The organism is Bacillus sp. 95MFCvi2.1, assembly GCF_000374965.1.
GTDB lineage: Bacteria > Bacillota > Bacilli > Bacillales > Bacillaceae_G > Bacillus_A > Bacillus_A pseudomycoides.
This window is the reverse complement of sequence record NZ_KB895702.1, coordinates 1-57,671: the sequence shown is the minus strand read 5'-3', so window position 1 is coordinate 57,671 and position 57,671 is coordinate 1. Positions and strand designations below refer to the sequence as shown.

Here is a 57,671-nt window from a genome sequence, read left to right as displayed (position 1 = left end):
TATCCAAAGTGCTGCTGTAGTTTTTCTTCTAAGCTTTTTCGAAGGGGAGCAGGAAATGGTTGTTTTAAAAGAAGGAATATCTCTTTTAATTTATCTTGCTGTAAGAGGGATTCCGCATAGGGCATAACCACTTCTGAAATGGCATGGAGAAAGAGAACTTCACTTTTATTTCCCCGTCCTCGTCCTGGTGTCCACGTAATTAATTTTTCTTCATTCATTTTTCTCAGTAAAATTTTTACGTTTTTTGTACTGCAATATAAAATATTGGCTAATTCTTGCAAGCTATTTTGCATGTACTGTTTTTCTGGATCATGCAATCGTAGTTGAATATAATAGTCCATCACTTTCATGTTTAAACGACTCCTTCCCAATAAAAGGGGAAATTCTTTAGAATATTCTAACCTTTTTCTTCCACTTTTTCAAAGTAAAATGAATACACATAAGGGGGAAGAAACAATGGGATTTTGGAGTATGCATCGAAATATAAAAATTAGAATTATAACATCATTTTTAACACGCACTGTATCAACAATGATTTTCCCGTTTATGGCGATTTATTTTTCAGTAAAGCTCGGGAGTGTCCTTGCAGGTGTTTTATTACTAATAAACGTAATGGCGGCACTCATCATTGGGCTTTATGGCGGTTATATTGGAGATCGATTAGGACGAAAAAAGGTTATGATTATAGGGCAAGTGATACAAGTAGTTTCGATTGCTTGTATGGGAATTGCGAATTCAGATTATGTAGATTCACCTTGGCTCACTTTTGTGTTTATGCTAACAAATAGCCTTGGTTCAGGACTTATGAACCCGGCAACAGAGGCGATGCTAATTGATGTGAGTACACCGGAGAATAGAAAAGTAATGTACAGTATTAATTATTGGGCAATCAATTTATCGATTGCTATTGGGGCTATATTCGGAGGGTTATTATTCGAACATTATCATTTGCAACTCTTTATATTATTGACGGCAGTAGCATTGCTAACGTTGTATTTAATTTCAGTATATATGGAAGAAGTATATGTAACTCAGAAAACGATAAAAAAGAAGCATGTGTTAAAAGAAATGGTTGAAAGTTATAAAGTTGTTATGACAGACCGGGCATTTTTGATATTTTGTTTAGCAAGTATATGTACGTTATCGTTAGAATTTCAGCTTAATAATTATTTAGGTGTACGCTTGCAAGAGGAATTTGAAACAATTCAATTTGCATTTGGAAATGATATTCGTTTTGATTTAACAGGTATTCGGATGCTAAGTTGGATTTCTGCGGAGAATACGATTTTGATTGTTTTATTTTCAGCACTTGTTATTAAAATGATGAAACGTTTTAATGACTTGAAAATCCTATATGTTGGCTTATTTATCTATACAATTGGATTCACAATAATTGGATCAAGTAATAGCTTATGGATCTTATTAATAGCAGGGCTTTTCCAAACAATCGGCGAGATGATGTATGTGCCAGTTCGGCAATCCATTATGGCCGATATGGTTCCAGATGATGCTCGAAGTTCTTATATGGCAATCAATGGTATGGTCTTTCAGGTGGCAAAAATGAATGGAGCACTAGGGATTATGCTAGGTTCTTTTATAGCATCATGGGGAATGAGCATTGTATATTTTTTAGTTGGTATAAGTAGTATTTTGTTATTTATGAAAGCAATTAATAGGACAGAATACAGTGAAGAAAATATACCTCATATAGGATAAGAAAATATACAAAAAGCGAATCGTTTTTATAATGATTCGCTTTTTATATACCATTTTTTTCTAAAAAACGTCTACTTCAGCTAATGTATTGCTAGTGCTTGGGTTCATTAAAAGGTTCTTCAGTTCACCTACTTCAGAGAGTGTGACAATGATGTAACCGCTAATTAATACAATGAGTCCAATGACCCTTAATGTTTGCAAACTAATATTTCTTTGGTTTTCCTCAGAGTTACTTGGGGGCGTTAAAGTTTGAGTGTTGTTCATCGTAGGGCTCCCATCTTTTTATTTATATATGTGCTAAACAATTGTATGAGTTATGGATGATAAATAAAAAGAATCAAAATCATAGTCATTTTCACTATATGAGAAATGCCTAAAAAAGTGATTAAAAATAGGGGTGTTCAGTTCATACTTATACGCCTCTCTAAAAATCCTATCAGGTTGATAATGCTTCCATTTGAACAATTTTTCCTTTTTCATACCGATCACACACCTTTTTTAGAGTAATAGTATCAGTATGTCCAAGATTTAGAGGTTACTTGCATGTATCTTGAAGTTTTTGCACCGGAACCGTATTTTGTTTTATTGGCTTGATAGCGATATGGTGCTACCCCATAAAGAATATTGATATGTGAGAGTTTTACTGCCCGCGAATAGCGAGATAAAGTGAATGCGAGTATTTTTACATATGAATCTATGAAAAAGTTGATGAAATTGTCAGCTTTTTATTTTTGAAAAAAATTGTTTATCTATTTTTATAAAAAAATGTTTTTTTGACCCCTATAAAATTTTTATTTCCTCCGAATATATATAATAAGGAAAGCAAAAGCTGCAATTACCAAAAATATAGAGAAGAGTTTTTCAAAGATTGTAGCTAAAATAGAAAAAGAGCAAGAAAAACAAGCGGACGCTATTGCAAAAGAAAACAAGAAAGCAGATTAAAATACAGAAGTAACTCCAGCAAAACCAGTACAACCGGCACAGCCAGCACATAAACCGGCTGTTTCTTATGAGAAGCATGAGCAATCAAACCACAAGGGTCAAACAGAAAAGAATGATCATCAAGACAACGGTAAAAAAGTCGGTCACGAAAAACATGAACAACAGCAAGAAGACAAGCACAAAGAAAAATAGTAAGAAAATGTGATAGAATGGTCACTTCTTTAGTGACCATTTTGCTATTTGAAGCACAAGGAGGGAGGGGGATTACTAGTGTTGAGTTTAGTGATGAAGATCATAAAAAAAACGAAAATAGAAGATATCGTATGTAACATACAAAACAACAGAGGAGATAAGGAAGCTTTTATCGCACAGTATCGGCCTTTTATTCGAAAATCAATCTCGTCTGTCTGCCGCCGGTATATTACAGAGCAGGATGATGAATACAGCATTGGATTGTTTGCGTTTAATCAAGCAATTGAACAGTATTCATATAAAAAAGGAAAATCTTTTCTAGCGTTTGCTGAGCTTCTTATAAAAAGGGATGTGATTGACTATATACGCAAGGAGTCTAAGCATAATCTCGTCTTTTTAAAAGAAGACCAGCAAGAGGAAATGGTAGAAATGCAGGTATCGCTTACGGAGTATACGAAAGAGATGGAAAACAGAAACCGTAAGGAGGAGATTCTTCATTTTCAAATTGTGCTAGCTGAGTTTAAAATCACATTTTCAGAGCTTGCTAAGGAATCTCCAAAGCATCGTGATACGCGTGAGCACTTAATAGAAATTGTAAAGATTATTATAAAAGAAGAGAAAATGATGGAAGAGCTGTTCCGAAAGAAAAAGTTACCGCTTAAACACATTGAACCGCGTGTTAGGGCAAGTCGTAAAACGTTGGAGCGGCATAGAAAATACATTATTGCAATGTGTATTATCTTTGCAAACAACTATACATATATTCTTGATTATATAAGAGGGGGGAAGCATGATGAATAAAGGGATTGTGATGGATATAAAAAAACATAGCGTAGTTGTTTTAACTCCAGATGGAGAGTTTATTACGTTTAAAAGAAAATCGCACTCTTATATGATTGGAGAGGAAATCTCGTTTAACGAACAAGAACAAAGAATACCGCGTTTTTCAATCCCTTCTTTCTTAAAGCCTGCATCATTACTTGTTGCTTGTTTTCTATGTGTGTTTCTGTTTTTCTACAACCAACCGGAAGAAAAAGCACTCGCTTATGTCTCAATTGATATTAATCCAAGTTTAGAGGCGAGCGTAACAAAGGATCTTCGTGTTATAGATTTGCGGGCTTGTAATGATGATGGAAAGCGCATTTTAAAAGAAATGAAACGATGGAAAAATGAACCTTTGCAAGACGTAGTACGTACCATTGTAAAGCAAAGTCAAGAGGATGGATACTTAACGAATGACAAGCAAGTTATGCTAACAGCTGTTACAAAAGACAAGTCGCTAGAACCGCAGTTGGAAAAGGCTATGCAAGGATTAAAGAAAGAGTATGAGACAAAACATGTTACAGTCGTATATCAAAGCAGTACGATGCAAGTGCGAGAGAATGCCAAGAAAGCAGGATTCGGCACAGGTGTCTATATAAAGCAAGAGAATGAGAAGAAGAAATCGCTTACTCCTCCTGCACCGCCGTCTAACCAGGAGGAACACCCTCAGGAGATACATTCGCAACCAAAGTCATCACCCGATGCATCATCGAATTTGTCTCCTGTAAAAGAAGAAAGATATGAGAAGCAAGAGCAAATAGAACAAAAGCAATCCCAGGAACAGCAACCCCAGCAATCAAAAGGAAATAATGGGCATCAGCAAGAAAACAACGGTAAAGAGTATAAACAAAAAAATAAAGAGTCTCAGCAAGAAAACAACGGTAAAGGGTATAAACAAGAAAATAAAGAGTCTCAACAAGAAAACAACGGTAAAGGGTATAAACAAGAAAATAAAGAGTTTCAGCAAGAAAACAACGGTAAAGGATATAAACAAGAAAATAAAGAGTCTCAGCAAGAAAATAAAGGCAATATAAACGAAAACAACGGGCATAAAAAAGAGGACAAAAACGTTCCTGCCACGCAACATCAAGGGAAAGAAAAGAAAAATCCATAGAATATTTAAGAAGTATAGGGTACATTGTTTATCAAGACCTAAATGAAAAATTCCCAATAAGTAAAGGACAATACATATTTTATATAACCCAAAATATGATATTTTTATAAAAAAGTTTAATCAAAATTCACTTAGAATTCTTTACGTGAAGGGATAAAGCATCGCATCTTTTTTAAAACGTCGCGACTTTCTTAAGAACTTCGCGTCTTTATTCAAAGCATCGTGATTTTATTTCAAAGCCAGAGTAAGAGTAAAAAAAATTGTAACGCTAGGAAATAATGAAGCTAAGTATTTTTATTTTTGGGACTTAGATGGAAATATGTTCGAAGCGGCTTGGTCGGTGTGGGATGAAACTGTATAAAGAATATTGATATGTGAGGGTTTTACTGCCCGCGAATAGCGAGATAAAATGAATGCGAGTATTTTTACATATGAATCTATGAAAAAGCTGATGAAATTGTCAGCTTTTTATTTTTGAAAAAAATTGTTTATCTATTTTATAAAAAAATATTTTTTTGACCCCCATAAAATTTTTATTTCCTCCGAATATGTATAGTGAAGAAAGCAATTAGAATTGAAATCATTTCGTACAGCAACCTTGATTTTGAGAGGTATTGAAGCCATGCACATGATGAAAAAAGGGTAACTTCACCAAAGGGTGAAATCTGCCCAAAATGAGGTTGAAGTCATTCATAAGATATTTGGATTAGTCGTTTGATCTCAAAGTTAACAGGAAATTACTGTTCTATATTCCTATTAAGCTATTTTCGCACCAAAACCCTAGAAGGTCTATCTGTTAAAATAGTTTGCGTTTGTACTTAGAATAAAAAGAAAAGGAGTATGTAAAAAAAATAATGGAGAAAAAAATTCAACAAGAGAAAGATAACTCAAAACCCGTTTTTTATGATCCTAAAGGAAGAAGAAAAATAGCTTTCAGTTGGTTTCTATGTATCTCAATAGTTAGTATAAGTATTGTATTTTATTTTTTCTTTCGAAGTATTTTTTCAACACCAGAAATTCCAAATATGAATCCTTCTGTAAAGCAAGATACTAAACTTGTACCTATTAATCAAAAACTCAGCGACCAGCAGTTAAAGAAGGGAGAATTCAAATCTCCTAATACCGAAATAAACAATAATAAAAATTCGAAAAATTCAACAGACAATGGCGAACAACCTAAAGAAGTTTATGGTTTTTATGTAAACTGGGATGAAAATAGTACTGCTTCTTTAAAAGAAAATATCGATTCATTAACCATGTTAGTTCCAGAATGGTATCACTTAAAAGCAAACCTAACAATTAGTAGTGAGATTAAACCTGAGATTGTACAGTTAGCAAAAAAAAATCATGTAAAAATTATGCCGTTGCTTACTAACTATACTCAAGAAGCTTCTGGTCCTGATAGTAAACTTATTCATAAGTTACTGAATGATTCAGATGATGTACAGACAAAATTTATTAATGATTTAGTAAAGCGAATTGAAGAGAATCAATTTGCAGGTATTAATATTGACTTTGAGTCAATACCTGAAGGCGATAGAGATAAATTAACAAATTTCATGAAAGAACTTACTACGGTCTTTCACAAACATCATTTGCTCGTAACGCAAGATGTCCCTGCTAATGATAAAGCCTTTGATTATGGTGCATTAGCCAAAGTAATAGATCGCATGATTGTAATGATGTATGATGAGCACTATGGAGCAGGGACACCAGGACCAATTGCTTCAAATAAATGGTTTGAACATACGCTCAATGATCTAAACATTCCCTCTGAGAAACTTATAGTTGCTTTCGGTAACTATGGATATGATTGGGAAGTAAATAGCAAAAAACCTGCGAAGTCTTTAACTTTCTCAGAAGTTATGACAATGGCTCATGATTCAAATATAAAAATTCAATGGGATAAGATCAGTGGAAATCCTTATTTTCGATATAAAAAAGGAGCGAAAGAACATACTGCTTGGTTCTTAGATGGTGTTACTTTTTATAATCAAGCAAAAATCGCAATGAACAACAATGCAAAGGGATTTGCATTATGGAGACTAGGAGCAGAAGATCCTACTGTATGGAAAGCTTTAAAAGATCCTATTGAGGTACAAAAAAATCCTGATGCATTACATAAAATCGCTAGTTTAGATGAAGTAAATTATTCTGGGCAAGGCGAAATTTTACAGATTGAGAATGAAAGACAAAATGGATTGAGAGATTTTAAAGTAGGCAAAGAAGGTTATCTTACAGATGAAGTATATCAATCACTACCATCTGCATATCAAGTGAAACGCTATGGAAAACCAAAAGGAAAACAAGTAGTACTAACATTTGATGATGGACCAGATCCTAAATATACACCGGAAATTCTAGATATATTAAAAGAGCATAAAGTAAAAGCAGCCTTTTTTGTACTTGGTGAAAACGCCCAAATAAATCCTAATCTTGTTAAAAGAATATACGATGAAGGCCATGAAATTGGCAATCATACCTTCAAGCATCCGAACGTAGCTGATACGTCTTTACTACGAACAAAAGTAGAGCTGAATACAACTCAGCGCCTCATTCAGGAAATAACTGGACACTCTACGGTTTTATTTAGGCCACCATATGAAGCGGATGCTGAGCTGGATTCACCAAATGAAATAGTACCTATTTTGCGTGCACAAAATATGAACTATACAATGGTGGCAGAAAAAGTTGATCCTGAGGACTGGGCGACGCCATCAACAAATGAATTGGTAAAGCGTGCTCTTAATCCCATTTATAAGGGGGAGGGAAATGTTATTCTTCTCCATGATGCAGGAGGAAATCGTACTCATACGGTAGAGGCGCTGCCAATTATTATTAAAGACCTTAAAAAGCATGGATATAGTTTTGTAACAATTTCAGATTTAATGGATAAAGAACGAGATGAAGTTATGCCACCCGTTTCTTCTGAGGGTGAGCAATATTTACTTTACAATAAAGCTGTTTTTTCAGGAGCGGGATATTCTAAACATATATTAACAACTATTTTTTATATTGCTATTGGATTAGGTATTTTCCGATTCCTATTTTTAATTTGTTTTGCATTCAAGCAAAAAAGGAAAACAAGATCTCGTTTATTTACTAATTCGTCTTATCAACCTTTCGTTAGTGTTGTGATAGCCGCATATAATGAAGAGAAGGTTATAACCAAGACGATTCGCTCAATTTTGGATAGTGATTATGGAGAGTTTGAAGTTATTGTTGTTGATGACGGATCGAAAGATGGTACGTCAAAAGTAATTCAAGAAGCATTCCATAAACATCCTAAAGTTTGTTTAATTCAGAAAGAAAATGGTGGGAAATCATCCGCAATGAATTTAGGATTTCAAAAATCACGAGGAGAAATTATTGTCACTTTAGATGCGGATACTATTATTGCGCAAGACGCTATTTCTCTAATGATTAGACACTTTGAAGATCATAATGTAGCAGCAGTTTCAGGCAATGTCAAAGTGGGAAATAGACGAAATTTGTTAACTACTTGGCAACATGTTGAATACATTACAGGATTTAATTTAGAACGCAGAGCTTTTGATGAGTTGAATTGTATCACGGTAGTTCCTGGAGCTATTGGAGCATGGCGTAAAAAGAATGTAGTTGAATCTGGATATTTAAGTGAAGATACACTTGCAGAAGATACGGATCTTACTATAACATTTTTACGTCAAGGGCATCGAATTGTATATGAAGAAAAAGCATATGCTTATACGGAGTCGCCTGAAGATGTGAAAAGTCTCATTAAACAGCGATATCGTTGGTCGTATGGTACACTCCAATGTCTTTGGAAGCATCGAAAGGCATTGTTTAATCCAAAGCATAAAACATTAGGGTTCGTTGCATTACCTAATATGTGGTTGTTCCAATATGTCCTGCAGTTCATTGCTCCTTTAGCAGATATATTAATGATTATAGGGCTATTTGGTAGCAATCCGCTAAAAGTTTTGGGATTTTATCTTGTATTCTTTCTAATGGATCTTCTCGCTTCTCTTTTTGCATTTAAATTAGAGAAAGAGAATCCTAAACCATTAGCATGGTTAATTTTACAACGCTTTATTTATCGTCAATTTATGACTTATGTTGTAATTAAATCTGTATTTTCATCTATTCGTGGGGTTGCGGTAGGATGGAATAAATTGAAGAGAATGGGAAGTGTTAAGCACTCCTCTGAACATAATGAGGCATCATAAGAGAGAAAGGGAAAGTATGCTTTCTTGAATGATCCTAAGGTAATATGCCATTTTGTACACTTACAAAAAGATATAGATAAGAAGAAAAAATAGAAAAGAGGATACAGATGAATTCTTTAATTTACTCATTTTATTTTCCCTAATCTATTTGATTGTTGAGAATATAAAAACAGAAAGTGTAGCTTCTTTAGCTAAACTTTCTGTTTTTTTCTTTCAGAATACACAATCATTCATTTAAATTTCCGATGAAGAAATTCGTTTTTTGGTTCTTGGTAAGATAATAAATTTGATAAAAAATATACTGACTATAATAGTTGAAAGAACAAGTAAAAACTGCTGGAGTGCAGCGAATATAATAATGGAAAATAACACTAGCTGAACGACTGCTAATGAAAATACAAGAATGAGAAATTGATTTATTCGTGTGTCGTGTGAGATAGGATATAATGCTACAATATTATTTCCCGAAAAATACTTCCATAAAGTACGAAGCTGCATAGAGGTCATATATAAGAGACAACAAGTAATAGCGCCTTTTGCAAATACATTCGGTACGAAATATAAAATAAAAGAACCGATAATAGTTAAACGAATATATATACCAAAATAATCATTCGCACGTAGGAATGATAAAGTGTTCAAATATAAAAAAGTAGATTGTTTTTTATGTAATATAGGTTCTAGCCAACTTGTTAGCCATTTTCTTTGTTTTACTTGTTTTTTTAGCTGTGGAACTTCTGTGAAAAAGTTTGCAAATTGGTAAAAGTGCATGTCCATTTTTTCTTCTTGCTCAATTATATATTCCCATCCAATTTGTTTTGTTGGTTGTTTTGTTGTATAAACAAGTAGGAAGACAAGAAGTAATAGCATTGCACCTAATAGAACAACTGATACGGACTGAAAGAGCATATAAAGAATAAGTGCGTTACAAGTGAAACGAATAATAAACCAGATTTGGCTATTATAGTGATCACGCCATAACCAATTGATATATAGGTTCCAACCTTTTATTAACATTAAAATGAAAAAGATCGTACATAAGAATGGAACGGTTGTCTGTAATGTTTGCATTGCTAGCGGTGTAATGATTAGAAACGTAAATAGCAATGGAAAAAGTTGAATGACATAATTGTATAGAAGAGACTGTTTGAAATAAGATGTTAAATTCTCTTCGAGTGCCAGTAAATAGACAGCGTCAGGCTTTTGGATAAAAGTACGAATCGGGCACCTCGTTATCATGATGGTAAGCAGAGATATAATGATGATTAATGAAATGCCTTTAGAAGGAGATGTTTTAAGAAACTTGGCGTAATAATACGCACCAACGCATGAGACGAAGATGAAACTGTATAGTAGACCGCTAATCATGCGTGCAAAGTACATGATGACGTTTTGAATATGCTTTTGGAAACGAGTGCTCCATAGTGTTTCGATTGACATGTTTTTTCACCTCTGTCTTCTATTATATAGGTTTCTTTCTTATACAAAAATAAAAACGAGCAAATTGCTTTAAGCAATTTGCTCGTTTTTATTTTCTTCATTTTTTTTCTTATCGCGATTCATTAATGGATAAAATGCAAAGCCAATTACAAATAAGCCGATTCCAAGAAGGAATGTTTTTATATCTGAGGAGCCAGTTTTAATAACCCATAGTGCATAGCAAAGTGCAATGACTGCGATAATACCATCCATAATCCTTGAACCGGGTTCGTCTTTATACGTTTCACCAGTTGCAACGAGTTTTAATTGGAAGATTGGTGAAACGAGATAAGGGATTAAGTAAGCTAAGGTTGAGACAGTAATAACGAATGTATAGGCCTCAGCAATTGTCCCTGATAACGTTGAGAAAAGGAAGACTTGCGACATAATATTTGTCAGTCTTAGTGAATAAATTGGACTTCCTTTTTTGTTTGTTTTTGCAAAGAAGGAAGGGAAGAATCCTTCTTTCGCCGCTTGATAAGGTACTTCTGAACTTAATAAAATCCAGCCTAAGATAGAGCCGAATAGGGAAGTAAGAGCAAGTAGTGCCATCAATTTCCCACCGCCGTGGCCCATTGCAGCATTTAATGCATCAGCTAATGGACGTTCAGAAGTTTGTAATTTATCGATGTGAAGAACACCCATTGTTAAAATGGTAATTCCTAAATAAATGGCAACTGTTATCAATAAACCAGCTACAGTTGCTCGTTTTACCGTTTTTGGAGACACAGCACGGTTTGATAAAAGAACAGCTGATTCAATACCGATAAATGCCCAAAGTGTTGTAAGAGCAGCTAAATTTATTTGTGAAAGTAGTCCATGTGACACGCCTTCTTTATCAATCATTGGTGTGTACCATTGTCCAAATTTTGAAGCTTGAAATGCAAACAAAGTCACAACAATGAATAGAAGGAATCCAGTCACCTTTGTTGTTGTTGCTAAGAAGTTTAACTTCCCAGCTCCGCTTACACCGTTTGTTAAAATCATATGTGTTCCCCATAGTAAGACAGAACAAATAGAAAATGTAATTAGTTTTCCAACTTCTATATCGAAAGAGCCAATCGAAAATAATAGGCGTGTGTCTTTCATAATCGGGAAGAAGAGTGATAAATATCCCGCAAAAGATGTAATAATAGCGACATTACTTGCCCAGTTTGCAACCCAATAGCCCCAAACCATACTGAAACCAGCCATTTTTTTCTTTTTTGGTGATGAGAATAATGCATATGCATGACTTTGTGGTCCTGTCGTTAAATCAGGACGACGAATTGCTAAATTACCGAAAACAAGAGCTAGCATTAAAACACCAAACCCTGTTGTTAACCAAGCTAAAGTGACACCGAGAGGGCTTGCTGTTTGTGCTAACGTACTTGGCACCATGAAAATACCAGCGCCAACCATGTTACCGACAACGAATGCTGTCAGTACCCAAAAACCCCATTTTTTTTGTTGCATAAAAAATACCTCCAAAGTTAGTATAACCAAGTCAAGCGAGGAGATATGTATGTCTTCCAAAAAGGGAAGAAAGGTAAGCTTCATACAAAACAAAAAAAGCACGTATAATTGTCGCTACGTGCTTTCTATCTTATAGGAAACCCACGACATACCTCTCGATAGCTCTCCACAAACAAATTGTTTGTGACAGTTCTGCACTTATTAAATAGCAGACCCAGCAAGAATGCACAGTGGGCATTTCTTACTTCGGCAACCATTCCTTTCCCATTCATTCATCGATGCCACTACATCTCCTGAAATGATACTCTTAATGACTGCAACCTCTACCTCACCGAGATACGAATGAGGATTTATGTATTAAATTAACATAATCAAGGGTAACAAATGAATTTTTATACGTCAATGGATATAGTAATAATCAGACTATAGTGAACAATTTGTCATTAAAAGAAGAGGGGTTTTTTTAGAAATAGGCTCCGTTAATCTGTGTGTTAACCTAATGAAGCAAATATTTTTGATATTTTGTCTCACTTGAGTCTAGAAAAACAACATAGTTATTCTGTAACTTTACTTGAGAATGTGATGGATTGGTTAATGAGAGAAGAGAAAGCGGGCTCATTGTAGCTCTTTTTTCTGTGCTGAAATATTACCATATAACAGAGCCTAGGAGTAAAAAAAGAAGCTAAGTCTACAACCGTAGATTAGCTTCTAACACGAAATATTATACTAAGTTTAATACAGTTACTTTTTCACGTGTCATAGACTCAAGGCTCTTACGAATACCTTGTGCTCCCATGCCAGAACCCTTCACACCGATGAATGGGAAGTGGTCAGGACCACGCTCTGTACGTCCGTTAATTTGAACGGAACCAGTATCGATTTTGTTTGCAATTGCAAATGCTTTATTAATGTCTTTTGTGAAGACACTTGCTTGTAAGCCGAAATCTGATTTGTTCGCAATTTCAATTGCTTGTTCATCAGAAGAAACACGGATGATTGGAAGGATTGGGCCGAATGGCTCTTCCCAAGCAACTTTCATATCTTCTGTTACATTGTCAATTAATGTTGGGTAAATTAAGTTGCGCTCGCGTTTGTTACCAATTACGATTGTAGCGCCTTTTTCTACTGCATCGTCAACTAATCCTTGAACGAAATCAGCAGATTTATCGTCGATTAATGGCACGATTGTACTGTCTTGTTCTGGAGAACCAACAGTTAATTCAGCCACTTGATCTTTTAATAAGCTAACAAGCTCGTCCGCTACATTTTCGTGTACAAGCACGCGCTTGATTGCAGTACAGCGTTGACCTGAGTATGAGAATGCGCCACTAACGATATGTTTTGCTGCTTCTTGTAAGTCAGCATCTTCACGTACGATACCAGGGTCTTTACCGCCAAGTTCTAATACAAGCGGAATCATAGCAGCTTTTTTCGCTAAGTGAGCACCTGTGTGTGTACCACCTGTGAACGATACCATATTTACGCCAGGATGTTCTACTAAGTAGTCGCCGATAACAGAACCGCGTCCTGTTGCTACGTTTACAAGTCCTTTTGGAAGACCTGCTTTATGAAGAGCTTCAACCATTTTAATACCGCTAATTGCGCCTTGTGTTGCTGGTTTAAAGATAACAGCGTTCCCCATAATAAGAGCTGGTGCAAGTTTTGCAGCAGATAAGTTTACAGGGTAGTTAAATGGTGCGATTGCTAAAACAACACCACGTGGTGCACGTTGAATGATTGCAAGCTTGGATTTAGATCCACCAGGGAAGCTATCGCCCATCATGCTTTCGCCATGCATGTGTAATGCTTCATCTACAGTATAACGAATTAAATCAGCTGTACGAACAACTTCTTTTTTCGCATCTTTATAACCTTTACCGACTTCTTTCATTACGATATCGGCAATTTCATCTTGCATATTTACGAGCTCATCAGCCCATTTATATAAATATTTTGCACGATCTTGAAGAGAAGCTTCAGCCCATTCTTTTTGAGCTTGTTGTGCTGATTTAATTGCTTCGTCAACTTCTTCACGAGTAATTGCTTGTACTTTACCAATTACTTCGTGTAAGTATGGTGATGGAATATCAATTGTTTGCCCAGAAGAGCTTTCTCTCCATTCACCGTCTAAATAAAATTTGTACGTATTGCTAGTTGTCATGATTTGTCCTCCTAAAATAGCAACTTGTAAGAGTGAGTATATGGTGATTGTAGGGGGTTTGAGAGCATTTTTCAAACAAAATGTTTATGGAAACGATTTCTTATGTGATTTTTATTTTGTATGCCCTTTCTTAAAGGGGTTTACCTTATTTGTAAGTGAAATATAGGATTATCTATAATAATATCGATAGATAATTTTTTCGAGTATCGAAGTGGTATTGTACATCTTTTATTTTTGGTGATAAAAGTTTATTTTGTAAAATAATGAAAAAAACAATTGACAGAAAAGTTGATAAAGTTATAAAATTAAAAATGGAAAATAAATGAAGGGGGTGCGCGTAATGATTGTAATGGTAAATATGACTGGCTTAGTTGGATTACATGGTGGGAAACATTCATATCATTACGCAACCCGTACGGAAAGATAGTGCTTTTTTGTTTTTTCAAAAAGCGTACGTTGCGTATTTCGTAACGTACGCTTTTATGCGTTTTTGCGCATATCGTCAAGCGGCGGTATGCGTTTTTTTGTCTCTATTTTGGTTGTTTCCATACTTTGTATGGTTTCGATAAAGTGAAACTTCCATCCGTAAGGGGGATTTATCTCCCACGGATGGGTTAGTTGAACCAATCGGGCATTTACGGGCAGTTATCCCCTTATCTATCGTTCTCATTTCTTGCTGAATCTTGAGGTGGGGATTTTACTGCCCGCAAATAGCGGGGTAGAAAAATATGGAAGGTGAGAAGTTATGGTGAAACAGTACAATTGGTACGGTGTAAAAGCAGGAGCTTTTGATAGTGGATAACAGAAATAGACTGAAACAAGATCGAGAAGGGAGAGATTTCATTGTTTTCAGTATTACAAAAGTTAACATGGTTTTTTAAAGAACATTGGAAGAGGTATAGCATAGCAATTGGAGTGCTTCTAATTGTAAATGTAATAGAGGTAATTCCTCCGAAAGTAATTGGGTTAACAATTGATCATATAAAAGTAGGGTCTTTAACAAACGAAGTGATTATACAGTATGTTTGGATTTTATTTGGAGCGACAGTTGGTGGGTATGTACTCACCTACGTATGGCAGCACCAATTATTTGGCGGTGCATTCGTGCTTGAAAAAACGATGCGTTCAAAATTTATGGGGCACTTGTTGAAAATGACGCCAACCTTTTATCACAAAAATCGTACTGGTGATTTAATGGCGAGAGCGACAAATGATTTAAAGGCGATTGCTATGACTGCTGGTTTTGGGATTTTGACACTTGTTGATTCTAGTTTATATATGCTCACAATTGTTTTTATGATGGGATTTTCAATCAGTTGGCAACTTACAATTGCGGCACTTCTTCCCTTGCCGATTATGGCATATGCGATGAATATATATGGGAAAAAGTTACATGAACGCTTTACGATTGCTCAAGATGCTTTTGGAGATATGAATGATAAAGTACTTGAATCGATTGCAGGCGTGCGTGTTATCCGTGCATATGTACAGGAAAAAGCTGATGAGCAAAGATTTCATCAATTAGGAACAGATGTATATGAAAAAAATATGAAAGTAGCAAGAATTGATGCACTGTTTCAGCCGACGGTTAAGATGCTAGTTGGTCTTAGTTATTTAATTGGTCTTGTATATGGAGCGTTTTTAGTGTTCCAATCGAAGGTTACTCTTGGTGAACTTGTGTCTTTTAACGTTTATCTTGGGATGATGATTTGGCCAATGTTTGCGATTGGTGAATTAATAAATGTCATGCAGCGCGGAAATGCTTCGCTAGATCGTGTCAATGAAACGTTAGCGTATGAGCCTGACGTGAAGAACGTGAAAAAGCCGACGCGTGTACACGAACCAGAGTATATCGACTTTGATAAAGTTTCCTTTTCGTATCCTGCTTCACCTGAGCTTAATTTGAAAAATGTTTCTTTTTCATTAAAGCAAGGGGAAACGCTTGGTATTGTTGGGAAAACAGGGAGTGGTAAAACGACTCTTGTTCGCCAGCTCCTTCGTCAGTATCCACTTGGAGAAGGGGATATTACGGTGTCGAATGTTACGCTTGATGAAATTTCAACCGAAAACGTACGAGGCTGGATTGGATATGTACCACAAGAGCATATTCTATTTTCAAAAACAGCACGAGAAAATATTTTATTTGGGAACAGAGAAGCAAATGAGGAGGAGCTTCAAAAAGCAATTGAAATTGCAGCATTTAAAAAAGATCTGGAGTTTCTTCCAGAAGGATTAGAGACGCTTGTTGGAGAAAAAGGTGTTTCTCTATCTGGTGGACAAAAACAACGGATTTCGATTGCGCGAGCTGTGATTCAAAATCCGGAAATTTTAATTTTAGATGATTCATTATCGGCTGTGGATGCTCGAACAGAAGCAGCGATTATTGAAAATATACGGAGAGAAAGAAGCGGAAAAACAACAATTATAACAACGCACCGCCTGTCAGCTGTGCAGCATGCTGATTGGATTCTCGTTATGGATAATGGTGAAATTATCGAAGAGGGAACACATGATAGGCTCGTTTTGAATGGTGACTGGTATGCGGAGCAGTTTGAAAGACAGCAGGGCGAAAACGTAGAGGGTGAGGTGAAAATATGAGTGTTGGAAAACGGTTATTTCAATACGCTATGAAAGTAAAGGGAACCATTTTTGTGGCACTGGCAATGTTATTTATTTTCGTTATTGCAGAGCTTGCAGGCCCATTTGTAGCAAAGACAATGATTGATGATCATATTGTCGGTATTGAGAAACCATGGCATGAAACAGTGCAAGGGGACGATGCCGTACTTTATAACGGAGCTTGGTATAAGCGAAGCGACCGCTTTGAACAAGGTGAACAAAAAGGAAAAGAAGTTCGTATTATACAAGTTGGTTTCACTTATTATTTTGTACCTAATAAGGTTGCTGCAGAGGGAACACGTTCTGTAAAGGGAGATATTATTACAGTTCAAAGTGGAAAAGCAGCGCAAGTGTATAAAGCAAAAATGTTAACAACCAAAGAAGTGTATTCGTTTTATGAACCTGAGATGAAACGATTACTTTTACTTGGCGGAGGATATTTTGCACTATTGTTAGTTGTATCTTTATTTGCATATGGTAAACAGTTTTTCTTACAGAAAGCATCTAATAAAATCATTCAAATTATGCGTGAAGATGTCTTTTCTCATATTCAAACATTACCGATTCGTTATTTCGACCATTTACCAGCAGGGAAAATTGTATCGCGTGTAACGAATGATACGGAGGCCATTCGGGAGTTATATGTAACAGTTTTAGCGACATTTGTTTCTAGTTTTATTTATATTATCGGAATCTTTATTGCTTTATTTTTACTTGATATGAAATTAGCGCTGTTATGTTTAATTATCGTACCAATTTTAATTGTTTGGGCTGTTGTATATAGAAAATATGCCTCTGTGTACAATCATAAGATGCGCTCTCGGTTATCAGATATTAATGGAACAGTGAATGAATCCATCCAAGGAATGCCTATCATCCAGGCATTTCGTCAAGAACGTGCAATAAAGAAAGAATTTGAAGAATTAAATGAAGATTACTTTAAGTACCAAAATAAAATTTTAAATTTAAATGCAGCGACATCGCATAATTTAGTGGGTGTCTTACGCAACATTGCTTTTACGGCGGTTATTTGGTATTTTGGCGGTGCCTCTTTGAGCGCTGCTGGGATTATCTCTTTAGGGATACTGTATGCATTTGTCGATTATTTAACAAGGCTCTTCTCACCAATTACAAATATGGTAAACCAGCTTGCGAATTTAGAGCAAGCGCGCGTTGCATCGGAACGTGTATTTGAACTGCTGGATGAAAAGGGCGAAGTAGTGGAAGAGGAACGTATACCACGTCTTAATGGAAATGTTCGATTTGATGATGTTTCATTTTCTTATAATGGGAAAGATGAAGTGTTAAAAAACATTTCTTTCGAGGCAAAAAAAGGAGAGACGGTGGCCCTTGTTGGTCATACGGGATCTGGGAAAAGTTCTATTATGAATGTACTTTTCCAATTCTATGAGTTTCAAAAAGGAAAACTTACAATCGATGGGCATGACGTGAAAAATATACCAAAGCAAGCACTCCGCGAGCACATGGGAATTGTATTACAAGATCCATTTTTATTTAGTGGTACAGTTGCGTCGAATGTAAGTTTAGAACATCCAAAGATTTCAAAGGCTCGAATTGTAAAAGCACTGCATGATGTAGGGGCAGAACGATTTGCTAACAATATAGAAGAAGAAATTACGGAAAAAGGAAGTACCCTATCGACTGGAGAGCGCCAACTTATATCTTTTGCACGTGCGTTAGCATTCGATCCTGCCATTTTAGTGTTAGATGAAGCGACTTCAAGTATTGATACAGAGACTGAGGCGATGATTCAAGGGGCACTAGAAGTTGTAAAGAAAGGAAGAACAACATTTATTATTGCACATCGCCTGTCCACAATTAAGAGTGCAGATCAAATCATTGTGCTCGATCGGGGGACTATTCTTGAAAAAGGGTCACATGAAGAATTAATGCAGAAAAAGGGTCGTTATTATGAAATGTATAAAACGCAAATAGAAGGAAGTCAAAGTGCGTAACTTTCACGAAATGTTCAGAAAACTTTAAAGCAATGTTTACAAATGCTCCCATCCCTTTCCTTATCCATGTGATATGTTGGAAGCAAGGGGGAGATAGAGATGGAAGAATTATCAGTTACATTTAACATTGCTTTCTTTTTATTATTGTGCGGAATGATCGGGTATTGTGTATTAGATTCTTAAAGGCAAGCTCTTTTAAGAGTGTTGAGAAACAGGGGCAGCTGCCTCTGTTTTTGTCGTTGTTTGTCAAAATGATAATCCCATAGTTAGTAAAACGATTGTTGAGAGCAGTTAACCTCTGATAAACTTGATTTATCAGAATTTTCCGGACTGATGATTGTTTGATGTTTCGTTAAAGCATAGGATTGAGGAATAAGCATAAGAAAATTTAACTAAGTAATAACCGAATTTAGCAGAAGACTAACTATTAAATGGGAGATGGGGGATTATCTAAATGATACGTGTTTATAGGGAAAAAGAAGATAAGGTCAGTATATTAAATCTAATAAAAAGTATGGGGATAGAAGAAGAGGTAGGTTCTTTAGATGATATTGTCCTAAATTCTACGCACTTTCTCCTATATGAACAAAATGGAATTGAAGGGTTCTCATACTCATCTGTCTATACAAATAGTGCTGGAGAGTCTATTGCTCAAATCAGTATTTATGTAGAACCAGATTCCCGTTTAAAAGGTATTGGTTCTACATTATATAAAGCAATGGAAGAGGTAATTTCTAAAACAAAACCAGATTTTGTGTGTACTTATATGAGAGTCGAATCAGAAAATCCTATTGGCTTTGCTAAGAAAATGGGGTTTGAAAAATGGTGGGGTTCACTTGAATCGGTATACAAGGGAGGAACTTTTCCTAAAGCAGACATTGAGTTGATTAAATATGAAGATAGATTTTTTGACCAGTTTGTAAAAATGGTACAGGAATGTTATTACGAGTTGCACGAAAAGAATGATATTAAACCTTACCTTGCTCCAGAAGACGGTGTAAAAAAATACAAATTAAACAATAAAAATAATGTATATTTAGTGTTAGAAAATGAACAAATTGTTGCATCAGTTACTACTGGAGAAGGGATATTAGATAATTTAATGGTTGTTCCAAGTTACCAAGGAAATGGATATGGACGTAAGGCTTTACAATTCGGTATGAACGAGATGTTAGAAGAAGGATACGAAGAAATCCGAATATGTTTTCTAGAGGGAAATGAAAGTGCTGAGAGGTTGTACACCTCTTTAGGTTTTAAGCCGCTTCATAATACACAGGTTTATCGAAAGTTCTTGTAAATTAAACACTCATTATTCCACAATCGGGAGCTTTAAGGGAACAAGGGAACTCAATAATAGGAGTTCCCTTTCTTTATCTCAAAAAAACAACATTGTTTAACATAGCTTTTTGTATAGAAAAATCCATATTGATCTTTCAACAGCCCAGTTATGACTATGAAGGAGAAAAGAAGACTTCTACTCATTTTCTCCTTTTGTTTTCACACCGCATGGGGCAAAAAAAGGCCCTGCCCGCATTTATGCATGGTCGGATCCGCTCTCCCATCTAAAAAAGAATGGTTTTCAATTTATATTCATATAGATAAAGTAAGTATTGTTTTACCTTTTCCATCATAAGTGCTATATTAAAAAATGTTACTTATTTTTTGTATGTGGTGATTTTATATCATGTTGTTTGATTATGAAAAAAAAGGATACACTAATGACGAACATTTTCATTGAAAAATTGTTCAAGATTGCATACAATCAATATAGTTTTTAAATTCCTATCAGAATACTTGGAGGACTAATATCATGAAGAAATTATTTTCAGTGCTTGCAGTAGCTACACTAGCAGTCGGTATTGTGGCGGGCTGTGGCAAAGAAGAGAAAAAAGATACAGCTACTAGTCAAGATGCATTGCAACAAATTAAAAAAAGCGGTGAATTCGTTGTTGGTACAGAAGGTACATACCCACCGTTTACATTCCACGATGGAAGTGGAAAATTAACTGGATTTGACGTTGAGTTAACAGAAGAAGTTGCAAAACGTCTCGGTGTGAAACCAGTATTTAAAGAAACACAATGGGATAGCTTGCTTGCAGGGCTTGATGCAAAACGTTTCGATATGGTTGCGAATGAAGTCGGAATTCGCGAAGATCGTCAAAAGAAGTATGATTTCTCTAAACCGTATATTTCTTCTTCAGCAGCACTTGTCGTTGCAAAGGATAAAGATAAACCTGCTTCATTTACAGATGTAAAAGGATTAACAGCAGCACAGTCTTTAACAAGTAACTATGCGGATCTTGCAAAGAAAAATGGTGCGAAGATTCAAGGTGTAGAAGGCTTTAGTCAAGCAGTAGAACTACTTAATACAGGTCGCGTTGATTTCACAATCAATGATAAATTATCAGTGTTAAACTATTTACAAACGAAAAAAGATGCAAACATTAAAATTGCAGCAACAGAAAAAGAAGCGTCACAAAGTGGGTTCTTATTCCGTAAAGGTAGCGATAAGCTTGTACAAGAAGTAGATAAAGCGTTAGAAGATATGAAAAAAGATGGTACGTATGACAAAATAACGAAAAAATGGTTCGGTGAAAATGTATCTAAGTAATGCATTGATTACAGATCGATTATCTACATGGATAGATATTATGCAAGCATCCTTCATGCCTATGCTAGAGGGTGCTCTTTTCACGACAATCCCATTAACGCTTATCACGTTCGCGATTGGTCTTATATTGGCGACTTTGACGGCCTTAGCGCGTATTTCAGGTAGTCGCCTACTGCAATGGATTGCTCGTATCTATGTATCTATTATTCGCGGAACACCACTTCTTGTACAATTGTTTATTATTTTCTATGGGCTTCCAACTTTAAAAATTGAGATTGATCCATATACAGCAGCTATTATTGGTTTTTCATTAAATGTTGGTGCATATGCATCTGAAATTATTCGTGCTTCTATTTTGTCTATTCCAAAAGGACAATGGGAAGCAGCATATACAATTGGGATGACATATCCACAGGCGCTGAAACGCATTATTTTACCACAAGCGACACGTGTATCGATTCCACCGCTTTCGAATACGTTTATTAGCTTAGTGAAGGATACTTCATTAGCATCATTAATTTTAGTAACAGAGCTGTTTCGAAAAGCACAGGAAATTGCAGCAATGAACTATGAATTTTTAATTGTTTATTTTGAAGCAGGTCTTATTTATTGGGCGATTTGTTTCTTATTATCTATCGTGCAACAAATATTAGAAAAACGTTCAGAACGTTATACGCTTAAATAATAATCCTTTTATAAAAGGAGTTTTTGTTTTTATGATTTCAATTCAACATTTACAAAAGAGTTTCGGTGATAACACGGTACTAAAGCATATTGATTTATCAGTGGAGAAAGGTGAAGTTGTTGTCATTATTGGGCCATCTGGATCTGGTAAGACAACATTTTTACGTTGCCTGAATGTATTAGAAACACCAAATGCAGGTATTGTTCGCATTGGTGACAAAGAGCTGGATTTCTCTAAAAAAGTAACGAAGAAAGATATTGTAAATCTTCGTACACAAACAGGTATGGTGTTCCAGCATCATAATTTATTTCCTCATTTAACAGCAATCCAAAATGTAATGGAAGGGCTTGTTACAGTGAAAAAAGTAGGGAAAGAAGAAGCGAAGAAAAAAGCGACATATTTCCTTGAGAAGGTTGGACTTGGTGACAAAATGGAGTTATATCCATTCCAACTATCTGGTGGCCAGCAACAACGCGTTGGAATTGCTCGTGCGCTCGCGATGGAACCAGAAGTTTTATTATTTGATGAACCAACGTCAGCGTTAGACCCAGAACTTGTACAAGAGGTCCTAAAGGTAATGAAGGAACTTGCACAAGAAGGAATGACGATGGTGATTGTAACGCACGAAATGCGCTTTGCTCATCAAATTGCGAATCGTGTTATCTTTATGGATGGCGGCGTTGTTGTGGAACAAGGTACACCAGAAGAAGTATTTACAAATCCAAAAGAAGAACGAACGAAGCGATTTTTACAAATGCTAGGGTAGAAAGAAAGGTCTCAAGCGAATGCTTGAGACCTTTTTTGCCATATATATTTATTTTTGGTATCCGCCAAGGCTTTGCTCAGCCATTGCTACTAAACGTTTTGTAATTTCGCCACCAACAGAACCGTTTGCACGAGCTGTAGAATCTGCTCCTAATTGTACACCAAATTCTTGAGCGATTTCATATTTCATTTGATCGATTGCAGCTGTTGCGCCTGGTACTACTAATGGATTGTTTTGGTTTGCCATAGGAATATATCCTCCTTAAAGTATAGAAATTTTTTTGGTTGGATTAGCTGGAGTTGAACCAGATTATCGCCTCGTTTGGCGCTAATCCATCGTTTGAAGTGAATCTACTCATAGTATGGATGTTACGTAGAAAGATATGCGAGTTAATAATTTGTAAATTTTGTAAAAATATATACCGATTTTAATTTTTCAGCATATAAGTTACAGCTATGGATAACGAAAAGTGACCTGCACTCTTTTTCTCTCTGTGTTTTCACTTGGCATGGGGCAGGAAAAGGATCTGAATGCTTCCATGCATGGCCGGATGCTCCCTCCCACCTAAAAAGAAGGAGTTTATTTCGTTTTTTTAATTTGTATTTTTCTAAAAGAAGGTCACACTAATTGTAAATATGAAACCTCTATGATTGGAGGAGTTATAAATGGGAATATGTCCACTTTGCAATGCACTGGAAGCTCAAGTATATTCTTGTCAAAGTTGCCTGAATGTACTCCAAGATTATGGGAAAGTTGTAGATTATACAGATGCTTATAGCGCATATATGGATCAAGATTTATTAATAGAGGTAGACGGTTTAACAGGGGAGAATTCTCAGCAATATTGTGTTCATGTTTTCTATTGCGGGACGTGTGGTACACAAACTGAATTAACGGTGAAACTGGTGTAATAAAAAAACTTCCACCTATTATAGGGTGGAAGTTTTATCTTCTGGTAATAGCCTTTTCGGACGAGAAAGATGATGTTCTGTTAAATGCATGGCGTACTCGTAAAATAGCTGTCTCGTCAGTTCACTATATTCTTGTAATGTTTCGGATTGAAATATAGTTCTTCCAGGTTTGGAATTGGCTTCAAATAGCCAAATCTTCTCATCTTTATCTAAACCTAAATCAAAACCAATTTCTCCAATATTTCCTTCCGTTTGCTGATCTAAAATAGAACTTAGTTGCAAGGCTGCACCTGTCAATTTATTCGTGATTCGAACACGCTCCGTTGCATCAGAAAAAATATCTTGGAGTAGTTTTACTTCTCCGCCGCTATTTATATGAGTTGTCATACTGCCTTTCCCGGCGATTTTTGCAACGATGGCACTGACTCTCCAATTCCCAAAACGATTTTTATTTGTATGAATGCGAAAGTCTACTGGCTGCCCACCTATACGTAATAATACAATTCCTTGTTGAACAATAAATGTTTTTAAATCATGGCCTTGCATAACATGATTGATAAGTGTTTCTAAAGAGTGATACTTTCGTAATTTATTCTGCCCTGCCTCGCGGTAACGACAATAATAACTGTTTTCTGAAGTGGAATAAAGAATTTGATAAATATTTCGTCCAAGACTACCATGCACAGGCTTCATATAAATGTGTTTATATGATGATAAGAAATTCTCTACTTGCTCGAAGTGCTGAAATGTTTCTGTTTGAGGTAACAGAGAAGCGACTGTTTTTTCATTTGTAAGCAGCTGGTGTATATTCCATTTGTTAAAAAAACCTGGGTTAAACCATGGAATGGTGTACTTCGTTTGTAATCGTTTTTTTGTTCTGAGAATAGGTTTGTAAAGTTCTGCTTCTCGATTAGGTAGCCGATCATAAATAACGTTTGGAAAAGGAACTTTACATTGTATCCAGTTTTCCTCTTTAAAAAAGTATCCATCAATTGTTTCCTCATCCCAGTTCATATGTTGTGCACCAAATAAGAAAACAAATGGATGTAAAGAGTGAGGTGGGGTCAGTAACTCCTTGAAACTGATCGAACGATTGCCAATTGGATTAGCAGCTGATTCTGTAAAACCTGTTGTGAAAATACCGATCAATGGTCCAAATACAAGTGTTTGATTTTGAATGAAAGCATGCACGGTAGTTGGAAATGGAAGATAAAGTTCTTTCGCAATTTGTTCGCCAATTATAATTTCGTGAGCATAAGTATAATGAATTTCAATATTTTCACATGTCGTATTTCGTGTGCCGAAGGAAAGAAATGTAAGGGGAGAAGTACTAGAAAATATATAGGGCAATGTTAGCGATCTTGGATGATCGATAGAAATTTGTAATGTGTAAATATGATCTTTCAATGTAATAGTCACTCCTTTTTCAGTTACGGTGTAAATCGATTAAACCGTAATGGGCCGCGGGAAGCTTCTTCGGCCAGTGAATAATCATGCTGTTTTCGCATTCGCATATATAATCCTAAGTGCTCTATTTTATCCATTATGTAAAAAGAGAAGAGAGAACTGCTCAATTGTTTTTTATTTCTATTGTGCAATTGCGCGAATGGCTTCAGTACATTGCAAACATGCTCCCATATCATTATACTGTTGTCCGTATAACGATATTCTATTTTTGGATGATCTATGTTTTAGGGCGAGAGAAGCCAAATTGAAAGACATTCCTTTTTAGAGGTAAGAGAGGATCCGATTATGCATAGAAACGGTCAGGTCCTTTTTTCACCCCACGCTAAGTGAAACCAAAAGGAGAAAATAAGTGGAGATCACTTTTTGTTTTCATAGCAGTGACTGATGTATGGAAAGATCGAAATGGATTTATGTACATACAAGTGGAAAAACCTTTCTTTTTAGAGGGGAAAGAGGATCCGTCCATGGATAGAAGCGGTCGGATTCTTTTTCGGTCCCATGCCAAGTGAAAACGAGTGGAGGTCATCTTTTGTGCGTCATGGTAGTGGTTGCATTTCGGGGAAATATGGTAGTTATTTCGCATCTTAAGCCGTGAGAAATCGCAAAAGGTAGCTGATGGATGGAGAAAGTCAGTGTATATCAAGATAAATGGCTGGTTGTGTATTGTTTTTGTAACAGGTTGTAGTAAGATATATATATTTGGAGAAATGGAAGGCTGGTATTGTGTAATGAATATGTGGTTAAATATGTTAACAACGACAGGGTTAGGAGCAATAATTGGTGGGTATACGAATCATTTAGCGATAAAAATGTTATTTCGCCCGCATCGCCCTATTTATATTGGAAAGTTTCGAGTACCTTTTACGCCCGGATTGATTCCGAAGCGTCGTGATGAACTTGCTGTTCAATTAGGGAAAATGGTTGTGGATCATTTGTTAACACCAGAAGGAATCGGCAAGAAATTAACAGATGAAAACTTTCAGCAAGAGCTGATTCAGTGGGGACAAGTAGAGATAGATAAAATTTTGGTGAATGAGCAATCATTACGAGAGGTTTTAGAAAAATGGGGCTTGGAGCATGTGGAAGGGAAGACCGTCCAAAAAATTGAAAGTATGATTGTGGAAAAAATTGATACGTTTTTATCACAATATTATACATATACGTGGGAACAAGCTTTGCCTAGTTCTGTTCATGAAAAAGTGGAACAAATGATTCCGAATGTAGCATCATTTATTTTAGAAAGAGGTAAAAGCTTTTTTGAAAGTGAAGAGGGAAAAGAGCGGCTTGCCAAAATGATTGATGACTTTTTTGCTTCGCGAGGTACATTATTAAATTTAGTAGGTATGTTTTTAGGGAATGTAAGTTTAGTGGATCGTCTGCAGCCAGAAGTGATTAAGTTTTTAGGACAAGAAGGAACGAAGCAGCTTTTAAGTGATGTACTGCAAAAAGAGTGGGAGAAATTAAAGGGAAGAGAAGTGAAGGAACTAGATTCCTTTATAGAGAAAGAAACGATTGTAAAGTCAATCCTATCAACAGTTAAAATAGAGGAAACTGTAAGAGGATTTTTCAATCAGTCTGTTCAAAAAGTGTGTGAACCAGTTCGGGAAAAAGTTGTACAAACAATGATTCCAAGTTTAGTGAAAAAAGGTTTAGCATGGGGGACAAACAATACCGAACAGATTTTGAAAAATTTACATCTTGCTGAAATTGTACAACAAGAAGTATCTACATTCTCAACAGAGAGATTAGAAGATCTTGTGTTATCAATTACGAAGAGTGAATTGAAGATGATTACATATTTGGGAGCGTTGTTAGGGGGGACAATAGGTTTGATTCAAGGTATAGTGTTGCTTTTTCTAATGTAACGCTTTGTCTATATAAATCCATGTTACTTTTTCAATATACAAATCACGGCCATGAAAACAACAGGAGACATCCACTTATGTTCTCCTGTTGTTTTCACATAGCATGGGGCCGACCGCTTTTATGCATGAACAGACGCCCTCACTCCTAAAAAGAAAGGTTTTCAATCGGTTTTTCAATATATATATTGCTTTTTCACCATCTCAGTTACGGCTATGAAAACAAAAGGAGATCTCCACTCGCTTTCTCCTTTTGTTTTTACTTGGTATGGGGTAGGAAAAGGAACTGACCGCTTCTATACATGGGCGGATTCTCTCTTCACCCTAAAAAGAAAGGTTTTATATCGGTAGTTCAATTTGTACTACTACCCCCACCTACCTCTACAAGAGCTTGAGGTGGAGGATTCTCCTGTCTCTGTCCTCACAAGAACAGTTCCTCTCGATAAATAAAGTGAAATTTCTTCACATCTCGTGCATAGTTTGTTATTGTAAGAAGGTGCGTATCAAAAGGTACTCAAAGGGCGGGGACAATAGACCAAGCCCGTTAAAGGAGGAAAAATACAATGACAAAAAACATTCATGATGTTGCATATGAATTACAAAAAGCAATTGCAGAAAATACAGATTTCCAAGCTTTAAAAGCAAGTTATGCAGAAGTACAAGGGGATGCGGCATCAAAACAACTGTTTGATCAATTCCGTACAATGCAAATGGGCTTACAACAAAAGATGATGCAAGGACAAGAAATTACAGAAGAAGATAACCAAAAAGCACAAGAAGTTGTAGCGCTTATTCAACAAGATCCAAAAATCGTAAAGTTAATGGAAGCAGAGCAACGCTTAAATGTTGTAATCGGCGATATTAACAAAATTATTATGAAGCCACTTGAAGAATTATATACTGCATATCAGGCTTAATGAGAAAGGCGTTTCCTGAGAGGGAAGCGTCTTTTTTTATGGAGTTCGCAGAAGTTCCTTTTCTCAATCAATTGCATAAAAGGAAAGTTTTACAGGAAATAAAGTAAAGATAGGCAAGGAATATTTGTTGAGAAAACCTTTAAAAATATGTGATACAAATGTAAAAATTTATAAAAAATATTATTTCGATATAACAAAATACATGTAAGGGTTTTCATTTTTTATTGTCAAAATAATTTCGAATTCATATTGTTGGAAAAGTAATACATTTATAATATAATAATCAACAAGATATATTACACCACATTAATTAATCAGGTGTAATATATGGCTGATTTACATAATAACTAGCTTTATTGTACACGATTTTGACATAAAGGGATGATTAGTTTGAGTACAGAAGTAAAAGCAAACAACGTGAAAACAACAACAAAAGGAGCCGATCTTGTTGTCGATTGTTTAATCGAACAAGGAGTTACACATGTTTTCGGTATTCCAGGTGCAAAAATTGATTCTGTGTTTGACGTGTTGCAAGAGCGTGGACCTGAGTTAATCGTTTGTCGTCATGAACAAAACGCAGCATTTATGGCAGCGGCTGTTGGGAGATTGACAGGGAAACCAGGTGTATGTCTTGTTACATCGGGACCAGGGACATCAAATTTAGCGACAGGTCTTGTTACTGCTACGGCAGAGAGTGATCCCGTTGTTGCTTTAGCGGGTGCAGTGCCCCGTACAGATCGTTTAAAACGTACGCATCAATCTATGGATAATGCTGCACTATTCGAACCAATCACAAAATATAGCGTAGAAGTAGAGCATCCTGATAATGTGCCAGAAGCACTTACAAATGCATTCCGCAGTGCAACTTCTACTCATCCGGGAGCAACGCTTGTTAGTCTTCCACAAGATGTTATGACTGCTGAAACGTCCGTTTCATCTATTGGCACGCTTTCTCAGCCGCAACTTGGTATCGCTCCCACACATAAAATTGCAGCAGTTGTAGAACAAATTAAATCTGCAAAATTACCAGTTATTTTACTTGGTATGAGAGCGAGCACAAATGAAGTAACGAAAGCAGTTCGTGAGTTAATTGCTGATACACAATTGCCGGTTGTTGAAACGTATCAAGCAGCTGGAGCAATTTCACGTGAATTAGAAGATCATTTCTTTGGACGCGTTGGGTTATTCCGTAATCAACCAGGCGATATTTTATTAGAACAGGCCGATCTTGTTCTATCTATCGGTTATGACCCAATTGAGTATGATCCGAAGTTTTGGAATAAGTTAGGGGATAGAACGATTATTCATCTTGACGATCATCAAGCTGATATTGACCATGACTATCAACCAAATTGCGAATTAATTGGTGATATTGCATTAACGGTAGATAGCATTGCAGAGCAATTACCAAGATTTATCTTGTCAACAAAATCAGAAGCTATTTTAGATCAATTACGTGCGAAATTATCAGAGCAAGCCGAAGTGCCAGTTCGCGATTCACAAGGGCTTACACATCCACTGCAAGTCATTCGTACACTTCGTTCGTTAATTGATGATGAAACAACTGTTGCATGTGACATCGGTTCACATTACATTTGGATGGCAAGATGCTTCCGCTCTTATGAACCACGCCGTTTATTATTTAGTAATGGTATGCAGACATTAGGTGTCGCACTTCCTTGGGCAATTGCAGCGACATTGGTGGAACCAGGTAAAAAAGTGGTTTCTGTTTCTGGAGATGGTGGTTTCTTATTCTCTGCAATGGAACTAGAAACAGCAGTACGTCTCAAAGCTCCGATTGTTCATCTTGTTTGGAGAGATGGTACATATGATATGGTTGCCTTCCAACAAATGATGAAATACGGCAGAACATCAGCAACAGAATTTGGTGATGTTGATATTGTAAAATATGCAGAAAGCTTCGGTGCTATTGGACTTCGTGTGAATTCTCCAGAAGAGTTAGAAGGGGTATTACAAGAAGCACTGAAAGCAGAAGGTCCTGTAGTTGTAGATATTCCAATTGATTATCGCGATAACATTAAATTAAGTGAAAAATTACTACCAAACCAATTGAACTAGTGGTAAAGGAGTAGAATAGACATGAGTATTGCACAATTATTAGATATTGATGCGAAAAAGATGAAAACGAATAATGAAGTATATCAAACGTCAACAATGCTAGCTTTATTGGATGGTATATATGATGGCATTATCAACTTTGATAAATTAAAAGAGCACGGCGATTTTGGCATCGGTACGTTTGATCAATTAGATGGTGAAATGATTGCTTTTGATGGAGAATTTTATCATTTGCGTTCCGACGGTTCTGCAGAAATGGTAGCACCGGAAGAAACAACACCGTTTGCCACTGTAACATTTTTTGAAAAAGAAATGAGTTATACAATTGATCGTCCAATGAATCGTGAAGAAGTAGAATCTTTATTACATGAATTAATGCCAAGTAAAAACTTATTTTATGCGATTCGTATGGATGGAACATTCCGTGAAGTAAGAACAAGAACCGTTCCGTGTCAAGAAAAACCATATACACCACTTGTAGAAGTGACAAAATCACAGCCGATTTTTTCTTTCTCTCATACGAAAGGAACAATGGCAGGATTTTGGACACCAGATTATGCGCAAGGTATTGGAGTAGCCGGTTTCCATCTACATTATATTGATGATGAACGAAGCGGAGGCGGACATGTTTTTGATTTTACTGTAGAAAACTGTACGATCGAAATTTGTCAAAAAGCACATATGCATTTAGCACTTCCAGAAACAGCTGATTTTATGGCAGCGGATTTATCTAGAGAAAATCTTGAAAATGATATTGCGACTGCGGAAGGTGCGGAGTAAAAAAAGAAGCCGATTTGGCTTCTTTTTCATTTAGAGACAAATGGATGGTTCTTAAAATAAAAACGCCAAGGATAATGAACAGCTTCTTCAGCATAGTCAATATTGATGCGTGGGCCTGTTACAATCTCATATTGAGAAGATAGCTGCTCTGCTTCTGGCACCAATTCAATATATAATTCATCACCTTGTAAGGATAAGCCACGTTCTTCTAAAGTAATGCCAAGTGCGCGGCATAGCTTTCCAGGTCCGTTCGTTAAATTTTTGTATTGTGATTTCGTAAGATCTGTTTTACCGTAACGTGCCATTTTTATGTCTTCTATTCCATCGACTGGCTCTAATGCCCGAATAAGAACGCCTTGCGGGGTACCAACTGGAGCTGTGATGATATTAAAACAATGATACATACCATAGATGAGATATACATAAGCGTGTCCTGGTGCGCCAAACATAACTTCCGTTCGCTCGGTTCGTCTTCCCCCGTAACTATGTGCAGCTTTATCATCTGGTCCTTTATACGCTTCTATTTCTACAATGAATCCACTTCGTTTTATTCCATCTACTATATGTACAAGTTTATGACCAAGTAAATTTTTAGCAATTTCTAATGTATCACCCTCATAAAAAGAAGGAGGTGCTTTCATATTGGTATCCCCTTTACTGATGATATACGTATATATTAAACCAAATTTGCGTACGAAATTCTAACTCGTTCTAATTAACAAATTTAGTTCATAAATTATGGATAGAGTAAAAGCAGCTAAGAGGAGGAATGCGACGTGATTTATCGCTTGTTGGCTCTTAATATAGATGGGACGCTCCTGCAGAAAAATGGGAAGATACCAAAAGGAACACGAGAAGCTATTGATTTTGTCAAACGAAAAGGTGTATATGTTACGCTGTTTACAAGTCGGCACTTTCAATCGGCTCATAAAATAGCAAAGTCATTAAAACTAGATTCTATATTAATTACGCATAGCGGTGCTTTTATTTCTGCTTCATTAGATAAGCCGCTTGTTCAAAAACGATTATCAGAAGAAAAAACGTTTAATATCGTGCAAGTGCTCGAACATTTTGAATGTAATGTCCGTATTTCACATGAACGTTTTTCAATCGGTAACCGTGAGCGAAATACACCAAACTTAATTGCACGCACTGTATTATCAAGTTCGGATCCGTTATTTTATCCTGTTCAATTTGTAGATTCATTAGGTGACGCACTGCGTGATCAGCCTGTTTCAGCTCCGAAAATTGATGTTGTCTTTGCAAGTAGAGGAGAAAGAGAACGCGCGCTTAAAACGTTGAAAAAAGCATTTGAAAATGTCGAGTATATAGAATCCGGTGGGGGAAGGGTAGAAATTCTTCCGCTTCATGTATCGAAATTAAGAGGATTACAATTATTAGGAGAACACCTTGGGATCGAATTGAATGAAATGGTGGCAATTGGAGATAGTTTGGAAGATTTAGATGTCATCGCGGGTGTTGGATTAGGAGTTGCAATGGGAGATGCACCTATTCCATTGAAGCAAGCAGCAGATTGGATTACACGTTCCAATAGTGAAAACGGAGTGGAATATATGATTAAGGAACATTTTCGAAAGCAATTTCCACTTCCATTTTTAAAAAATCACTCGCAGGTTCATAAATGGTGACAAGATGACGAAAGAACGCAGCCTGAAAGCTGCGTTTCTTAGTGTTTGTCTTTCCGGGAAAATGAGGAAAAGCTTCTATATTGACCTCTAGTCACCCTTCAAGTAAACTAAAGAGAGTTTACAAATGAAAAGGTGATAAGTGTTGTTAATTTCAATAAAAACGTTACAAGATGATCGTTTTTTACGTCCGCTACAAAATATTAGCGGCTTATTTTTTGAAGAAAGCACGATAGGATTTGAGAAAGAAGATGCGAATCTTATTGTTGAAATAAAGATAGAAGGAAACGTGACAGCTTCAGCACGTTTAACAGACGTTGCAACTGGAAATGTATATGAAGAAACGTTTGAAAAAGATTTATCTTCCTTCACAGTAGAAAAAGAACGTATGAAACAAGTAAAACATGTTGTTTCATATGTGTATCTTTCTGTCTTGCAACAGCTAACTGGAATTGAACAAAGTTGGGGGATTTTAACAGGAGTACGTCCAACGAAACTTCTTCATAAAATGCTTCAAAATGGCATGTCAAAAGAAGAAGCGCATAAAGAACTTCGTGAAAGCTATTTAATTCATGAAGAAAAAATTGAACTTCTGCAGCGCATCGTGGACTGTCAATTAGCAGTTGTTCCAGATTTATATCGTTTGAAAGAAGAAGTAAGTATTTATATCGGTATTCCGTTCTGTCCGACAAAATGTGCATATTGTACATTCCCGGCGTATGCGATTAATGGACGTCAAGGATCGGTTGATTCTTTCTTAGGAGGCTTACACTACGAAGTTCGTGAAATTGGTAAGTTCCTAAAAGAAAAAGGTGTTAAGGTTACAACGATTTATTACGGAGGCGGTACGCCAACAAGTATTACAGCAGAAGAGATGGACATGTTGTATGAAGAAATGTACCAATCGTTCCCGGATGTGAAAGAAGTACGCGAAGTAACAGTTGAGGCAGGTCGTCCTGATACGATTACGCCAGAAAAACTAGAAGTATTAAATAAATGGAACATCGACCGCATTAGTATTAATCCGCAGTCGTACCATCAAGAAACGTTAAAAGCAATCGGGCGCCATCATACAGTGGAAGAAACGATTGAAAAGTATCATTTAGCACGTCAAATGGGAATGAACAATATCAATATGGACCTAATTATTGGTCTTCCAGGTGAAGGACTAGATATATTTAAACATACGTTAGATGAAACGGAAAAGTTAATGCCGGAATCATTAACAGTTCACACATTATCATTTAAGCGTGCTTCTGAAATGACGCAAAATAAGCGTAAATATAAAGTGGCAGGTCGTGAAGAAATTACAGCGATGATGCATGAGGCTGAAGAGTGGACGAAAAATCATAATTACGTACCTTATTATTTATACCGCCAAAAGAACATTTTAGGTAACTTAGAAAATGTAGGCTATGCGATGCCATCGCAAGAAAGTATTTATAATATCGTGATTATGGAAGAAGTACAGTCTATTATCGGTCTTGGCTGCGGTGCATCAAGTAAATTTGTGCATCCAGAGACAGGGGCAATTACACATTTTGCAAACCCGAAAGATCCGAAATCATATAATGATGGTTATATCAAATATACAGAAGATAAGCTTGAAATTTTAAAAGAGCTATTCTCTTAAAGTGAAACTTTAATCCGTGGGGGTTTTTCTCATCCCCCACGGATTATTAGTTGAACCAATCGGGCTTTTACGGGCAGTTTATCTCACACCTAACTTCTTGGCTTCTGCTAAAATTTAAGGTGGGAGTATTACTGCCCGTTAAAGCGGGGTAAGAGGCTGACCTAAAGGTTCGCATATTGCGAGTTTTTAGGTTTCAGTCTCTTTTTTTAATAAAAACCATTCTTTGGATGGGAGAGAGAGTCCGTCCATGCATAGATTGCTTTTTTAGCCCCAGGCCAAGTAAAAACAAAGGGAGAAAATGAGTGGAGCACTCCTTTTGTTTTCATAGCAGATACGTGTATGCCTACAAATCAAAATGAATATATATTTGTAAAACGCTGTCGAGAATGATCAGAAAAAGAAGGTAAAAATGTAGAGGAAATGTCTACTTATAGACGAAATGATAGAATTATGAAAGTTAAAAGGGGGCATATTTTGACATGTATATGACGATTGGGAGGATTTTTGATTTAACGGTAGGGAAATATGCAAATAAAGAAGCGTTAGTAGAACCAGAAAAGAACATTCGTTGGACATATAAAGAATGGGATGAACAGATCAATAAAACGGCGCAAGCATTATTAGCAGAAGGTGTGAAAAAAGGAGATACTGTATCTGTTTATTTATATAATTGTCATGAATTTGTAAACGTTTACCTCGCTTGTGCGAAAATCGGTGCGATTTTCAATCCGATTAACTTCCGTTTAAAAGCAAAAGAAGTAGCTTATATCCTCATGGATGCATCCTCAAAAGTCGTTGTATTTGAAAAAGCCGTTGAACAGACGGTTGCTGCCATTGAACGAGATTTCCCAAATAGTTCTTTTTGGTACATAGAAGATCATGCACCTTCATACGCTGCTTCTTATCATGAAAAGGTAAATGCAGCTTCATCTGAGGCAGTGGATATTGTCGTTGAGGAAACAGATTATTGTTCGATGCTCTATACCAGTGGTACAACGGGTCATCCAAAAGGGGTGCTACATCGTCATCGTGATATGGCTGAACATAGTATGATTTGCACGTATTTCTTAAAATATAACCGTGATAGTATTGGCCTTGCAGTAGCACCACTGTACCATTGCGGTGAATTAAATGCTGGTATTATACCAAGAATTCAAGTTGGCGGAAAAAATATCATTTTACATCACTTTGATACAAAGACGGTGTTACATACAATTCAAAAGGAAAAGATTACAACATTCTTTGCGGCGCCAACGATGTGGAATATGCTGTTACAAGAGGATTTATCACAATATGAATTACGGTCGATGAAAATTGGAGTATATGGCGGAGCTGCGATGGCACCAGCGCTCGTAAAAGAATGTAAAGAGCGTCTGCATATCGATCTTGTTCAAATTTATGGAATGACAGAGATGGGTCCCGTTATTGCATTCTTAGTAGAAGAAGATCAAATTACGAAAGCTGGTTCGGCTGGAACGCCTTGTTTTAGTCATGAAATTCGAATTGTAAAACCGAACGAAGAGGGGCCGGCAGAACCAGATGACGTGTTACCACCTTATGAAGTGGGAGAAATTATTTCACGTGGACCAACTATGATGGCAGGATATCATAATCGTGAAGAAGCAACAGCAAAGTCTATGTATAAAGGATGGTATCACTCAGGTGATTTAGGTTATTTAGATAAAGATGGTTATTTATACGTTGCCGATCGTTTGGATGATATGGTCATTAGCGGCGGGGTAAATATTTATCCGCGTGAAATTGAAGATTTCCTGCATAGTCATCCTGGGATACTAGATGTTGCTGTACTTGGTGAACCAGATGAATTATGGGGTGAACGTGTTGTTGCGGTAGTGGTCAAAAAGGATGAACATATTACGGCGGAAGATTTAGAAAAGTATTGTAAAGAAAGTGATGAGTTAGCAGACTATAAACGACCACGCCACTACGTATTTGCAGATGAACTTCCTCGTAATGCGAGTGGGAAATTGCAGAAATTTGTACTTAGAGAGTCATTAAAAGGTGCTAAACAATAAAAAAAATGCCTTTCCAATTTGGAAAGGCATTTTTTTTATTTGCGTGAGAAACCTTCTTCATCAAGGTATTCTGCAGCTTCTGGATAAGAATTGAATGTTCCGTCTAAGTTACTACCTGCGTACACATTCCACATATCGTCTTCTTGGATAAGAGTAAGAATATGGCCGTCTTCATTATGCCATTCTTCTTCTTTAGTAGGTGCAGCCTGTGCGACTACTTCTTCGGGTTCTTGGGATAGAAGTTCAATTGATTTTTGAATTAATGAGCGTAGTTCGTCTGCTGAAAATTCACGGATGTTAACCATGCCTTTATCGTCTGTTTTATAACCGTTAATGCCGCTAGCGTATACAAAGCCATTTCCATTTGGATGTAAATGATAAACAACGTTCTTTTTGTCTAAGCGACTTTCTTCAAAGTGAAAGTTTACACGTTTTAATGACACGTTCTTTCTTTCTAATTGCGGGAAAGATTCGATAATCGATAATTTTTCTTCAAAAGTTAGCATATTGCCTCCAAATATATAGTAAAAGATTTAATCCGTTCATTATAGCATAGGGGGATTTTTTTCTAAAGCGTTAGCGAGAAGGGAATGTGAAAAATGAAGACGGTTACTTCACGATACTGTAAAGAGTTTCTTCTAAAAGGCGCTGACGAACGCGCCTTTCTCACGTTACAATGGAACGTGGACATTATCCTGCATGTAACACTTCTACCTCAAAATTTAGCGAAAGCAAGGAAGTTAGTGAGAGAAGAACTGTCAGTAAAAGCCCGATTGGTAAGAGATAATAATCAGTGGGACTGAAGACCCCTCACTGATTAAAGTTTCATTTTATGTAGAGGTGATTTTTTTATGGTTCAAAAAATAGCAAAAGAATGTTTAGCGGGTTTTACCGTGGCGATTGTTGCACTGCCGCTCGCAATTGCATTTGGGATTGCCGCAACGGGGACATCTGAAGGGGCGTTAGTCGGATTGTATGGTGCGATTTTTGCGGGATTATTTGCAGCGCTGTTTGGTGGCACAGCAGGGCAAGTAACAGGTCCTACAGGTCCAATTACGGTGATTGCGACAGGAGTTATCGCAACTCATGGACTCGAAGCAAGTTTTATCGCATTTATGATGGCCGGGTTGTTTCAAATTTTATTTGGTGTATGTAAGCTTGGAGCTTATATACGTTATATTCCATATCCCGTTGTTTCAGGGTTTATGAATGGAATTGCACTTATCATTATTTTAGGTGAAATGAAGCATGTAAAGAATAGCTTTTTACTTGTTCTGTTAACAATTCTCGTTATGCTTGTTGCAGGGAAGTGGATTAAAGCGATTCCGGCGAGTCTAATTGCGTTAGTTGGAGTTACGGCAACATTGCCATTATTTTCTCATGTATTACAAGGACTTACGATTCAATTACCTTTTGTGGGAACGATTCCTCTGAACAAGATGATTGAAAAAATTGGAGCAATTCCAGAAGCAATACCTTCTCTTCATGTACCATCTTTTAGTGGATCAGTAGTGCTTGAACTTATTTTTCCAGCACTTAGTATCGCGTTATTAGGATCAATTGACTCTTTATTAACATCTGTTGTGATGGATAACGTAACAGGTACGCGCCATAAAAGTAATAAAGAATTGATTGGCCAAGGGTTAGGGAATATCATGAGTGGATTGTTTGGCGGATTAGCAGGAGCAGGAGCAACTGTAAGATCGATTGTGAATATAAGAAGTGGCGGGAAAACAGCATTGTCAGCTTGTATGCATAGCATCATTTTATTTATTTTCATTATTGGACTTGGTGCGGTTGTACAATATATTCCACTTGCAGTACTATCGGGTATTTTAATTTTAACAGGTATCGGAATGTTTGATTGGGATAGCATGAAAAAGATGCATGTAGCCCCAAAAGGTGATACTGTCGTTATGCTTTTAACAATGGTGATTACAGTGAAATTTGATTTAATGATTGCGGTTGCGTTTGGCATAGTGCTTTCCTTCATTTTATATATAGTGCAATGTAAAGAACGAAAAGCTTCTATTGTAAAAGAAGAAGGGGAAGATGCATTGTATATGATTCGGGGGCCGCTTTCCTTTCTATCTGTTGACCGTATTTTCTCTTCTTTGCAAGAAGTCAAATCTCATTTGACATTACGTTTGAATGATGTGCATTATATGGATACTTCAGGAGCGATGGCGCTATTAAACTTTGTGGATCATACGGAGAAACTGGGTGCAAGTGTAACGCTTGAGCATTTACAGCCGCATGTTGAACAGACGCTGCTAAGTTTGGCAAATGATGAACAAAGAAAAAAGTTACAAATGGTGAACGAATAATAGAATTGAAATGATGAAAAGCAGCATCCACATAATTGGATGCTGCTTGTAGCGTTTTCTTAATCTGCTTTTAAATCAACAATGACATAGGCTAATATTACGACAAAGAAAATACTAACAGCTGGTGCGGTTAATACATGTCCAGCCGTAAAGGCAATACCTAGTGCTAATACTAGCACACTGGCAAGGAGCATATATCTTACAGTTATAATGGATTTGAAATTTGTAATGACGCGAATGAATAATCGAATGCTAAAATAAACAAATGGTAACAGATAAAGCAGAAAACCAATGATTCCAAATGAAAAGAATAAATCATGAAAGTCCATTTCAATTAGTTTAACTGCATCTTTATCTTTATAGTTTCCTGCGTATCCCATACCGAATAACTTTTGTGATGTAGGGGCTTCTTTATAGTATTGTTTATACACTTGTAAGAATTTATCACGGTCACTATAAATTAAACTATTCATTTCTCCACTTGTTAATTTTCCTTCTGCACGTCTTTTTGCTTCTTCAGGATCCTCTGTAATTACTTTCCCTTCTTTTCTTGCTTGTTCTTCGCTTGCTAATTTTTTATCTTCATATATTTGTAAATGAATGCCCATATTTTTTGCAATAGGAGTAAGTGGTGTGACTGCCAATAAACCACCTAGTACAACAAGAGCAACAAAGGTATTAACAAGATGTGTAATTCCTTTACCTACTTTTTTACGTTGCATCATATATTCAATAATAGAAAAGAGAAGTGCAACGCCTAGTGTAAGGATAATTGCTCCATAGCCCACTTTTGTTCCGACCATAATACTGGCATACATCGCTAAAATTGTTGGAATCCAGTAGTATACTTTAGAAAAAGAAGTTGTTTTCTGTACAGAGTAGAGTACAATCATTGGGAACGTGATTGCTAAAATAGAACTCAATTCATTTCCCGCGAAGAACCATCCTCTAGAGCCGGTTTTTTCGTATGAATAACTTGAGAAATCTGTTCCGGATGCTATAGATACAATCATAACCATACTTACAATTAACGATGCATATAAGAAATATGTAATGAGTTTATCAGAAGCATACTGTTTATCTTTTAGTTCTTTAAATACAAGAATATATCCAAACAATAAAACGATTGGATATGTACTTTTCAAAATGAATTTAATTTCCTCGCCAAAAGAAACGGGGTGCTTGACGATCATATTGTTTACAAGTCCAGCAGCAAGTACGATACCAAGCAAGACTAGATAGAAAATATATTTCTTATTACCAGGTTGTTTCCAATTAAAAAGTAGATATCCTAAAGCGAGAGTCATAAAGGCAAATCTTACTACAATTCCGACTGTCGCACTCATGTGTAATGTGTAGATAGAGAAAGATGTTAATAAATCTAAAATTGGTTGCAACACGATAAATAGTAACAGGAAATGTGGGAAGTAGTTATTCGTTTGTTTCAACTTGTTAACCATGTTTTCCTCCATTTCTTCATTTTCGCATGATTGGATGAACGAATTTCTATGTCCATTTGATACATCAACATAAGAATACACCATTTTATTATAATGGTAAATAGACGAGGATATGTGGCAAATCTCTTGAAAAGAGGTTATTTTCTTTCATTCATAATAGGGAATATGTAAATTTTCGAGTATATTAGACAGAAAATTACGAAAAAAGAAGGATTTTACACCTCTTTTCTTTAATTATATAAGTATAATCTTTAAGGAAGAAAGAGGGATATATAATGGAAGTAAAAAGTAAAGCCGAGTCTGTAGTTGTGAAATATGAAGGACGAGTAGCAACGATTATGATGAATCGCCCAGAAGTATTAAATGCATTAGATGAACCTACGCTCAAAGAATTGTTAGCAAAGCTGAAAGAAGTAGCTGAAAGTTCCGTTCATATTGTCGTATTATGCGGGAATGGACGTGGTTTTTCTGCGGGTGGAGACATTAAATCTATGCTTTCTAGTAATGATGAAAGCAAATTTGAAAGTATCATGAATACCATTTCAGAAATTGTTGTAACGTTATATACAATGCCAAAACTTGTGATCAGTGCAATTCATGGCCCAACTGCGGGGCTTGGTTTAAGTATTGCGTTAACAGCTGATTATGTATTGGCAGACGTTTCATCTATCATTGCGATGAATTTTATTGGAATCGCTTTAATACCAGACGGCGGGGGGCATTTCTTCTTACAAAAACGTCTCGGTGAAAATATGGCAAAACAAATCATTTGGGAAGGTAAAAAGTTACCAGCAACAGAAGCGTTAGAGCTTGGATTAATTGACGAAGTTATCGGAGAAAACTTCCAAGGTGCTGTAAAACAAAAAATAAATGAATGGCTTCAAAAACCAATTAAATCTATGATTCAAACGAAACAAATTTTATGCGAAGTCAATCGCTCAAGCTTAGAACAAACGCTTCAGCTTGAAAAGCGCGGACAATACGAAATGAGAAGAACAGCTGACCATAAAGAAGGAATTACTGCATTTTTAGAAAAACGTCCGCCTGCGTTTAAAGGGGAATAAAAAAAGAAAAAGTGTTAACACATCCTAAGTGTTAGCACTTTTTTAAGTAATGAGGGAAAAGATGAAAAGAAAAGTTATAGTTATTATCGGTTTATTTATGCTAATCTATTTTGCTCTACATACATAGCACACCAACGCTTGCTGTTCGCACGGCGTTATTTTTTGAGGGCCATCCTAAGGTTGCTACAGGGGGAGAAATTACGAAGGAAAGAAATATAGAGAAAGAAGCACTTCCTGCAGCTTATCAAACATTGTATGGAACAGAAAATAATGAACCAGATCATTACTTCTTTCCGCATGTACAAGCTCATGGAACAGGGATTGATATGATGAGTGCGTGTGTGAAAAAGAAATGGTTTTTCTATAAAGCAGAGCTAGGATGCTACTAAATATGGAAAGAAGATATGCTATAGTATAAGTATGATATTTTGGTGGAGGTAGAACTATGTCAACTTATAATAAACTAGTTAGAGATCTCGTTCCAGAAAAGATTTTAATGTCTGGAAAAACATATACTTCAAAAAAATTAACTGGTCAAGCATACATACAAGCATTAGCGAAAATCGGAACAGAGGAAATTCGTGAATTCGCCTCAATGAAAGAACGTGAACACGCATTAGATTCACTGGCTGATGCACTAGAAGTCATCATCTCACTAGCGCGTGCAGAAGGCGCAACATTTGAAGATATTGAGCGTCTTCGTAAGCAAAAAGAAGAAGAACGCGGTGGGTTCCAAAGAGGGATTTACTTGCTGGATGTTTCGGAGGAGTAGTTAACTGTGAATTATATAGAGATATAAAACCTTTCTTTTTTGGGGTGGGAGAGAGGATCCATGTATATGCGGAAGTGGAAAGAAATATAAAAAATGTTGTTTAAAATAAAGGCTATATAGGAGAAACGCCATCTATAAGTGGTGGTTTTCTAATGATTACTGTATACTGAATATTAGAAAAATGAAGTGGAGGGACCAACATTGGCACATCATGCAAAAGAAACAATGGAATTAATTAAACAGCTTGTTTCTATTCCAAGTCCATCTGGAAATACAGGCAAAATCATTAACTTTATTGAAAACTACGTAAAAGAGTGGAATGTAGAAACGAAGCGTAACAATAAAGGTGCGCTTATTTTGACGTTAAAAGGGAAGAACGATGATCAGCATCGGTTACTAACTGCTCACGTTGATACTCTAGGCGCAATGGTAAAAGAAATTAAATCTGACGGTCGCCTTCGCTTATCGATGATCGGCGGGTTTCGCTGGAACTCTGTTGAAGGAGAATATTGCGAAATCGAAACAGCGAGCGGAAAAACATATACGGGTACAATTTTAATGCACCAAACATCTGTCCATGTATACAAAGACGCAGGTGAAGCAAAACGTGATGAAAAAAATATTGAAGTTCGTATCGATGAGCGCGTATCTTCAGCAGATGAAGTTCGTGAACTAGGAATCGAAGTAGGGGACTTTGTCTCATTCGACCCACGTGTCCAAATTACAGAGAGCGGCTACATAAAATCACGTCACCTAGACGACAAAGTAAGCGTGGCAATTCTACTAAAATTAATTAAAGGATTACAAGATGAAAACATTACATTGCCATACACAACACATTTTTTAATCTCTAATAATGAAGAAATCGGGTATGGTGGTAATTCCAACATCCCAGAAGAAACAGTAGAATACTTAGCTGTCGACATGGGAGCATTAGGAGATGGTCAAGCATCAGATGAATACACAGTATCCATCTGTGCGAAAGACTCTAGCGGCCCATACCACTACGGTTTACGCAAGCATTTAGTTGAACTTGCGAAAGCAAACAACATTGAATATAAAGTAGATATTTACCCATACTACGGATCAGATGCATCCGCAGCAATCCGCGCAGGATTTGATGTGAAACACGCGCTAATTGGAGCAGGAATTGATTCTTCTCATGCATTTGAGCGTACACATGAGAGTTCGATTGCACATACGGAGGCGCTTGTGTTTGCTTATGTGATGTCAGAGTTGATTGGAGAATAGCGAAAAGAGGTTACCTGGTACTGGGTAACCTCTTTTGTATGGCGAATGTTGTCGGATTGACACTCCCACGGCTAAAGCCAGTGAAATTCTTGCTACCAAAGGCGGGGTAAACTCTTACAGGTGCTTTCTCGTATCGCAAAATCTGTAATCTCCTTACATACTACATGTGAAGGTTTTTTTATGAAAAAACAGCTATTAAAGAAATTAACCTTCCTAAAACTGAAGGAGCTTGTAATTTTAGTATGAATCTCAGTTGAACTCATGTTACTTAATCGTTCCCATCCCACCAATTTCTACATTTACCTTGACGTTTACATCGCCCTTTGCTAATGCCTTATTCCATTTATTTTGGACTTTTTTCCATTCTGGATATGTGTAAGTTCTTGCATATACCCCAAGCCCAATAGGGTCGATTTTGGCAGCTTGTATTTTCTTTATTAATTGCTTGAAATCAGCTTCCAGCTTAGTTTCAATAGCTTTTTGTAATTTTGCTGCGTCCTTTCTTGTATTGAACGAAAAAAGTCGTTCTGTAATACTGATTCTCATATTTACATCTATATTAAATATAAAATGATTCTCATACTTTACCTTTGTCTTTACTTTAATATTTTGGGCACTAAAGCTTATCCAATCTTTATCCTGGCTATCTGACTTTAGTTTAAGTGCAATTGTAAATGGAAACTCACCTTTCGTTTCTTGCTGCAAAATGCGTAATAGTTTGTTTTCATCGGATTTTAGCGCTAATTTATACCTTCCTTTTTCATCCAACAAAGCCGTACCTGTCACCCATATTCTATTCTTTTTTTTCATCTCAGTAATACTTGCTGTTATCCCTTTGTCTGCTACTTGTTCATGTAATTTTTGAAGAGTTGTTTTTACTGCGATATTTCTTAAATAGGCGGTATCAACTAGTTTTGTTAAATATAAAGGAAGCCGCGGTTTATCTTTTGGGTGATAAAAGATGACGTCCGAAACAGGTCCATCTACAGCAACAACTCGTGTGGTAACTGTGTTTTTGGGGTCTCGGTAAAATGGGTCGAGGTAATTTTCCCAGTTTTTTTGTTTCATTAGCCGTTTTCCAACTAAAATAACCTGTGTTTTACTTCCCGAGGTAAGCGCCATAACCGTAGCGTCAAATTTGTCTCTAGAATTTCGAGTCGTAACAGATTTCACACCAGTAGTTTCTTCTTTTACCTTTGCTTCTTTATTAAAAACAGGACTTGACATGTACACCAATAAATTATTATTACGATCTAAATCGATACCAAGGACAAGAGTAAGGGAAACATCTTCAACATTTGTTTGATCAAAGCATCCAGTCATCATGAACACTGATAACAAAATACAACATAGCACCTTTCTTTTCAATGTATCCCCCCCTGGCGAGACTTCTCATATACCCAGCTATACATCCATAAAATGATAGGTGATATATACGTTAATCCTAATCCAGCATTCGATACTACCTGTTGCCAAGTTTCGGCTTGATTCCAACTAGGATGAGTCCAAAATATGAAGCCGATAATGAGTAATAATAGAACAACAACATGAGAGGTGTGATCTTGTTTCCCAAGTAATTGGCTAGAACAAAATACAGCGCAGTATATGCAAGGAATCCAGGCTGTGGAAACAACGGTTAAGTAAACAGCTAATAAAATCATGTCAAAACGTTCTAAAAAACGAAATTCAATTACTTTAAGTAAATTTAGTACCGGCTGGTTAAATTGTGTAATGCTATCAGGGCTAAAATAGGCAAAGCAAACAATAGTAGCAAATAAATAAAATAACATCGTTAAAGTGTTTGCAATAACGATTCCATGGACTGCATACTGTTTTTTTTGTAAAAAGGGATATAAAAAGAACGCAATATCAAACCCTAAATAAGCAAAAATAGTGGTCGGTACAGCCGTTAATACCGGTTTCCACCCTTCTTTTAAGAGCGGAAAGAAAGGCAGCCAACTCCCGCCCTCTTTTAGCGGTATCAAAAAAAACAGCGGAATCCAAAGCATCATATAAAAATTAAGTTCACAGTACCGCCCTATAATACGAAGGCCGTTGCGTACAACAAGAAAGGTAGGAATCGAAAACAAAAAGATAATGATATAGTCAGGCGTTTTCGGAAGAAGCCATCCCTTAAGATAAAGCATAGCGTTCACAAGAATAGTACCGGAATAAAAGGCAAAATATATCATGTAAATAACAACGAGTGCTTTCCCTACTATTTTTCCAAATAATCGTATAAGAATGTCGTAAAGCGTATCCTCGGGATATCTTGCAGCTGTTTTCACGATGAAAACACCTGATATTGTGGAGAATACCCAGCCGATAAGTATAGCTATCCATCCATCTGTTCCAGCTTTTTCTGCAAGCAATCGTGGGAGAGATAAAACTCCAGTTCCTACCTGCATTCCATTAATTAAAAAAATATACTGCAGAAGAGTAATGTCATTATAGGCATATTTTTTCATAGTTTCACCTTTTATTATGGTTCTTTCCTTGTCGAATAGATTGAATGGCTCCCGTACCTTTAGAACGACTTCTCATGGCCCATAGAGGAAAGCGTACAAAAGCATCCTTCATATCTGCAAAGCGAAACGGTGCTAACGGAGTTCCATAAGGAGTTCCTAGCGATTCAAGACTGATAAGATGCGCAATTAATGTCATCCATCCGATAACAAGTCCGACAATTCCAAATAAGGCAGCTGATAGCATCATCGGAAAGCGTAAAAGTCTGACTGCCGCCCCCATATCATAATTAGGGATAATAAAAGAAGCGATGGCTGTAATAGCAACAACAATAATCATAATGTTGCTTACAATTCCTGCCTGAACAGCCGCTTGTCCAATAATAATTCCGCCTACAATTCCAATCGTCTGACCGATCGGAGTAGGCAGCCGCAAAGCCCCTTCCCTCATCATTTCCAATGTCATTTCCATAAGCAGTGCTTCCATAACTGGAGAAAATGGTACGCGCGTTCTTGATTCCGCAATAGATAAATAAAGCTCTACAGGAATGACTTCAAAATTAAAGGAAATAAACGCAACATAACTCGCAGGTAAAAATAGAGCAATCATAAAAGCGACGAAACGAAGTATACGAATAGACGAGGCAACTAACCAACGTGTCCCGTAATCATCAATTCCTTGAAAAAAGGATATAAAATTTGTCGGAGCAATTAATACACTTGGGGAATGATCCGTTACAGTTACAAATCTGCCCTGTAAAATGTGAGATACTGCCAAATCGGGTCTTTCAGTTAATATAAATTGGGGAAACGGTGAGTACGGGTTATCTTCAATGAATTCGATAAGTTCACCAGTACTAGCAACAGCGTCGACCGTAATACTTTGAATCCGTGTTTCTAATTCCTTCAGCACATCTTCAGAAGCTACATCTTTCAAATATAAAATAGAAATCCTCGTTTTGCTTCGTATACCAATTATTATTTCTTTTATCATTAATTCGTGATGAGGAATATATCTTCGAATCATTGCAATATTTTGGCTTCCAGTTTCCACAAATGCTTGATGCGCACCTTTTAGAGCTATTTCGTTATGAGCATCTTCAATATTTCTTTGTGGCCATCCTTTCGTATCCAATTGATGCGCTGTTGTTCGGCTATGGATTAATAAAACACTATCTCCTCCAAAAATAGCATCTTCAATCTGACTCCACGTATTAATAATTTTAATATGTCCTAATGTAATTGGAAGTTCCGTATTCGTATCAAAAACACTATTCATCAAAGGATTTAGAACGTGATTTTGAATCAATTGTTTATCTGTTAATCCAGACAAATACACTAAAGCTGCTTCTAATCCATCTACTTTCATTTGAAACCGACGAATCACTAAATCAGGTGCTTGACGAAATATATTCTGAATATCAGCTATGTTTTTTGATAAATCAGCGTCTAAGAGGGAGTCCTCTATATTTTTTTCCCGAAAATGAGTATTGTCTTGTATTGAAAATGACTTAGGATTACCTCTATATTTTAACCGTTTCAGAAATTTAGCCATGACTCCCTCACTTTCTACGTGCCTTCTATAGTATGTTTAGTATGTATATATTAAGAAAAAATATCCTAATAACTAGAGAGGCAACGCCAGAATTATTACTATAGATGGCCATTAACCAAATTTCTAAAATAAAAAAGCATTTCCTTCTGTATGACTAGTAGAAAGAAATACTTTTTATAATAATCTTCTATAATTTCTTTAGGAACCATACTGCCACCTGTCCCGCACATGACGTGTGTAGCATTTTCTAGTTTGTCTGTTTTAATTGTGCATACAGAGGCGCTTGTGCTTGCTTACGTGTTATCGGATTTAATAGAAGAATAGAAGAGGAATGCTTTTCTGAAGGAGTGATTGGTAGTTGTATACCAATCACTTTTTTTATTCCGCTATTCGCGGGCAGTAAGACTCCCGCTTCGAAATTCAGCAAAAGCAAAGAGGATAGGTGAGTGTGATTAAAGTTTCACTTTGTTTGAATCATATGATATCATTTAATTTCATTAAAAGAGTATGTGAGCGAGTGTAAGGAGTTAGGAATACGAGCTAATTCCTAGAAATAAAATGTTCTTTAATAAGTAAAGAATCCGATGAAAAGGACTAATAAAAAGAGACAAACTTGCCTCGGCTTATTCCTTCCTTTTTCATATATTTCATGTTATATGGTGCTACTGAGAATGATAGGGAAGAACAATTTAAAATGATAAAGGATGCGAACAGATTGAATAATCACAGCACAACACCGGCATTTATATATACGTATGCATTCCGCGAGGATGAACGATCTTTATGTTATATGGAGATGCGCTCTCTTTTTGGAGTTGAGTCTCATGTTAACATTTTGAAAAGTAATGTTAAAATTGAGCCGAGCCGAAGTCCGTTTATGAAAGAACGAATCGAAGTGATGTATGAAGGAGACGACTTGGCAAATATTTTAGAACAAGTAGAACAAATTGATTTGGCAGGAGCTACATTTAAAGTTATTTTTGTTAAAATTAACGATCTCAATGAAGCAAACAAGATAGAATACGGACAGAGGCGTGTAATTGAGAGAGAAATCGGCATGCAGATTGAAGGGGAAGCGGACGTGCATCATCCAGAGCGTGTATTTGGAATTGTTCCTCTTGGTGGTCGTTGGTATTTTGGAGAATATATTGAAAGTGAAGCTGTTTGGTATCATCACGTGAAAAAACCACGCAGCTATTCTACGTCACTTAGCACACGTGTTGCGAGAGCTGTTGCGAATATCGCTGTGCCAAATCCTGATGGAGTCAAAGCGATTGACCCGTGTTGTGGTATAGGAACGGTACTGGTAGAGGCACTGTCCATGGGAATTGACATCGTGGGCCGGGATATAAATCCTCTTGTTGTAATTGGATCTAGAGAGAATATTGCGCATTTTGGATTTGAAGGAGACGTAACGGTAGGGCCGATTGCGGATGTCACAACTAATTACGATGTAGCAATTATCGATATGCCGTACAATTTATTTACACATGCGACACCAGAAGATCAATTCTCAATTCTTACACATGCGCGTCGTTTTGCGAAAAAAGTAATTGTTGTAACCATTGAGACAATGGATCACATGATTAAAGAAGCTGGATTTGAAATTACAGACCGCTGTATAGCTAAAAAAGGGACATTTTCTAGGGAAATTCTTGTTTGTGAATAGGGGAAGTCTTTTGTAATGAAAAAAGGAAAGTGATTGGTATATATGCCAATCACTTTTTTCTTTATCACTCAAAGGAATTGTTTAATCTTCTATTCTAGGATTAAGGGTATTTACTTGTTAAGCTTTGTAGTAACTGCTTAGCCTAGTGTTAGATAGTTTACTAGGAAGGCAACAAAAGGAGGCATGCCTTCTTTTGTTGCCTTGTACGGATTGTTTCTGTTTTTTTAATTGTAGAAACTACACTGCGAATGCGACAAAATACAACGCCATCCTGTTCGTTTCGAAAGGTACCAGAGATATTTGCCTTTACCTTGGCCATTCGCAAGTCACGCTCTGCTTGATTGTCGCCAAACGGGACAAACGCATTCCGAATATGGTGAGAAACGGTCGATATATTTGAAAAATCGCCGATATATTCGAAAGAACAGTCGATATCGTTTTATCGATGAATCATAATAGGTTACTTTTCTTTGAGTTCTTCTTGCTTTGCAGCTAATAAATTGCGTAAAACATGCCCACGATAGCTCTCTAACTTCCGTCCTTCAAAATAACGAACTCCTAATTTTTTCAGTTCAGCTACGTACCATCCTTTTGTTCCAAAATACATGGAGATCACTTCCTTTTTTTGCTTTTAAACAGTATATGTTTTAGAATTGATAAATTTCGTTTTTAACACTATATAACTGAATTTAAAATAAATGTTGAATATTCAGTCTATTTGTATTATTATTAGTTTATCATCGGATGACAGTGATTAGCCTCTCTGCATGCCCGGATATGATTTCGTTCAATTTAATCGAGGATGATTGGCTTCTTTCCACTTGAACTTCCTTAGCAGGAAGACGAGCCATAAGGATAGAGACAGTAAAATCCAATGTAACTTTGTACATTGTTTTTCTGGCTCTTTTTATTGTTCCTATTTATAGGAGGATTTTAAGAAAGCGTTATCAATAATAGTGATATTTCAATCTTATATATGCTAGCTCGAAGGGTTTATGAAAATAAATACTTATAGGTTGGTGATCTTTTTGGCGAAAGAAAAACAAGAATTGCAAAAAGACTTAAAAACCAGACATATCACGATGATTTCAATTGGTGGGGTAATCGGGGGCGGATTATTTGTAGGAAGTGGGACAATTATTCAATCAACCGGTCCAGCTGCCATTTTGTCCTATATCATTGGTGCTTTAATGGTTGTACTTGTGATGCGGATGCTCGGGGAGATGGCTGCGGTAAACCCTGATAGTGGTTCATTCTCAACATATGCACATAAGGCAATTGGACCTTGGGCAGGGTACACAATCGGTTGGTTATACTGGTTCAATTGGCTCATCATTATCGCAATCGAAGCGGTATTGTTAGGAGTGATGATCAATAATTGGTTTCCTTCTATACCAACATGGATAGCGAGTTTGTTCGTGATTATCATGATGACAATGACAAATGTTTATTCAGTGAAGTTATATGGAGAGTTTGAATATTGGTTAGCGTTTATTAAAGTTGTAGCGATTCTAGCATTTTTAGTTTTAGGAGTTTCTATGATTTTTGGACTTGTGCCTAATGTAGATAGACCGGATCTTTCAATGATCTCTGAAAACGGGGGCTTTTTTCCAAAAGGAATTATGCCAGTATTACTTAGCGTTGTGTTTATTTCTTTCTCTTTATCGGGGAGTGAGGTAGCGGCGATTGCGGCCGGAGAGTCTGATAATCCAGAGAAGAATGTAATAAGAGCGATTAACAGTGTTGTATGGCGTCTTATGATTTTCTTTGTAGGGTCTGTATCGATCTTGGTCATTTTTATGCCGTGGAACAATGCAGAATTATTGAAATTGCCGTATGCAAGTTTATTTCAGATGGCAGGAATCCCTGCGGCTGCGGAAATTATGAATGGGGTTGTATTTCTGTCGCTCCTTTCGGTTATGAATTCCGGAATATACACGAGTTCTCGTATGTTATTTTCACTTGCGAAAAAGGGAGACGCTCCTTTTATTTTTTCAAAGTTAAACAGTAGAGGGACACCAGTTTGGGCGATATATGCAAGTATCATCTTCGCATTCATTTGCGCCATGCTAAAGTTTATATCTCCTGATAAACTATTTGCTTTTTTAGCGAATAGCTCAGGCGGCGTTACGATGCTGATGTATATGTTCGTTGCCGTTTCTCATATCAGGTTGAGAAGAAAAGCTGAAAGAGAAGACCCAGGGAAACTAAAGGTGAAAATGTGGTTATTCCCTTATCTCACATATGCAACACTTGCGATGATCATTACGATATTTGTTGCACAAGCGTTTATAGCGGATATGCGTATGCAATTTTATATGACGATGTTAGCAACTGCCGTAGTAATCGCAATCTATTTCCTAAGAGATAGAAATAAGCGAGTGCCAATAAAAGAAGATTTTACAATTATACAAGATTCGAAAGTTAGTTTAGAGAAGGAGTAAGAAAGGGGTATGTTCCATGTTAAAAGAAAAACAAAATATTGTAACGACAAAATCTGATAGTCTACATGTGAGAAGAAACAATGCGGTGCCTGGGGGTCCTTATAATATTACGCAGTTATATGTCGGATCGGCAAAAGGGGCAATCATTACGGATGTAGATGGTAACGAATTAATAGATTTTGCAGGCGGGATTGGTATGCAAAATGTCGGGCATTGTCATCCGAAAGTAGTACAAGCCATTCAAAGCCAAGTGGAATCTTCTATTCATAGTTGTTTTCATGTAGCGCCGTATGAAAGCTATATTGAGCTGGCTGAGAGATTGAATGAATTAACGCCAGGAGGTTTTAAGAAAAAAACAATGTTTGCAAATAGCGGAGCTGAGGCAGTAGAAAATGCTGTGAAAATCGCTAGGAAAGCGACTGGGCGCAGTGCCGTTGTTTCATTTGAACGTGCATATCATGGGCGGACACTTCTGACAATGTCTCTTACGAGTAAGGTAAAACCTTATAAGCATGGATTTGGTCCATTTGCATCAGATGTATACAAGCTGCCTTATCCGTATTATTACCGTGCGGAAGACGGCATGACGAAAGAAGAAGTAGATGGGCAAATTTTAGCGTATTTCGAACGTTTTATGTTAGAGGAAGTGGCGAGTGATAATATCGCTGCCATTATTTTGGAACCGCTTCAAGGGGAAGGTGGATTTATTGTTCCAAGTGCAACGTTTATACAAGGCGTCAGAAACCTTTGTGATAAATATGGGATTATCATGATTGCTGATGAAATTCAAACGGGTTTTGCTCGTACTGGAAGTTTGTTCGCAATGGATCATTTTGGCGTTGCTCCTGATTTAATGACATTTTCAAAATCAATTGCTGCAGGTATGCCGCTTAGCGCAGTGACAGGAAGAGCGGAATTGATGGATGCACCTGGACCAGGACAACTTGGTGGCACTTTTTCGGGAAGCCCGGTTGCTTGCGCAGCTGCACTCGCTGTTTTAGATGTAATAGAAGAAGAGCAGTTAGTAAAACGTGCCGAGGTAATCGGTAGCCGTATGATGGAAGTATTCCATAGCTGGAAGGAGAAATACGAATTAATTGGAGATGTGAGAGGCCTTGGAGCTATGACGGCGATCGAGCTTGTAAAAGATCGAAATACGAAAGAGCCAGCAACAGAAGAAGTAAAAGCAATTATGCAAGAAACACACAACAAAGGTGTAATCACAATAAGCGCTGGAATTTATGGAAATGTCCTTCGTTTCTTACCGCCGCTTGTTATCACAGATGAACAGCTGGAGGAAGGTCTTCATATTCTTGAAACGGCAATTGCGAAACTATCAAAATAGGAAACGATGATGGAGGCAGAGAAATGAGGTTTTTAAATTATATAAACGGCCAGTGGAAAGAGCCATCTACCAATCAATATTCGAAAAATTACAATCCGCATAATGGAGAAGTATTAGGTGAATTTCCACTAAGTTCGGCAGATGATACTGGGGCAGCCATCGCATCCGCAAAAGAAGCTTTTCAAAATTGGCAAGGGCTATCGTTTCAAGAACGGGCAAGTTATTTATGGAAAGCAGCCGCAATTTTAAAAGAACGAGTGACGGAAATCGGTCAAGATTTAACGAGTGAAGAAGGAAAGACGCTCGCTGAAGGAGTCGGTGAGACGAAGCGGGCAATCAGTATTTTGGAATACTATGCGGGGGAAGCAAATCAGCCGGTAGGAGAAATGATCCCTTCTGCAAATCCGAAAACAATGCTCTATAGTAAGCGCGTCGCAGTTGGACCAGTCGGACTCATTACACCATGGAATTTCCCAATTGCGATTCCAGCATGGAAAATGGCGCCAGCGCTTATTTATGGGAATACAGTTGTGATAAAGCCTGCTGAAATTACACCAAAATCCGTGTATCATCTTGTGAATGCTTTTCACGAGGCGGGAATTCCTGCTGGGGTTATCAATTGTGTATTTGGGAAAGGTTCAGTCGTTGGAGCAGAATTAACAGAAAATCCTGATATAAAAGCGATATCCTTTACTGGTTCGAATAGCGTCGGAAAGACCATTCAGCAAACGGCGATTGCAAGCGGGAAAAAGGTGCAATTAGAAATGGGAGGAAAAAACCCATTAGTCGTATTAAAGGATGCTGATACCCAGAAGGCAGTCGATATTGCGATAAGAGGTGCATTCATGTCAACAGGACAAAAATGCACAGCGACAAGCAGAGTGATTATTGAAGATGACATTTATGAGGAATTTCGAAATGAGCTCCTGTTACGTACAAAGGCTCTAAAAGTTGGAAATCCATTAAAACAGGATACATTTATGGGTCCATGTGTATCTGGAAATCAACAGCAATCTGTTTTAGCGATGATTGAAGTAGGAAAGAAAGAAGCTTCTTTACTTTGCGGAGGTAGCACACCAGAAGAAGATGAGTTAAAACGAGGATATTATGTCCTGCCGACTATTTTTGAAGACGTACCGCAAGATGCACGAATTGCGAAAGAAGAAATCTTCGGTCCTGTTATCTGTTTGTTTAAGGTGAACAATTATCAAGAAGCGATTCATGTAGCGAACGATACAGAATACGGACTGAGTGCATCTGTTTGTACAAATAATCTCAGCCTAGCCCAGCAGTTTATTGATGATATGGAGGTTGGGATGGTCCATGTCAACTCAGAAACGGCAGGAGCAGAGCCGCAAGTTCCGTTTGGTGGTATGAAAAATTCGAGTGCAGGACCGCGTGAACAAGGAAAAACAGCTGCAGAATTTTATACAAGAGTCAAAACGGTATATATCGATCAAGTATGAGTTATAGAATAAACACATAATAATGGGGGATGAACATGCGTAAAGGTACTTTTTTCATGGCAGGACACTCAAGACTTCCGAAAGGGATGGCTGTACGGAGTGTCTATGAAACATTAACAATTACAATAGAGGCAGATCACAAATATCACGTTATTATTGAAGCGTCATGTACCCTTGCTACTGAACATGGGAGAGACTTTATTGCTCAAATATTAAGAGGGCATAGTTTACAAGATGGCATTGAAGAGATCACGCAAGAAATCTCGTATCACTATCAAGGAAAAGCACAAAATGCGATTATTAGTGCGGTAAAAGATTTGTATCGCCAATATATAAGCTATGTAAACGGCGAAAAGCCACAAGAAGAATATGAAGAAACAAATCTATAACAAACTGCCTAGTTTATTACGCTTTACTTTCTAAAGAGCATTCATAAACAAGAGCCAGTTATATTTCAGCTTATTTGATGAGCGAAATATAACTGGCTTTTTTATTTTTATCTAATGAGGAGGAAAGAATATGTCAAAATCAAACGAAGATGTAAAACAAAAAAGAGGGTGCGCGAAAAATGATGCAGTGAAAACTTGTAATATGTGTAAAGTATGTGGGCGGAAGAAGGAAAATGAAAAGTACATGTCAAAGGATAAGAAAGTTCTTTGAAATTCGTAAATTATAATAGATAAATATAGTGTCAGCTCTTGCCGCTTCATATACAATAAAAGTAGGATTGCTCTTCTACTAAAGAGCAGTTTTTAGAAGGAGGGAATGATATGGAGAAAATGAAAGTAGAATTCGAAGTGAAAGGATTCGGTGAAGAAAAAGTATTAAATGTTGATGACGCTTTTAAAAGTATTGAAATTGCAAGAGTAAACGGTTTATCAAAAGATACTACATTAGGCGAATTAGAATCCATGTTAAAAGCTATGTTCGATGAAGTTGAAAAAAATTATGAAAATCCACCACAATTCACTGGAAGAATTACGATCCGAGCAAAGAAAGAAAATGCTGAAATTAAGTATTATGGCTAACTCTAACTGCATGGAAATAAATAATAAAAATATATTGACAGTGTGAATATTTTGAATTATCATTTAATTATAAAGTGATAAGATCCATATGAGAAGTTAGCCTTCTCTATATCCGATCTTCATTTTCTGTTTTGCACATATTTTCATAAAAAAACTGTCTATTATTACTGTACTTTAAGAGATTAAAGAACACTCGTAATTTAAAGCCAGTTGTACGTTTTCTACGATTTGTATTGTAGATGCGTATGACTGGCTTTTTCGTTTTATTTAAACTAAAGGAGGAAATAACATGTCAGTGATTACAGAGCAAGAAGTGAAGATGAAGTTTGCAAAGAAATATGAGGGGTATGAAATTGTTCCTCATCCAGAACATAGACGTTTGTATCATATTGTGTTAGATCAGCAATTGCTTCAGCAATTTTTCGCAGAGGTAAAAGAACATTCGGAGCAATCCTTACAATATATTCCGTATTCTCGCTTTATCCTCGCTGATCAAATGAAAAAATTCTTTGGTGAATCGTTTATGGAAAATGTTCGCGGTATTATTCACGACCGGGAAACAGGCGGGTTTACAATTGGTGTACAAGGCGAAACGATAGATGCAGGAGACTATGTGAAATTTGCAACGGCATTAACACATTTAATTGGTACACCTAACTTTGATGCAATGACAGGAACGTACTACGCGAGATTTAATGTGAAAGATACAGATGGCAGTGATTCTTACCTTCGCCAAGCATATCGATTATTCACGCTTCATACAGACGGGACATTTGTTGACGAACCGACAGATTGGCTCCTTATGATGAAATTTGAGGAAAAGAATGCGGTAGGGGGCGAATCACGTTTACTTCATTTAGATGATTGGGAAGAGCTTGAGAAGTTTCGAAAACATCCACTCGCATCTGTCAAAATCACATACAAAGCACCTCCAAGTAAAAATGCGCAGGAAATCGTCTACCGTGAAACATTTTTTGATGTAAACAATGCACCATGTATTTGCTTTATTGATCAATTTGCTTATCCAGATAATATTGAACAGGCAACATATTTGAAGGAATTATCACACTCTGTGGAGAACTCTCCAGCAACGCACGCATTAAAATTACCAGTTGGAGATCTCGTTCTATTAAACAATCTCTTTTGGATGCACGGGCGCGCTCCTTTTGAGAAAAACAAAGATTTATATCGAGAGCTCATGCGCCAGCGCGGTTGTTTTTCTAAATAATATATGTGGCGGGCCTTTCAACAAGGCCTGCCTTTCCTAATATAGGGGATACAGACATAAGGGGGAAGTTAAATGTATGATTTTCTAATTATCGGCGGAGGAATTGTCGGCCTTTCAACTGGAATGGCCTTAACGAAAAAATTTCCTCATGTCAAAATAGCGGTAATCGAAAAAGAGGACGAACTTGCGCATCATCAAACAGGACATAATAGCGGTGTCATTCATTCCGGGATTTATTATAAACCGGGCAGCTATAAAGCGAAATTTGCGAAAGAAGGAAACGCAGTGATGGTGGAGTTCTGCAAAGAAAATGGCATTGCCTATGACATGTGCGGCAAGGTGATCGTGGCGACAGAAAAAGAAGAACTTCCTCTTTTACATAATCTGTATGAAAGAGGCCTGCAAAATGGGTTACATATTTCGAAAATCGACAAAGGAGAACTAGCGGAAATCGAACCCCACGTAAAAGGATTAGGAGCTATTCGCGTTCCTTCCTGCGGCATCGCCGATTATAAAGGAGTCAGTCATACATTTGCACGTTTCATAGGGAAAAGCGGGGGAGAAGTACACTTAGGCACAAAAGCAGAACAAATTTTTGAACACAAAGATTTCGTTACAATCGAAACAAACAAAGGCACATTCGAAACAAAATTTCTCATTAATTGCGCTGGATTACATAGCGACCGAATCGCCAAAAAAACAGGCATACTAACAGACATGAAAATCGTCCCGTTCCGAGGCGAATATTATGAACTCGTTCCAGAAAAGCGTCACCTCGTGAAACATTTAATTTATCCTGTTCCAAACCCAGACTTCCCATTCTTAGGTGTTCACTTTACAAGAATGATAAATGGGGACGTACATGCAGGGCCAAATGCAGTACTAAGTTTCAAGCGTGAAGGATACACAAAAAAAGACTTTAACATAAAAGACTTCATGGAAACAATGACATACGCCGGCTTTTGGAAAATGGCAATGCCAAACATGAAAGAAGGCATGAAGGAAATGATTCGTTCTTTCAGTAAACAATCCTTTCTCAAAAGCTTGCAGCGCTTAATACCAGAGCTCACAGAGAAAGATATCGTTCCGACCCACGCTGGTGTAAGGGCGCAGGCGATTCTATCTAATGGGAATATGGTAGATGACTTCTGTATTATCCCGGGTATAAACTCTATGCATATTTGCAATGCGCCATCCCCGGCGGCAACAGCTAGCTTGAAAATTGGGGAGGAGATTGTGGGGAAGGTGCCGGATGTGGTTGTGGATCGGGTGAGTACGGATGGGATGTTTCGAGTGAAGGCTTAGATAGGGGGAGGCTGCCTTTTTAGGTGGTCCCTTTTTTGTTTAAGTTGAGGGTGATATTATCCCCTTAAGGTAGACAGTGTAAAAAGGCCATGAATAAACATGGATGTTACACTTTTACTTGGAGGGGATTTTATTATGGTTAAAAAAGGGGATAAATTTCAAACTTATTCAGATGAATTAAAGATACAAGTTGTAAAAAGTTATTTAAATGGTGA

46 protein-coding genes, 4 pseudogenes and 1 riboswitch (1 of these 51 running past the window's edge) are annotated in these 57,671 nt (G+C 36.9%); of the genes and pseudogenes, 35 read left to right on the top strand and 15 right to left on the bottom strand.

The genetic code is table 11. The features are described from left to right. Positions 1 to 350, bottom strand: partial view of an SgrR family transcriptional regulator gene (locus C568_RS0117890; RefSeq protein ID WP_018782328.1) — the beginning only. It extends 1,402 nt beyond the left edge of the window; the window shows 350 of its 1,752 coding nt (coding positions 1-350); it begins with the start codon at positions 348 to 350; the stop codon falls past the left edge of the window. A 106-nt stretch (positions 351 to 456) separates the two neighbouring features. On the opposite strand from C568_RS0117890, the gene C568_RS0117885 reads away from it, so the two are divergent. Further along, complete coding sequence (locus C568_RS0117885; protein WP_018782327.1) at positions 457 to 1,716, top strand: MDR family MFS transporter; 1,260 nt, start codon at positions 457 to 459, stop codon at positions 1,714 to 1,716. Positions 1,717 to 1,776: 60 nt separating this feature from the next. Here C568_RS0117885 and C568_RS0117880 read toward each other — a convergent pair whose 3' ends face one another. Then, positions 1,777 to 1,980 (bottom strand): hypothetical protein, encoded by a 204-nt coding sequence (locus tag C568_RS0117880; RefSeq protein WP_018782326.1) that lies wholly within the window; start codon positions 1,978 to 1,980, stop codon positions 1,777 to 1,779. 948 nt (positions 1,981 to 2,928) lie between these two features. Here C568_RS0117880 and sigI point away from each other — a divergent pair. The 4 genes and pseudogenes from sigI to C568_RS0117865 all read left to right on the top strand — a co-directional run bounded on the left by sigI (position 2,929) and on the right by C568_RS0117865 (position 8,994). After that, positions 2,929 to 3,651: an RNA polymerase sigma factor SigI gene (gene sigI, locus C568_RS0117875; RefSeq protein ID WP_018782325.1), complete on the top strand. Its 723-nt coding sequence runs from the start codon at positions 2,929 to 2,931 to the stop codon at positions 3,649 to 3,651. Continuing rightward, positions 3,644 to 4,786, top strand: a complete 1,143-nt coding sequence (locus C568_RS0117870; RefSeq protein ID WP_018782324.1) for an anti-sigma factor domain-containing protein — start codon at positions 3,644 to 3,646, stop codon at positions 4,784 to 4,786. The genes sigI and C568_RS0117870 overlap by 8 nt, the downstream gene beginning before the upstream one ends. 559 nt (positions 4,787 to 5,345) lie before the next feature. Further along, positions 5,346 to 5,504 (top strand): annotated as a pseudogene (locus tag C568_RS35585) (IS6 family transposase); the annotation flags it as partial. 136 nt (positions 5,505 to 5,640) lie between these two features. Next, a complete protein-coding gene (locus C568_RS0117865; RefSeq protein WP_018782323.1) occupies positions 5,641 to 8,994 on the top strand; it encodes a glycosyltransferase in 3,354 nt (1,117 codons plus the stop codon). A gap of 234 nt (positions 8,995 to 9,228) precedes the next feature. On the opposite strand, the gene C568_RS0117860 is transcribed toward C568_RS0117865, so the two are convergent. The 3 genes from C568_RS0117860 to C568_RS0117850 form a co-directional block, all read right to left on the bottom strand. Continuing rightward, positions 9,229 to 10,434 carry an ABC transporter permease gene (locus C568_RS0117860; protein WP_018782322.1) on the bottom strand — a complete coding sequence of 402 codons (1,206 nt, stop codon included), beginning with the start codon at positions 10,432 to 10,434 and terminating at the stop codon, positions 9,229 to 9,231. 69 nt (positions 10,435 to 10,503) lie between these two features. Then, positions 10,504 to 11,928 carry an amino acid permease gene (locus C568_RS0117855; protein ID WP_018782321.1) on the bottom strand — a complete coding sequence of 475 codons (1,425 nt, stop codon included), beginning with the start codon at positions 11,926 to 11,928 and terminating at the stop codon, positions 10,504 to 10,506. A 151-nt stretch (positions 11,929 to 12,079) separates the two neighbouring features. After that, positions 12,080 to 12,262, bottom strand: a riboswitch (Lysine riboswitch). A 387-nt stretch (positions 12,263 to 12,649) separates the two neighbouring features. After that, positions 12,650 to 14,089: an NADP-dependent glyceraldehyde-3-phosphate dehydrogenase gene (locus C568_RS0117850; RefSeq protein WP_006093663.1), complete on the bottom strand. Its 1,440-nt coding sequence runs from the start codon at positions 14,087 to 14,089 to the stop codon at positions 12,650 to 12,652. Positions 14,090 to 14,932: 843 nt separating this feature from the next. Between C568_RS0117850 and C568_RS0117840 the strand changes: the two genes are divergently transcribed. The 6 genes from C568_RS0117840 (at position 14,933) to C568_RS0117810 (ending at position 22,746) form a co-directional block, all read left to right on the top strand. Beyond that, positions 14,933 to 16,687, top strand: coding sequence for an ABC transporter ATP-binding protein (locus C568_RS0117840; RefSeq protein WP_018782320.1), 1,755 nt, complete (start codon positions 14,933 to 14,935; stop codon positions 16,685 to 16,687). Continuing rightward, positions 16,684 to 18,684, top strand: coding sequence for an ABC transporter ATP-binding protein (locus C568_RS0117835; protein ID WP_018782319.1), 2,001 nt, complete (start codon positions 16,684 to 16,686; stop codon positions 18,682 to 18,684). Before C568_RS0117840 ends, C568_RS0117835 begins: the two co-directional genes overlap by 4 nt. A gap of 454 nt (positions 18,685 to 19,138) precedes the next feature. Continuing rightward, the gene (locus tag C568_RS0117825; RefSeq protein WP_018782318.1) at positions 19,139 to 19,981 is read left to right on the top strand and encodes a GNAT family N-acetyltransferase; all 843 of its coding nucleotides are present in this window, start codon (positions 19,139 to 19,141) and stop codon (positions 19,979 to 19,981) included. Positions 19,982 to 20,494: 513 nt separating this feature from the next. Beyond that, positions 20,495 to 21,295, top strand: coding sequence for an amino acid ABC transporter substrate-binding protein (locus tag C568_RS0117820; RefSeq protein WP_003195492.1), 801 nt, complete (start codon positions 20,495 to 20,497; stop codon positions 21,293 to 21,295). Continuing rightward, positions 21,282 to 21,980 carry an amino acid ABC transporter permease gene (locus tag C568_RS0117815; RefSeq protein WP_018782317.1) on the top strand — a complete coding sequence of 233 codons (699 nt, stop codon included), beginning with the start codon at positions 21,282 to 21,284 and terminating at the stop codon, positions 21,978 to 21,980. Before C568_RS0117820 ends, C568_RS0117815 begins: the two co-directional genes overlap by 14 nt. 31 nt (positions 21,981 to 22,011) lie before the next feature. Then, complete coding sequence (locus C568_RS0117810) at positions 22,012 to 22,746, top strand: amino acid ABC transporter ATP-binding protein (protein ID WP_018782316.1); 735 nt, start codon at positions 22,012 to 22,014, stop codon at positions 22,744 to 22,746. A 48-nt stretch (positions 22,747 to 22,794) separates the two neighbouring features. Here the strand turns inward: C568_RS0117810 and C568_RS0117805 are convergent, their stop codons facing one another. Then, a complete protein-coding gene (locus C568_RS0117805) occupies positions 22,795 to 22,992 on the bottom strand; it encodes an alpha/beta-type small acid-soluble spore protein (protein WP_003195499.1) in 198 nt (65 codons plus the stop codon). 419 nt (positions 22,993 to 23,411) lie between these two features. Here C568_RS0117805 and C568_RS0117800 point away from each other — a divergent pair, with 419 nt between their 5' ends. Beyond that, positions 23,412 to 23,657: a hypothetical protein gene (locus tag C568_RS0117800; protein WP_018782315.1), complete on the top strand. Its 246-nt coding sequence runs from the start codon at positions 23,412 to 23,414 to the stop codon at positions 23,655 to 23,657. 18 nt (positions 23,658 to 23,675) lie between these two features. On the opposite strand, the gene C568_RS0117795 is transcribed toward C568_RS0117800, so the two are convergent. After that, complete coding sequence (locus C568_RS0117795; protein ID WP_018782314.1) at positions 23,676 to 25,064, bottom strand: YheC/YheD family endospore coat-associated protein; 1,389 nt, start codon at positions 25,062 to 25,064, stop codon at positions 23,676 to 23,678. Between the two features lie 767 nt (positions 25,065 to 25,831). On the opposite strand from C568_RS0117795, the gene C568_RS0117785 reads away from it, so the two are divergent. From C568_RS0117785 to budA, 4 genes are all read left to right on the top strand, one after another. After that, a complete protein-coding gene (locus C568_RS0117785) occupies positions 25,832 to 26,989 on the top strand; it encodes a DUF445 domain-containing protein (protein ID WP_006093679.1) in 1,158 nt (385 codons plus the stop codon). A 560-nt stretch (positions 26,990 to 27,549) separates the two neighbouring features. Next, entirely contained in the window at positions 27,550 to 27,903 is a 354-nt protein-coding gene (locus C568_RS0117775; RefSeq protein ID WP_006093678.1) for a YlbF/YmcA family competence regulator, read from the top strand. Between the two features lie 390 nt (positions 27,904 to 28,293). Continuing rightward, entirely contained in the window at positions 28,294 to 29,982 is a 1,689-nt protein-coding gene (alsS, locus tag C568_RS0117770) for an acetolactate synthase AlsS (RefSeq protein WP_018782312.1), read from the top strand. 21 nt (positions 29,983 to 30,003) lie between these two features. Then, on the top strand, positions 30,004 to 30,762 hold the full coding sequence (budA, locus tag C568_RS0117765) for an acetolactate decarboxylase (RefSeq protein ID WP_006093676.1): 759 nt from the start codon (positions 30,004 to 30,006) through the stop codon (positions 30,760 to 30,762). Between the two features lie 26 nt (positions 30,763 to 30,788). On the opposite strand, the gene C568_RS0117760 is transcribed toward budA, so the two are convergent. Next, positions 30,789 to 31,403, bottom strand: a complete 615-nt coding sequence (locus tag C568_RS0117760) for a DNA-3-methyladenine glycosylase (protein WP_006093675.1) — start codon at positions 31,401 to 31,403, stop codon at positions 30,789 to 30,791. A gap of 135 nt (positions 31,404 to 31,538) precedes the next feature. On the opposite strand from C568_RS0117760, the gene C568_RS0117755 reads away from it, so the two are divergent. The 3 genes from C568_RS0117755 to C568_RS0117745 all read left to right on the top strand — a co-directional run bounded on the left by C568_RS0117755 (position 31,539) and on the right by C568_RS0117745 (position 36,077). Continuing rightward, positions 31,539 to 32,411 carry a Cof-type HAD-IIB family hydrolase gene (locus C568_RS0117755; RefSeq protein WP_018782311.1) on the top strand — a complete coding sequence of 291 codons (873 nt, stop codon included), beginning with the start codon at positions 31,539 to 31,541 and terminating at the stop codon, positions 32,409 to 32,411. A 139-nt stretch (positions 32,412 to 32,550) separates the two neighbouring features. Further along, positions 32,551 to 34,041: a coproporphyrinogen III oxidase gene (locus C568_RS0117750; RefSeq protein ID WP_003195520.1), complete on the top strand. Its 1,491-nt coding sequence runs from the start codon at positions 32,551 to 32,553 to the stop codon at positions 34,039 to 34,041. A gap of 479 nt (positions 34,042 to 34,520) precedes the next feature. After that, positions 34,521 to 36,077: a fatty acid--CoA ligase gene (locus C568_RS0117745; protein WP_018782310.1), complete on the top strand. Its 1,557-nt coding sequence runs from the start codon at positions 34,521 to 34,523 to the stop codon at positions 36,075 to 36,077. Positions 36,078 to 36,112: 35 nt separating this feature from the next. Here the strand turns inward: C568_RS0117745 and C568_RS0117740 are convergent, their stop codons facing one another. Further along, entirely contained in the window at positions 36,113 to 36,583 is a 471-nt protein-coding gene (locus C568_RS0117740) for a hypothetical protein (protein WP_003195524.1), read from the bottom strand. A 93-nt stretch (positions 36,584 to 36,676) separates the two neighbouring features. Here C568_RS0117740 and C568_RS0117735 point away from each other — a divergent pair, with 93 nt between their 5' ends. Together C568_RS0117735 and C568_RS0117730 are read left to right on the top strand one after the other, a co-directional pair. Then, positions 36,677 to 36,880 carry a hypothetical protein gene (locus tag C568_RS0117735; RefSeq protein WP_018782309.1) on the top strand — a complete coding sequence of 68 codons (204 nt, stop codon included), beginning with the start codon at positions 36,677 to 36,679 and terminating at the stop codon, positions 36,878 to 36,880. A 48-nt stretch (positions 36,881 to 36,928) separates the two neighbouring features. Continuing rightward, complete coding sequence (locus C568_RS0117730; RefSeq protein WP_018782308.1) at positions 36,929 to 38,404, top strand: SulP family inorganic anion transporter; 1,476 nt, start codon at positions 36,929 to 36,931, stop codon at positions 38,402 to 38,404. A gap of 59 nt (positions 38,405 to 38,463) precedes the next feature. Here C568_RS0117730 and C568_RS0117725 read toward each other — a convergent pair whose 3' ends face one another. Then, entirely contained in the window at positions 38,464 to 39,864 is a 1,401-nt protein-coding gene (locus C568_RS0117725) for an O-antigen ligase family protein (RefSeq protein ID WP_018782307.1), read from the bottom strand. A 275-nt stretch (positions 39,865 to 40,139) separates the two neighbouring features. Here C568_RS0117725 and C568_RS0117720 point away from each other — a divergent pair, with 275 nt between their 5' ends. The 5 genes and pseudogenes from C568_RS0117720 (at position 40,140) to C568_RS0117705 (ending at position 42,951) form a co-directional block, all read left to right on the top strand. Continuing rightward, complete coding sequence (locus C568_RS0117720) at positions 40,140 to 40,928, top strand: enoyl-CoA hydratase (RefSeq protein WP_006093684.1); 789 nt, start codon at positions 40,140 to 40,142, stop codon at positions 40,926 to 40,928. 61 nt (positions 40,929 to 40,989) lie between these two features. Then, positions 40,990 to 41,317, top strand: a pseudogene (locus C568_RS32000) (hypothetical protein). Positions 41,318 to 41,373: 56 nt separating this feature from the next. Beyond that, positions 41,374 to 41,700: a nucleoside triphosphate pyrophosphohydrolase gene (locus C568_RS0117710; protein ID WP_003195533.1), complete on the top strand. Its 327-nt coding sequence runs from the start codon at positions 41,374 to 41,376 to the stop codon at positions 41,698 to 41,700. Positions 41,701 to 41,755: 55 nt separating this feature from the next. Then, positions 41,756 to 41,809, top strand: a pseudogene (locus tag C568_RS36500) (SEC-C metal-binding domain-containing protein); the annotation flags it as partial. A gap of 92 nt (positions 41,810 to 41,901) precedes the next feature. After that, entirely contained in the window at positions 41,902 to 42,951 is a 1,050-nt protein-coding gene (locus C568_RS0117705) for a M42 family metallopeptidase (RefSeq protein WP_018782305.1), read from the top strand. Positions 42,952 to 43,215: 264 nt separating this feature from the next. Here C568_RS0117705 and C568_RS0117700 read toward each other — a convergent pair whose 3' ends face one another. From C568_RS0117700 to C568_RS0117690, 3 genes are read right to left on the bottom strand one after another with little or no spacing between them, the layout of a single operon-like run. Further along, positions 43,216 to 44,319: a Ger(x)C family spore germination protein gene (locus C568_RS0117700; protein ID WP_018782304.1), complete on the bottom strand. Its 1,104-nt coding sequence runs from the start codon at positions 44,317 to 44,319 to the stop codon at positions 43,216 to 43,218. After that, the gene (locus C568_RS0117695; RefSeq protein WP_018782303.1) at positions 44,316 to 45,419 is read right to left on the bottom strand and encodes a GerAB/ArcD/ProY family transporter; all 1,104 of its coding nucleotides are present in this window, start codon (positions 45,417 to 45,419) and stop codon (positions 44,316 to 44,318) included. The genes C568_RS0117700 and C568_RS0117695 overlap by 4 nt, the downstream gene beginning before the upstream one ends. Before the next feature lie 4 nt (positions 45,420 to 45,423). Beyond that, positions 45,424 to 46,971 carry a spore germination protein gene (locus C568_RS0117690; RefSeq protein WP_018782302.1) on the bottom strand — a complete coding sequence of 516 codons (1,548 nt, stop codon included), beginning with the start codon at positions 46,969 to 46,971 and terminating at the stop codon, positions 45,424 to 45,426. Between the two features lie 715 nt (positions 46,972 to 47,686). On the opposite strand from C568_RS0117690, the gene C568_RS0117680 reads away from it, so the two are divergent. Next, positions 47,687 to 48,640, top strand: coding sequence for a TRM11 family SAM-dependent methyltransferase (locus C568_RS0117680; RefSeq protein ID WP_029427461.1), 954 nt, complete (start codon positions 47,687 to 47,689; stop codon positions 48,638 to 48,640). A 160-nt stretch (positions 48,641 to 48,800) separates the two neighbouring features. Here C568_RS0117680 and C568_RS34335 read toward each other — a convergent pair. Together C568_RS34335 and C568_RS33210 are read right to left on the bottom strand one after the other, a co-directional pair. After that, positions 48,801 to 49,013, bottom strand: a pseudogene (locus C568_RS34335) (hypothetical protein); the annotation flags it as partial. Between the two features lie 87 nt (positions 49,014 to 49,100). Beyond that, on the bottom strand, positions 49,101 to 49,247 hold the full coding sequence (locus C568_RS33210; RefSeq protein ID WP_006093693.1) for a YflJ family protein: 147 nt from the start codon (positions 49,245 to 49,247) through the stop codon (positions 49,101 to 49,103). A gap of 388 nt (positions 49,248 to 49,635) precedes the next feature. On the opposite strand from C568_RS33210, the gene C568_RS0117670 reads away from it, so the two are divergent. The 8 genes from C568_RS0117670 (at position 49,636) to lhgO (ending at position 57,456) form a co-directional block, all read left to right on the top strand. Then, entirely contained in the window at positions 49,636 to 51,084 is a 1,449-nt protein-coding gene (locus C568_RS0117670) for an amino acid permease (protein ID WP_033794534.1), read from the top strand. Between the two features lie 16 nt (positions 51,085 to 51,100). After that, on the top strand, positions 51,101 to 52,429 hold the full coding sequence (gene gabT, locus C568_RS0117665; protein ID WP_018782299.1) for a 4-aminobutyrate--2-oxoglutarate transaminase: 1,329 nt from the start codon (positions 51,101 to 51,103) through the stop codon (positions 52,427 to 52,429). A gap of 23 nt (positions 52,430 to 52,452) precedes the next feature. Next, entirely contained in the window at positions 52,453 to 53,895 is a 1,443-nt protein-coding gene (locus tag C568_RS0117660; RefSeq protein ID WP_018782298.1) for an aldehyde dehydrogenase family protein, read from the top strand. Positions 53,896 to 53,930: 35 nt separating this feature from the next. Beyond that, the gene (locus C568_RS0117655) at positions 53,931 to 54,284 is read left to right on the top strand and encodes a DUF3870 domain-containing protein (RefSeq protein ID WP_006093697.1); all 354 of its coding nucleotides are present in this window, start codon (positions 53,931 to 53,933) and stop codon (positions 54,282 to 54,284) included. A 130-nt stretch (positions 54,285 to 54,414) separates the two neighbouring features. Beyond that, the gene (locus C568_RS34820; protein WP_018782297.1) at positions 54,415 to 54,555 is read left to right on the top strand and encodes a hypothetical protein; all 141 of its coding nucleotides are present in this window, start codon (positions 54,415 to 54,417) and stop codon (positions 54,553 to 54,555) included. Positions 54,556 to 54,665: 110 nt separating this feature from the next. After that, complete coding sequence (locus C568_RS0117645; RefSeq protein WP_006093699.1) at positions 54,666 to 54,923, top strand: hypothetical protein; 258 nt, start codon at positions 54,666 to 54,668, stop codon at positions 54,921 to 54,923. Between the two features lie 289 nt (positions 54,924 to 55,212). Beyond that, positions 55,213 to 56,151, top strand: a complete 939-nt coding sequence (gene glaH / locus C568_RS0117640; RefSeq protein WP_018782296.1) for a glutarate dioxygenase GlaH — start codon at positions 55,213 to 55,215, stop codon at positions 56,149 to 56,151. A gap of 72 nt (positions 56,152 to 56,223) precedes the next feature. After that, positions 56,224 to 57,456 (top strand): L-2-hydroxyglutarate oxidase, encoded by a 1,233-nt coding sequence (gene lhgO, locus C568_RS0117635; RefSeq protein WP_018782295.1) that lies wholly within the window; start codon positions 56,224 to 56,226, stop codon positions 57,454 to 57,456. The last annotated feature ends 215 nt before the right edge of the window (positions 57,457 to 57,671 follow it).

Excerpts from the sequence above, each read along its gene's own strand:
- C568_RS0117885 (WP_018782327.1), top strand. The coding sequence starts at position 457 with ATGGGATTTTGGAGTATGCATCGAAATATAAAAATTAGAATTATAACA.
- C568_RS0117880 (WP_018782326.1), bottom strand. The coding sequence starts at position 1,980 with ATGAACAACACTCAAACTTTAACGCCCCCAAGTAACTCTGAGGAAAAC.
- C568_RS0117870 (WP_018782324.1), top strand. The coding sequence starts at position 3,644 with ATGAATAAAGGGATTGTGATGGATATAAAAAAACATAGCGTAGTTGTT.
- C568_RS0117865 (WP_018782323.1), top strand. The coding sequence starts at position 5,641 with ATGGAGAAAAAAATTCAACAAGAGAAAGATAACTCAAAACCCGTTTTT.
- C568_RS0117860 (WP_018782322.1), bottom strand. The coding sequence starts at position 10,434 with ATGTCAATCGAAACACTATGGAGCACTCGTTTCCAAAAGCATATTCAA.
- C568_RS0117855 (WP_018782321.1), bottom strand. The coding sequence starts at position 11,928 with ATGCAACAAAAAAAATGGGGTTTTTGGGTACTGACAGCATTCGTTGTC.
- C568_RS0117850 (WP_006093663.1), bottom strand. The coding sequence starts at position 14,089 with ATGACAACTAGCAATACGTACAAATTTTATTTAGACGGTGAATGGAGA.
- C568_RS0117835 (WP_018782319.1), top strand. The coding sequence starts at position 16,684 with ATGAGTGTTGGAAAACGGTTATTTCAATACGCTATGAAAGTAAAGGGA.
- C568_RS0117825 (WP_018782318.1), top strand. The coding sequence starts at position 19,139 with ATGATACGTGTTTATAGGGAAAAAGAAGATAAGGTCAGTATATTAAAT.
- C568_RS0117820 (WP_003195492.1), top strand. The coding sequence starts at position 20,495 with ATGAAGAAATTATTTTCAGTGCTTGCAGTAGCTACACTAGCAGTCGGT.
- C568_RS0117815 (WP_018782317.1), top strand. The coding sequence starts at position 21,282 with ATGTATCTAAGTAATGCATTGATTACAGATCGATTATCTACATGGATA.
- C568_RS0117810 (WP_018782316.1), top strand. The coding sequence starts at position 22,012 with ATGATTTCAATTCAACATTTACAAAAGAGTTTCGGTGATAACACGGTA.
- C568_RS0117805 (WP_003195499.1), bottom strand. The coding sequence starts at position 22,992 with ATGGCAAACCAAAACAATCCATTAGTAGTACCAGGCGCAACAGCTGCA.
- C568_RS0117800 (WP_018782315.1), top strand. The coding sequence starts at position 23,412 with ATGGGAATATGTCCACTTTGCAATGCACTGGAAGCTCAAGTATATTCT.
- C568_RS0117785 (WP_006093679.1), top strand. The coding sequence starts at position 25,832 with ATGGAAGGCTGGTATTGTGTAATGAATATGTGGTTAAATATGTTAACA.
- C568_RS0117775 (WP_006093678.1), top strand. The coding sequence starts at position 27,550 with ATGACAAAAAACATTCATGATGTTGCATATGAATTACAAAAAGCAATT.
- budA (WP_006093676.1), top strand. The coding sequence starts at position 30,004 with ATGAGTATTGCACAATTATTAGATATTGATGCGAAAAAGATGAAAACG.
- C568_RS0117760 (WP_006093675.1), bottom strand. The coding sequence starts at position 31,403 with ATGAAAGCACCTCCTTCTTTTTATGAGGGTGATACATTAGAAATTGCT.
- C568_RS0117745 (WP_018782310.1), top strand. The coding sequence starts at position 34,521 with ATGTATATGACGATTGGGAGGATTTTTGATTTAACGGTAGGGAAATAT.
- C568_RS0117740 (WP_003195524.1), bottom strand. The coding sequence starts at position 36,583 with ATGCTAACTTTTGAAGAAAAATTATCGATTATCGAATCTTTCCCGCAA.
- C568_RS0117735 (WP_018782309.1), top strand. The coding sequence starts at position 36,677 with ATGAAGACGGTTACTTCACGATACTGTAAAGAGTTTCTTCTAAAAGGC.
- C568_RS0117730 (WP_018782308.1), top strand. The coding sequence starts at position 36,929 with ATGGTTCAAAAAATAGCAAAAGAATGTTTAGCGGGTTTTACCGTGGCG.
- C568_RS0117725 (WP_018782307.1), bottom strand. The coding sequence starts at position 39,864 with ATGGTTAACAAGTTGAAACAAACGAATAACTACTTCCCACATTTCCTG.
- C568_RS0117720 (WP_006093684.1), top strand. The coding sequence starts at position 40,140 with ATGGAAGTAAAAAGTAAAGCCGAGTCTGTAGTTGTGAAATATGAAGGA.
- C568_RS0117710 (WP_003195533.1), top strand. The coding sequence starts at position 41,374 with ATGTCAACTTATAATAAACTAGTTAGAGATCTCGTTCCAGAAAAGATT.
- C568_RS0117695 (WP_018782303.1), bottom strand. The coding sequence starts at position 45,419 with ATGAAAAAATATGCCTATAATGACATTACTCTTCTGCAGTATATTTTT.
- C568_RS0117690 (WP_018782302.1), bottom strand. The coding sequence starts at position 46,971 with ATGGCTAAATTTCTGAAACGGTTAAAATATAGAGGTAATCCTAAGTCA.
- C568_RS33210 (WP_006093693.1), bottom strand. The coding sequence starts at position 49,247 with ATGTATTTTGGAACAAAAGGATGGTACGTAGCTGAACTGAAAAAATTA.
- C568_RS0117670 (WP_033794534.1), top strand. The coding sequence starts at position 49,636 with ATGAAAATAAATACTTATAGGTTGGTGATCTTTTTGGCGAAAGAAAAA.
- gabT (WP_018782299.1), top strand. The coding sequence starts at position 51,101 with ATGTTAAAAGAAAAACAAAATATTGTAACGACAAAATCTGATAGTCTA.
- C568_RS0117660 (WP_018782298.1), top strand. The coding sequence starts at position 52,453 with ATGAGGTTTTTAAATTATATAAACGGCCAGTGGAAAGAGCCATCTACC.
- C568_RS0117655 (WP_006093697.1), top strand. The coding sequence starts at position 53,931 with ATGCGTAAAGGTACTTTTTTCATGGCAGGACACTCAAGACTTCCGAAA.
- C568_RS34820 (WP_018782297.1), top strand. The coding sequence starts at position 54,415 with ATGTCAAAATCAAACGAAGATGTAAAACAAAAAAGAGGGTGCGCGAAA.
- C568_RS0117645 (WP_006093699.1), top strand. The coding sequence starts at position 54,666 with ATGGAGAAAATGAAAGTAGAATTCGAAGTGAAAGGATTCGGTGAAGAA.
- glaH (WP_018782296.1), top strand. The coding sequence starts at position 55,213 with ATGTCAGTGATTACAGAGCAAGAAGTGAAGATGAAGTTTGCAAAGAAA.
- lhgO (WP_018782295.1), top strand. The coding sequence starts at position 56,224 with ATGTATGATTTTCTAATTATCGGCGGAGGAATTGTCGGCCTTTCAACT.